Below are 45,972 nucleotides of genomic sequence, written 5' to 3'. Positions count from 1 at the left end.
CAGGATCGCTGCTTCCGTCGCTTCTTCTACACGGTTCTTGATATTGGGCTTACGTCGGTTTGCATCTATCAGAGCTTCAACACCTCCTGTTTCCACAGCTGCCTGATAGCGATAGAAAGTATCGCGAGAAAAACCCATCACCTTACAGGCACGGGATACATTGCCAAGCTCAGCTGCCAGATTAAGCAAGCCAATCTTGTGTTTAATGATTTTATGATGAACACTGCTCATGGGATTACTCCTTTACGCTTTCGCGTTTGGTTGATAAAGATTCGCACCTCTATCAAACCGGGTAATCCCACCTCTTGGCAAGACCTGCTGTCAGATCAAATCTGAACTACTACATTTTTAGAATTATCCGAAATTTTGGATAATTATACCGGCCAATCTGCGCGTCTCTTGCCTTTAGTTTTTTACCAAGATTGTAGTTTAGTGGATATACAGCTTTATAACCCATCAAATAACAATAAACTTATTTTTTCGGCAATTTTTAATGATGAGTATGCTCTATTACTTAATGGGAAATCAGATACTCTTTATTCCCTTAATCGACATGTATTATCTCTGGATGACTCAAAATCTGCGATAGATTACCTGAGGTTTTTTTGTTCATATGTACAATCAGAATATGGACCCTTTCAAATAATCACCCACTTAGATGAAATTCCATTCAAGGATGAAGGAATGGATCAAAATATACGTGACACAATCAAAGCATCTATTCATAACCCCGAGTATCTTGAAGGCAGCTTTGAAAGAGATGGTTGGCAAGCGTTTAAAGCATGCGTGCTTTATGGGGGCGCTCTTTTTTCCTCTGTCATGAGAGTTTTCTCGAATGGGAGGGTTTCTTTAGAAGAGGATAGAGCTATAGCTGATAATCTCCTTCTTCTTCAACGTCAATATCACGGCATATTCCGCACGCCTTTATGACCTCCCAATTAATAAGCGCAAGGAGAAGCGCCTTTAATCGATCCTTCATACCTCTTTATGTACAAGAATGAATCAAACTTAGCATGAATGCATTTTAATTTTTCTCCAGAACAGACTGTTTTTCACTGGACAAAACCCGCACTCTGGCCTAACTTAGGATTAAATACCTATTTCTGCGGCAATTTTCTGTATTTACAGAAGATACCGTATCCCTGAATACCGTTTCGCTTTTGACACGGCCAGCGCTCTGTTTCCCGCGCAAAGAAAATGGTGCGTGATACAAAGACAATCCCAATTGAACAATAAACTTTGAGCGCATTTGTGATGCTCTTGTGATCACAAATTTCCGGTTCATTCACCCCCCGTACAAGCAGCTCTATGCCTACGTGGAAAGGATAGTCATGCCTCTGGATATCGAAAAATACCGTAAATACCTCGCACCCCTCAATCTGGGCAAGGATCATGAAGAGGAAATCATCCGCCATATCTATATGATCATGGATGAATTCATCTCAGCAGCTTTCAACAAGCACCCCGTCCAGCAGGCGTTGCAGGCAAAAAACCGCAAAACTTTGCAGGGCCAAAGTGACGTGATAGATTCAAAGGATCGTTCAATCCAATCGCTATACCAAAACGTTGCATCCAGACCGGATGAGTAAAGAGGATTCTATCGTGACACAACAAGCTGTGATTTATTGCAGGGTATCCAGCCTAAAGCAGGTGACGGAAGGCCACGGCTTGGCTTCTCAGGAAACACGCTGCCGGGAATATGCAAAGCATAAAGGCTATGAAGTCGTGGAAGTCTTTCATGATGAGGGGATCACCGGCAAACTGCTGGATCGCCCCAATATGAAAGCCATGCTGATCTATCTCAAGCAACACCGCGCTACTCGTCCGGTGGTGATCATTGACGATATCAGTCGTCTTGCCCGCGATATCGAAACACATCTGCATTTGCGTGCCTCCATCTCTGCTGCTGGTGGCAAGCTGGAATCACCCTCCATTGAATTTGGTGATGATTCCGACAGCAGGCTGGTTGAGCACCTCCTGGCTTCCGTGGCTGCGCACCAGCGTGAGAAGAATGCCGAACAGGTGTTCAATCGCATGAAGGCTCGCATGATGAATGGCTATTCCGTGTTTAACGCCCCTATCGGCTACCGCTATGACAAAGTGGGCAAGCACGGAAAATTACTCGTCCCGGATCAGCCCTGCGCTTCTGTGATTGCGGAAGGACTGGAAGGGTTTGCTTCAGGCCGGTTTGAAACACAGATCGAACTGATGCGGTTCTTTGAAGCCTCTCCGCATTATCCGAAGGATAGATTTGGAACCGTGCACATGCAAAGGATCAAGGAAATCCTCAGCCGCGTTCTCTATGCCGGTTATCTGGACAAACCAGACTGGGGTATTCATCTGGTCAAAGGCCATCACGAGGCATTGGTCAGCTATGAAACCTGGAAAAAGGTACAGGCCCGGTTGAACGGACAGGCCAAGGCCCCGGTACGCAAGGATATCAATGAAGATTTCCCCTTACGTGGCTTTGTCACTTGCGCCTGCTGCGGATCACCTTTGACAGCATGCTGGACGCGTGGCGGGGGCGGATTGTATGCCTATTACCTGTGCTACGGTAAAACAAGCGGTGTCAAATGCAGCCAGAACGGTAAATCCATTCCCAAGGACAAGCTGGAAGGCGAGTTCGGGGCACTATTGAGCGAAATGAAGCCTTCTAAAGAAATGTTCCTCCTGGCTGCCGAGATTTTTACGGATCTGTGGAATATCAAACGCGATACTGCCAAGCAGGAAGCAGAGACAATTCGCCGCAATCTGCTTCAGATTGAGCGCAAGACAGAACAATTCCTCGACCGGATTGCGGATACAGACAATTCAATCCTGATCACAGCTTATGAGAAGAAGATTCGGCAGCTCGAAGAAGAAAAAATAGCGCTCGACGAAAAAATCGCACAATGCGGTCGTCCGCTGCAATCGTTCGATGAAACGTTTAGAACTGCATTCTCGTTCCTGTCAAACCCTTACCAGCTATGGGTTTCTAGCAGGCTGGAACATAAAAGAGCCGTTATGAAGCTCGCTTTCAGTGAACGGCTTCGGTATTGCCGGAACGAAGGGTTTAGAACTCCCGAAAAGTCGCTTCCATTCCTGCTTTTAGAAGGAAGCGATGAGGGAAAACATGAAATGGTGGGTCTGGTAGGACTTGAACCTACGACCAAGGGATTATGAGTCTCAAGTTCTGCTATATTTCAATCTATCCCGATAATAGTTAAATCCCTCAAATTCATAGGTTTACTTCTGTTTACATTGATAAGCACATAGATTAGAATTGGTCGATATCGACTAAATCTGCTTACAAAGTGCTTACAAAAGTCAGACTGACGCCATCAAGGATAGCAGCCCATACCTGCCCTGCCGATGCATCGCAAGCGTTTTTATGGGACACCGCCACACCAGGGCTGGCTGTTCGGGCAACCGCTGGGAAACGCGCGTTCATCTTTCAAGGACGATTCGCCGGCAAATCAATCCGCATAACAATCGGCGACACCGAAGTTTGGACGATTGAACAGGCCAGGCAGCGCGCGCGTGAGCTGCAGGGACTGGTTGACCAGGGGCGAGATCCGCGGCTGGTTAAACAAGAGAAGATTGCCGCCGATGTGCAAGCACGAATCACCGATGAACCGGCGCTGCCAGCATGGCGTGACTACATTGCCGCACGGTCTGGAAAATGGTCAGAGGCGCACGCAGCCGACCACCTGAAAATGGCTCGTGATGGCGGTGAACCTGTGACACGTGGCCGCCGTATCGGTGCGCCAGCTTACACCGAGAAAGGAATTTTACGACCGCTGCTTGATTTGCCGTTGAAGGGCATCACCCGTGAAAAAGTTGCGCAGTGGCTGGATAACGAAGCGACTCGACGACCAGCCCAAGCGCGGCTAGCCCTGAGCCTGCTTGGCACATTCCTGAGTTGGTGTGGCAATCAACCAGCCTACAGGAACCAGGTCAATTCTGACGCTTGTGCGAAACTGAAACGCGAGCTACCGAAGCCGACGGCTCGAACTGACTGCCTGCAGCGCGAGCAATTGGCATCATGGTTCGCCGCCGTTCGGTCAATAGATAACCCGGTGATGTCTGCCTATCTGCAATCGCTACTGTTGACCGGTGCACGCCGAGAAGAACTAGCCGGGCTTGGGTGGGAAGATGTTGATTTCCAGTGGCAGACGATTCACCTTGCCGATAAGGTTGAACATTCGGGCCGCACGATCCCCTTGACGCCGTACGTTAGCCAATTACTGCAATCCTTGCCGAAAATCAATGAATTTGTGTTCGCAAGTAAGCGAGCAAAATCAGGAAGGCTGCAGGAGCCACGGAAAGCCCACAATCAGGCGATTGAAGCCGCAGGACTGCCCCCACTATCGATTCATGGATTAAGGCGCAGTTTTGCCACCTTGAGCGAGTGGGTTGAAGCGCCATCAGGTATTACGGCGCAAATTATGGGCCATAAGCCGTCAGCAATAGCCGAACGCCACTACAAACGGCGACCTGTCGATTTGCTCCGAGTGTGGCACACGAAAATTGAAGAATGGATTTTGTCCAATGCAAATATTTGATGACTACTCAAATCTGACCGGCGATGTCACAAAAGACGCCGCAGACCGGGCGCTGAGGCATTTCATATACCGAACCCAGCGTGGTGGCATGGTCATCCCTGCTGAGCTGCAGGCGTTCATTCTGAATGGCATCGAGCGCCAGTTAGCAGAGGGAACCGGCGGCTGGTTTGTGCCTGCACGTGGACGGCCAACGATCAGCAATGACGCCGGCTGGCGATTCGTCGCAATGATTGCATGGCACGAATATTACTTCATCGCAAAGGGCCACTCCGAAATACGGAGGAAGAATGTTTCCGACTTCCTCATAAAGCAGTTCGGCCATACCTACTGCGATTTTGATTTATCCGATTCCGGTGCTCGCCGGATGATTGAGGACGTAAACAACAGGGGCTTCAGCGGCATTGACAGCGGTAGCCCCAGCGGCATTAACAATAGGGACACTGACCTCCTTAACGCAAAGCTGTTCTGCCGTACAGAGCTGAATATGCGCGGATTGGCCGAGCTTAGCCACGCGGTCGCAATGGTTCGGCGGCTTAACAAAAATAGGGGCCATAAATGATTTGATTTGTTGGCACCTGTCACGCTGCTTCACAATCATTAATATCGCCACGTCGATTCGAAGTGATAGAGATTAGCTAGCTGGCGGTTTTGAATCGACTCGCCCGGCTTCTAATCCCTGTCACCTGACGTGAGGTGATTATTGTGATTGAGAAACAAAGACTTACTACTGATGAACTGGCCGCAATGTTTGGGGTTAAGCCTGCAAGCGTGCGCACACGCCTGTATTGGACCGGTGAATATTTCGGCTGGGTACCTGAAAAACTGCCAAACCGTTTTTTGGTTTGGTCGAAAAGGGAGGCATAAAAAATGGCCACCCTTCTTTCGAAAAAGCAGCCAACGGCACATGCAAATTATAACAATAACTTAACTGCATTTCATCAAGAAATTATCAATGCCGGACTAACACCGCCGGCGGGGATTATCGATGACGGCAAGCTGCATCGATTTTCAAGCAATGGCAAGCGGGGCGATGATTCGGGCTGGTATGTGTTCCATCCTGATGACCCGGTTGCCGGAGCGTTTGGCTGTTGGCGGCTGGGGCTTACGCAGAGTTGGTGCAGCAAATCGCCCGACACAATGACACCGGCGGAACGGGAATTGCACCGCAAGCGCGTGGAGGCCATGAGGCTTGAGCGGGAAGCCGATACCGCACGGCGCCACAAAGAGGCAGCAGCAAAGGCACAAAAGCTTTGGGCTAACGCCGAGCCGGCTGATTCTGAGCATCCATATCTGATAAACAAGAACGTTCAGTCGCACGGTTTGCGATGCGTGAATGATTCCCTGATCGTTCCGCTATACAGCGGCAGTGAGATTGCGAGCCTTCAGTTCATCATGCCAGATGGTGAAAAAAGATTCCTCACCGGTGGAAAGATCAAGGGCAGCTACTCACCCATTGGCACGGTTCAAGTCGGTCAAAGAATCTTCATTTGCGAGGGCTGGGCAACCGGTGCAACCATTCACCAATCCACCGGCTGCGCTGTTTTTTGCTCGATGAACGCAGGCAATCTGCTGGATGTGGGGCGTTATATTCGGCGTGAGTTTCCGCACAAAGAGCTTGTCATCGCCGGAGACGATGATCGCCTGACCAAAGACAATCCGGGCCGCACCGCTGCATTGCTGGCGGCCAGCACGCTGGATTGTGGCGTTGTGTTCCCGCCGTTTCCAGATGATGCGCCGATGGAATTATCAGATTTCAACGATTTGCAAAACTGGAGGGACATGCAATGACAAATGCATTGATTCCTGATCCAGTATCGGCAGGTGAAGTGATGGTCACCGATGAAGGGCACGTTGAGAAATTCTTAAATGGGATTTTCACCTGTGAAGTTCCGGCGGTCGCAGTGCCTGACTATCTCCGTAAAAATACTGTTATCGGCCGGTTTGCGCATGATGTGGCTGCGCAGGCAGAAATGCCCTTTGGCACCGTGTTTGTAACGATTCTGGGCGCTGCAAGCGTTCCGGCGGCCTGCAGCTTTACGACGCGGTTTGAAAGCGGTTACGAGCTTCCGGCGGGACTTTTCACCGTGTGCGAACAGCCACCAGCTTCCGGCAAGACGCGTGTGCTGAACTACGGGCTGCACGCTTATCAGGCAGCAATTCGCGATTTGAACAAGCAGATTCACGAGCACAACAAGGCTGACAAGCAGAATCAGAAGCCATATTTTATCGATTTAATCACAGACGGCACGGCAGCAGCAATTGATTCCAAACTGGCTGAATCTAAAAGCGGGCGGCTGCCACTTGCCAGCAGCGAGCAGGGATTGTTCAGAAGTCTGTTCCCGGCGGAAGGCGGCTTTCATTCGAACAATGACCTGCTTCTCACCGGTTGGGATGGCGGTTGGGTTTCTGGTGCCAGATCAACGCGAAACGCCTTCACCGGAAGGGTTAGCACGCAGGTCGTCATGTTTGCGCAAAATGGCAGCATCAGGCGCGTTCTGCAAGCTTCCAACGGCAGCGGCCTCACCGAGCGATTCCTGTTCGTCGCCGAGCGCAGCTTGCTGGGCCGCCGGAAGTTTGAACCGCACACGGTGGACGCAAGCCAATACGATAAAGCCGCCACCCGATGCGTGGAAAGAATGGCTGCTGAAAAGCCACCGATTATCATTGAGCCGTGCAAGGATGGACGTGCGTACATTCGCCAGCAAAGGATTGCCCATGAAGCCGAACTGGGCAAGCTTGAGCGCGCCGGTGAAGCGGTGATGGTCGGCTGGCTGGGCAAGTTCGAGAATCACGTCCTGAAGATTGCATCGGTGATTCATTCGTTTGAGTTCATGCAGAATGAAGAAATCGATTTTTCCTACCCGGTGCAAATACCACTTGCCACCGTGGAAGCGGCCTGTGAGCTGGTTATGAGCCTGCACGAACACATGCGCGCCGTGATAGATGCTGCCGGTGAATCTGGCCTGCAAACAGCTACAGATTCCGTTCTTTCCATCCTACGTGAAAACAAGGCGCCTATGGCAGTTTCCGCCGTGACAGCAAAGGCCAGGCGCCGCAAGCCCTTCGCCGATATGGGGCGGGATGATTACAAGGCGTCAAAAGCTTTCATCGATACCCTGATTGTCAAAGGCATTTTGTTGAAATCCCACAATAAGCTTTCTGTGGCCGAGTGAAAATCTTTGGCAAGGTTTTGCAAGGTTTGGCAAACGATGGCAAGGTTTTGGCAAGCTTTTAAAATTTTAAGTTGTTGATTTTAAATGAAAATACCGAAATCCTTGCCATTTTCAGACTTTGCCTGCATGCACACAAAAATGCACAAATTTTTCACCGGAAAAAAATGATGAGGGGGGGGCAATGGCAAGGTTCGGGAAGAAGTAAAGGTAAGTTGTTGATTATTAACAATTAATTATTAATTAACCTTTGCCATTTCCTTGCCATTTCCTTGCCAAAACCTTGCCAAAGCTTGCTGGCCATCATTAACACGGCGTAAACAATTAACCATCACGGAGTAAAAAATGATTCATGGACGATTTCAGGCACCATCAAACACGGCGATAAGTGCACCCCGTGAAGGCTGGCACCGATGTATTTATCGATGTGCGGGCTGTGCTGGATGGCTTAACGGCGGGCGATCTCGTGCCAAAAGCGCTACTCCGTTTCAAACGGAAAAAAGCGCTACTCCGTTTCAAACGGAAAAGTGATTTGCCACTGATGCGCCCAAACTTGGACCGACCCGCCGACAGGGCCATCAGATATTAAACCAATATATATAGTATATTTTGTGTTGTTTAATCGCAACATATTGTGTTTTGGGTTGTTTATGCTTCCTGAACGCGTATAATTATCCCTATCCACTTCGTTTACAAAAGGAGATTGTCATGGATGCCGAAACACAAAAGAAGGCGGTTTTGAAGTTGCTTCGCGTAAAACCGATGAGCACTTTCGAACTGCGGAATCACGGAGTCGCTCACCCGGCGGGAAGGATTCAAGAGCTGCGGAAATCTGGGCACGTTATTAACACAGTGCTTGGTGATGGCGTGCCCGATCATCGGGGGCTGTCGCACCACAACGTGGCAAGATATGTTCTAGTTCGGGAGGTACAACAATGAGCGAGATAAGAGCATTGATTGTCGATGCGGCGATTTCATACGTAACTTGCGCGAGCATGGTTGACGAGCTGGAGTCGTCTCTTGGTTGGGACGATGAGACAGATATCGGGCTTTGCCGTGCCCTAGAGTTGGCGCGCAGCGAGGCAGTAGATGCCCTTAGGCGGTTGACGGGGCTTGTTCAAATTTTGATGAATCAGGAGGAACACAATGTTTAACAGCAATGACCGTCAGTTGGCACTGCAGGCCGCGTGGAAGGCTTTCGCAGATTTGAATAGGGCTCTGGATAACTACGAGCGCGCCATACAGGCTGACTCTGAAGGGCGCGAGTTGTTTGAATTATCGGTGAATGTGGCTGCCGTTTCCCGTCGAGCTGACAGGCTTAGTCATGCTAACTTTGGAGCGGACAATGACCATGATTAAAAAAATCGAAACCGAACTGCTGGCAGCCAAAGCCACGCTGTCGGAAATCTCGGGGCGGTTCAAGGAATTTAGCGACACCCAAGCACGGCTATCCGCAGACGGCGATCTGCTGGGGCTGGCTCGGTTGAACAAAGAGCACACCGGGTTGGAAGACAGTCTGCTGGCCGCCGATGATACTGTAAGGGCGCTGGAATCGAGGCTTTCCGTGCTTCGGCAGGCTGAATATAGGCCGCAGTTCGATAAGGCCCACAAAACGCACCTGGGCGCCGTTCAGGCTGAGACAAAGGCTGCTGAGAAACTTTTAGCCGCGATTGATGCGGTTTTTTCTGCTGCAACCGATATGCAAAATCTGAGCGATGAGGTAGCGGCAACATACCACGCTGCGCGCGATTTGCACAATCGCGCCGGTTTGGATCATGAGCTTCGGTGGCCGGCGCCGGACGGGCAGATTCCAATCAAAATCAGCGATCGCATGAACAGTTTGCGCGACGAACTGGTGCGGACAATTCGCCTTTATGAGGACCGTTTGCCGCAAAGTCAAAGCCTGGAAGGCCTTCGAATTATCGAGCAGCAGCAGGAAGAATTGGTTAGAAACAGCGGACGGGGGTTCAGGTGAGCGACAACGAAGAGCAACCGGTCACCGAGCCGAGAGCAGATTTTGTGATCACGGCGACACTGCCAGAGGTTGTGATAGTTGTCACAGCCGGATAAATTTTTGGAGGATTAAATATGTGCAATTGCAAACCAACAGGCCGCCAAACTGCTGATAAAATCTGGGGTAATGGCCGGGCAAGCCAGGCAACCGATTCATGGCCGCCAATAGCGAAAAAGCCGAAGCCCTTCACCGACTCGGAGATGACCGCCTTGACTCGAATCGTCAAAGATTCGATAGCTGAATTACGGCGCAAGCGCAAGCCCAAGCCGGCACTGTCAGCCGCCCAGGTTGCAGCAATTCGCCGGATAGTTCAAGATGCCCGTAAGCCGGTCCGTGAGATGGTCACGCCGCCCAAGGCCGGCCAAGGCTGCTATATCGGCGATTCCAGGCCAGAACATCGCGCTGAGCGCATTACAAAGATTCGCACCGATAACCCTAGATTACACGGTGAGATAGTTCACATCGGCGGAATGAAATGTCAGTTAGTCGACGGTCGAATGATTTGCAGGTAACCTTCCATGTGATCCGGAACGTTAACCGGACAAATAGCGCAAACTGGCCCGGCCGCAAGCTGGGCTTTTTTGTATCTGCTTACAAAGTGCTTACAAAATCCATTTGGTTACAAGACGCAATTTCGTAAATCATTGATTTTATGGTGGGTCTGGTAGGACTTGAACCTACGACCAAGGGATTATGAGTCCCCTGCTCTGACCAACTGAGCTACAGACCCTGATGACAGAAATGTCTACAACTTATTGAATCAACCGATCAAACTGAACCGGCAAGTAACTATCAGGAGTTTCCACTATCCAAGAAACTACGCAAGCGGTCGGACCGAGCAGGATGTCTCAGTTTACGCAGCGCTTTTGCCTCGATCTGGCGAATACGCTCGCGCGTTACGTCAAATTGTCTTCCGACTTCTTCCAAAGTATGATCAGTATTCATTTCAATACCGAAACGCATACGCAAAACCTTGGCTTCTCGTGGGGTCAAAGAATCAAGCACATCCTTCGTGACGGTGCGTAAACCAGCATAAACTGCAGCATCTGCCGGCTCCATGGTCGAAGCATCTTCAATGAAATCTCCCAAGTGAGAATCTTCATCATCACCAATGGGGGTTTCCATCGAAATCGGCTCTTTCGATATCTTGAGAATTTTTCTGATTTTCTCTTCAGGCATTTCCATCTTCTCGGCCAGTACTGCCGGTTCAGGCTCTTGTCCGGTTTCCTGCAGAATCTGACGGGAAATACGATTCATCTTGTTAATCGTCTCGATCATGTGTACCGGGATACGGATGGTACGTGCCTGGTCAGCAATGGAACGTGTAATTGCCTGACGAATCCACCATGTTGCGTAGGTCGAGAATTTATATCCGCGCCGATATTCAAATTTATCAACGGCTTTCATCAACCCGATATTACCTTCCTGAATCAGATCAAGAAACTGCAATCCGCGGTTAGTATACTTCTTGGCAATTGAAATAACCAATCGTAAATTGGCTTCAGTCATTTCACGTTTCGCACGACGTGCCTTGGCTTCACCAGTCGTCATACGGCGGTTGATCTCCTTGAGTTCCTTGATAGGAATACCGGCTTGTTTCTGAAGTTCGAGCATTTTTTGCTGTTGCTCCATGACTGCCGGACGGAAATGTTCGAGCGACTGACTGTACGGCTGACCTGACTCGACTTCCGAACTGATCCAGTCAATATCTGTCTCGTTCCCCGGAAATGCCTTGATAAAATAGTTTCGCGGCATTCCTGCCCGTGTAACACACAGCTCAGCAATTTTGCGTTCACAGTTGCGGATATCGTTTACGATATCACGTTGTGTATCACACAGTTTTTCGACCATCTTGGCAGAAAAACGCATCGCCATCAGTTCGGTAGAAATTTTCTCCTGCAACTGTTTGTACTTTTTATCCTGACGCCCATCTTTCTTGTTGATGATTTTTTTCATACCGTCATAGGTCTGACGAATCACCGCAAAGCGCTCCAGCACCTCTGCTTTCATCTTCAGCATATCGGCACTGGCGGCAGCCACTTGCTCGTCTTCCCCATCCTCTGAATCAAAATCCTGATCCAGCGATTCCTCAGACATTTCCTTACCCATGATTTCATCTGTATCATCGTCCAGGAAACCATCAACCAGTTCGTCTGCGCGTAACCGGCCATTTTCCACATCCGCTGCCAGCTCGAGTATATTTTCTATGATTGTCGGACAGGCTGAAATTGCCTGTATCATGTGCCTCAAACCATCCTCGATGCGCTTGGCGATTTCTATTTCGCTTTCACGCGTCAGTAACTCTACCGATCCCATTTCACGCATATACATCCGCACCGGATCCGTAGTACGGCCAAACTCTGAATCTACGCTGGAAAGTGCTGCCTCTGCTTCTTCCACGACATCTTCATCAGTCACTGCTGTTGCCGCATCCGACATCAGGAGAGCTTCCGCATCAGGCGCCTCATCATGCACGGAAATACCCATATCGTTGATCATGCTGATGATGCTTTCGATCTGATCGGCATCCAGCATGTCATCCGGCAAGTGGTCATTAATCTCAGAGTAAGTCAGGTAACCACGTTCCTTACCCTGCATGATCAGTTTCTTTAAACGCATCCTGCGTAATTCGATATCGTTATCCGATGACACCGACACCGCACTCTCGCTCAAATCAGTGATCTGTTTTTCTGACAGAGTACTTTTATTTCTTTTACTTACTCTGGTTTTCTCAGAAACTTCATCAACTGCCCCCAGATCCTCAGATTTTTCCGCAGGGAGCAATGTATTCTTATTCTGCCCAACTAGAACAGAATCATCATCAGATTTAGCCGCTTTGACAGACTTTTTCCTGGAAGCAGAAGTTGCTTCTTTCTTGACGGAGACAACCTCCGTTTCAGCTGAAAAGGTATTTTTGGCGTTTTTACCGGTAACTTTAACCCCATTGTCTGGAGTTTCAACACGCGATTTACCGCTTTTTGTTTCAGTCACCTCTGTAGATGTAACGATATTTTTCTTAGCTGATCCCGACACTTTTGCTTTTGCCATGCAGAGCACCCATTAAGACTAGAGACAAATCGAACAGAAAGCCTTTAATTGTACCAAACTTTCCTGACCCATTTTGAATATATGAACAAACGTAGCCGTAATCAACCACTCTTCGCCGTTGTAAACCCAAACTTTTTTCCCATCTTTTAACCTTGATGATCTAATCGCCGAAAACATGGTGATTGGTTCGTGAAAACCTCCGCAGATTATGAGAGCATCAGTTGTCGCAACTCATTTTTCTCTTCTGGAGTAAGTGATACAAGCGGTCTGCTGTGCAACTCAGCCATTCTCGATCTTCGCTGCATCTCCCGCAACCGCTCCATTCCTCCAGTAAATTCAGCATCAATATTCCAGTTTTCATCTTTTACATGCGCATCCCGGACAATCTTTTCCAGTAAAACACGATGAGGAGTCTGATCGAAATGCAACAGGATCGTCACTGAATTCAGTTCTTCCTCCATAGAACAAGCAGAAGTCTTCAGAAAATCCACCAGTGCAACCAGCAGTACTTTTTCCTCGTTCTGTTCATCATTTACCGCAAGAAGATTTGTATCCAGTTTATTCGCATAATCCGGGGCATGCAGCAGAATCTGGATCAGTCTGCGATATGGCGTTACGGATAATGGCCTAGATGCTTCAGGGCGAAGAGTGGAAGATCGATTCTTCTTTCCGGTTTTCAGGAACGCAGCTAACTGGTTCTGGCCCACCCCGGTCAGCTCAGATATACGTTTCGTCAGCATGAATCCAAATACAGGGGCATTGATCTGCGCCAATAACGGCCCTGCCCGCTGAACCAATCGAGCACGACCCTCGCTCGTACCAAGATTCACACGACCGGATAATTCATTACAGAAGAATACCGACAGAGGTTGAGCTTTCTCCAGCAATCCTTCAAATGCAACCCGTCCGTATTTGCGAATGTAACTGTCCGGGTCTTCCTTATCCGGCAGAAATAAAAATTTGATATCTTTTCCATCCTTGAGTTGCGGCAGACTGGTTTCCAGTGCACGCCATGCAGCCTTGGTTCCCGCTGCATCACCATCAAAACAAAAAACCACCTCGTCTGTATGGCGCAAAAGATTCTGAATATGCATAGCCGTCGTTGCAGTACCCAAAGTAGCCACAACATTTTCAACACCACTCTGCACCAGCATCACAACATCCATATACCCTTCGACCACAATTACCCGGGCAGATTTCCGGATTGCCGGACTGGCAGATGCCAAGTTATAAAGCTCACGCCCTTTGACAAACAGAGAGGTTTCTGGCGAATTCAGATACTTTGGCTCGCCCCCATCTAATGCCCGCCCTCCGAATCCCACTATCTTTTTTTTACGATCAAGAATGGGAAACATGATCCGGTGACGAAAGCGATCATAATTTTTCTTGCCATCATGCGCAACGACCAAACCTGCCTGCACCAGTGGGTGGCTGGAATCATCTGCAGGATAATCTGTAAAAATCCCGGAGAGGTTTTGCCAGCCGGGAGGCGCATATCCGATTCCAAAACACAGCGCAGTCCGTCCTGATATTCCCCGCTCTTTCAGGTACGCAATTGCCTGATCGGATTGCTTGAGCTGCCCCCGGTAAAACTTTGCCGCCTGCTCCATCCGTTCGTACAAACCTGCCAAAGGTGAAGTAGCTTCAACTTCTTTATCGATTTTTATCTTATCCGATGGAACTCTGCCTGGATCAGGTATTTTTGGATAAATACTTACCTGATCGGGAATTTGCATACCCGCATGTGTCGCAAGACTCTCGACTGCTTCGACAAAGCTGGCTCCGCTGTGTTCCATCAAAAAGCTGATAGCATTCCCGTGCCTGCCACAACCAAAGCAATGGTAAAACTGTTTAGACGAATTTACTGTAAAAGAAGGGGTTTTTTCGTTATGAAAGGGACAGCACGCTGTAAAATTTGCGCCCGCTTTTTTAAGTTGAAGATGACGTGCAACCACATCGACGATGTCGATACGATCCAGTAATTCCTGAATAAACGATTGTTCAATCATTTACCAGCAAAAATTGCCCCGATAAAAGATTATCTGCGATTATTCCTCACAGTATCTGCCAGAAAACCAGCCGGTATCAAACTACCCTGTAATTTTTACTTTAACCAGTAAAGATACCTTGGCCATATCTGCCCGACCTGCAAGCTTCGGCTTAAGCAGGGCCATGACTTCTCCAATTTTTGGAGATCCATTTTCTCCAACAGATGCAATCACCTCGCTGATCATGGCATCCAGCTCAGCATCACTCAGCGCTTCAGGCATATAGGCCTGCAGGACTCCTGCTTCAAACTTCTCGATATCTGCCAGATCCTGACGCTGTGCTGCCTCATATTGCGCGATGGAATCGCGACGCTGTTTGAGCATTTTTTCGATTACTGCAACCACGGCAGCATCATCCAGCTCGATTCGCTCGTCAACTTCCTTCTGTTTTAAAGCAGCCTGCAGTAAACGCAATGCGTCACGACGCTTTACGTCCCCTGCACGCATAGCCGACTTCATATCTTCGGTTATTTTTTGCCTTAAATTCATGGAATAATGAGGTAGATACCCAGAAAAACTGAAGGAATTAATACAGTTTAGGTGGCAACATCTGACTACGCAGTCGTTTATAGGTACGTTTCACTGCGGCGGCATGCTTACGCTTACGCACAGCCGTGGGCTTTTCATAAAATTCCCGTGCGCGTAACTCAGTCAGTAAACCGGTTTTCTCAATAGAACGCTTAAAGCGCCGCATCGCGATTTCAAATGGCTCGTTTTCCTTGACTTTAACAGTAGTCATAAAGTAATAATTCCTTTCGGTCTCCTTTGATTGCTTTATATATTACAGAACATTCGCTGACCAAATTGCTCTGCAGTCAAAACTAAGTTATAAACCAGTCCTGCCATGCCTGTTGCAGAAAAACCATGACTGGCTCAATTTTTTCCGGAACTACCCCTATTCGGTCTCGAAAAATCCCGCTAGTTTAACATCAATCATTTTTTTTCAAAAGAAAGTTTGACCACCACAAATAAATCTCTCCTGAGAGAAAATCACAGAATGCTTGTATTAGGTATTGAAACTTCATGTGACGAGACAGGTGTAGCACTTTATGATACCTGCCAGGGATTACTCGGCCATACCCTATATTCTCAGGTCGACATGCATCGCGAATATGGCGGTGTCGTGCCGGAACTTGCTTCACGCGACCATATCCGCCGCATCCTGCCTCTCATCAGACAATTATTCAGACAATCGGATACTTCGCTGGAATCTGTTGATGCCATCGCCTGTACCCAGGGTCCGGGGCTTGCAGGAGCGTTGCTGACCGGGGCAAGTTTCAGCAGTGCTCTGGCTTTTGCGCGCAATATACCCGTCTTGAACATCCACCATCTTGAAGGTCATCTGCTCTCCCCACTTTTATCCGATCCGGCACCTGATTTTCCGTTCGTGGCACTATTGGTATCCGGAGGGCACACACAACTGATGCGGGTAGACGGAATCGGGCAGTATCGGTTATTGGGAGAAACCGTGGATGATGCAGCCGGAGAAGCGTTTGACAAAACTGCAAAATTACTTGACCTCGACTACCCCGGTGGAAAGTTGCTTGCAGAACTGGCCACACAAGGCCGGGCAGAACAATTCAGGCTCCCGCGCCCCATGCTGAACAGCAATGATCTGAATTTCAGTTTCAGCGGATTAAAAACAGCTGCGGCTCTGCTGATCGGCAAGCATGAGATGAACAGTCAGACACGCGCCGATATCGCATTTGCCTTTGAAGACGCAGTTACCGATGTGCTGGTAAAAAAATCAGTAACTGCTCTGAATATCACTGGATTGCAGCAACTGGTCGTAGCAGGCGGTGTAGGCGCAAACAGCCGATTGCGTCAGAAGCTATTACACCATCTGTCCGGAACCGATATCACCGTTTTCTTCCCAGCGCTGGAGTTTTGTACCGATAACGGCGCAATGATTGCGCTGGCCGGTGCATTACGTTTACAGCAGCTCGATGAGCGCCTCAGAGCGGGCGGCAGCTTTACCGTCAAAGCCCGCTGGAATCTGGAAGATTTATAAAGCCACGACTAACTGCTCTTGCCTATCCTCGCTTCCTTGCCAGCCATCAGATTGGCAATATTCAGCCGATGCTTCAATATCAGAAGAACGGATATGATTGACACAGCCATTATCAGGATTCCTTTTTCCAGCAGGAAATACGCATATAATGGTGCAAGCAGGGCCGACAGCAAGGCTGACAGTGAAGAAATACGTGAAACCAGTGCGACGACCATCCAGGTCGAAATAGTAAGAACACCCAACCAGGGATTCAATCCCAACAGTATGCCTGCTGATGTGGCAACACCTTTACCTCCCTTAAATGCGAGAAAGATTGGAAACAAATGCCCCAGGAAGACAGCAAGAGCAGCACCCGCAATCACTTCATCACCCAGCTCCCAAACCTCACCACCGTATTTCGCTGCTGCGACCGCCACCCAGCCCTTACCCGCATCTCCCAGTAAAGTCACGGCAGCCGCAGCTTTTTTGCCAGTCCGCAGTACATTGGTTGCTCCGGGATTGCGGGAACCGTAGCTGCGCGGATCCGGGAGCTTGAACAGCCAGCTTGCAACCACGGCGAAAGAAATCGAGCCCAGCAAGTAGGCAGAAAAAATCAGCACTACTGTAATCATCAAAGTTTTGATATCCCGATAAATAAATTAAAATTGCGCAGCCCGTGCATCACTCGTAATCCCGGGCTAACCCGGAACCTCTCCATGGATATTATTTTTCTCAAAGAATTCAGAATCAAAACTCTGATCGGTATTTATCCGTGGGAAAGGAAAATTCCACAAACCATTGAATTGAATATCGAGATCGCTCTGCCTTCCCGACAAGCCGGCATGAGTGATCGTATCGAAGATGCACTGGATTACTCTCAAGTCGTTCACAGAATCAACGCCATTCTCGATCAGCAACATTTTTCCCTGCTTGAAGCACTGACAGAAAACATTGCCCAGATGATTCTGATCGAGTTTGATTCCCCGTGGGTAAAAATCAGTGCAGCAAAACTGGATGTAATTCCGGGAGTGAAACAGCTGGGTATCTGCATCGAACGCAGCCAATCGTAATGATCTCTCCTTCTGGATTATCACTCTGCTTCACGATATCTGCTTATTACGGTAACACGTAGGATCCGGAATATCCGCCGCCTCAAAACCAGCCCGTCGAATATGGCATGCATCACACTGACCGCAGGCATATCCGGCTTCATCTGCTTGATAACAGGAAACTGTCAGGCCGTAGTCTATCCCGAGTTCCATGCCACATTGGATGATTTCACGCTTGGGCAAGTCAATCAAAGGTGCATGTACTGTCAGCACCATCCCCTCTCTTCCTGCTTTCGTGGCCAGGTTAGCCATTTTTTCAAAAGCATCGATATAATCCCGTCGGCAATCAGGGTATCCCGAGTAATCGACAGCTGTTACACCAATAAAAATATCGTGGCTGCCCAACACCTCTGCCCAGGCCAGCGCCAGCGCCAGCATAATGGTGTTGCGAGCCGGAACATACGTCACCGGTATGCCGGTACTGGTACCATGCAGTGGTACAGTGGCGGAAATATCCGTTAGCACAGAACTGGCCAGAACAGCCAGATCCAGCTTGAGAAACTGATGATCACTGACCTGCAGGGATTGACCGATTCGAGCTGCTGCGGCCAGCTCGGCAACATGGCGCTGGCCATAATCGATACTGAGTGCATAGCAGGCAAACCCACTCTGCCGGGCGATAGCGAGCGTCGTGGCGGAATCCATCCCACCAGACAAGAGTACAACTGCCTTTTTCATGAATCTGACCGTCCCGCCATTTCACCTTCCGACACATTCCCCCCAGAGCAACTTATGTAACTGCAACTGTAAGCGAACTGGTAACTGATCCTGCAGAATCCAGGCGGCAAGATCTGCCGGAACAAGCTGACCATAAGCTGGAGAAAACAAAACCGGACAAATTACATCCAGCTTCAATTCCAGGAGTTTCTGCCTGGCCCAGTCGTAATCAGCCCGATCACACAACACAAACTTGATTTCATCGTGAGAAGTCAGATAAGCGAGATTGTTCCAGTGATTTTTCTCCACTTCCCCGGAGCCCGGCGTTTTGATATCCACAATTCTCGATACACGCGCATCGACACGTGCAATATCCAATGCCCCACTGGTTTCAAGAGAGACGGAATACCCCCGATCGCATAATGCTGCCAGTAACACCAGACTGTCAGCTTGCGCCAGCGGTTCTCCTCCGGTAACAGTGACATAGCGCGGAGAGAATGAAGCCACCTCGCCCATGATTTCGCTGATACTCATACTTTTTCCACCAGAAAACGCATAACCAGTATCGCAGTACCCGCAACGTAATGGACAACCGGTCAGGCGCACAAATACCGTAGGCAGCCCCATCCGGCTGGTTTCCCCCTGAAGCGAGTAGAAAATTTCCGTAATTCGTAACATCCGTGACCCTGACGGAATAGAAACCTTCCTCTATGTTGCAGAGGAAAATTTAAAGAAGTGGAGTGAACCGGGTATATTCTGGCAATCCTGCTCGACCAAAATTTATTTCAGAGTTCCCAAGCGTTGCTTGGCTTTTGTTGCTGCCTCAGTACCGGGGTAACTGGCGATGAGTTTTTCCAGTGTTTTTCTGGCAGCTGCCTTCTGGCCCATTTCAGCCTGGCTGCTTGCCATATTGAGAAGCCCATCTGCTACTTTGGGACTGCCAGGATAAATCTCGATCAATCGTTGCTGAGCAGTAATCGCTTTGTCAAAATCCCTTAGTGCATAGTATGCATTGCCAACCCAATACGCAGCAGAGGGAGCAAGAGCAGATTGCGGATATTGTGCAAGAAAACTCTCAAAACCGGTTACAGCTCCTGAATAATCACCGCTTTTGATTGATGCATAAGCCGCATCATAACGATTGCGCTGTGCTGTATCCGGCAATTGGAGAACAGCAGCAGTTTTTCCGGAAGCCGGACTTTTTATATCCTTTGTATCAGCAGCGAGTTGTTCCGATGACGGGGAAGATATTCTGGAATCTGATGCAGCAGTCCCCGCTGAACCAGGCTCAAGCTGGCGCAAACGGTTATCGAGATCCAGGTAAAAATCCTTTTGCTGCTTGCGCAGCGACCGATTTTCATCTTCCAGTACTTCTATCTGCCCCCGCAACTTCCCCATTTCCTCCTTGAGGTTCTCTGCCTGGGTATGCAATTCGATCAAAGCCTGTCCCATGAGAACCTCTTCGGTACGCTGCATGCGCGCTTCCATCTCCAGTACTTTTGTGCGCAGTGCCTCCAACTGTTCGCGTGTTTCAGAATCACCAAACAGCGCAGCCTGTGCGACATTACAACTCAACAAAAGCAATGGCAGGAAAGCACGCAAAAACATCAATACTCTCCCTGATAGAGAATATCTGTACGGCGGTTTTCAGCCCAGGAAGATTCATCACTTCCCAATGCACGCGGCTTTTCTTCACCCAGACTGACTGCTTCTACCTGCTGATCACGAGCGCCGGACAGTAACAGGATATCTTTCACACTGTTTGCGCGGCGTTGCCCGAGTGCAAGGTTATACTCCCGACTTCCGCGTTCATCAGTGTTGCCTTGCAGCAATACCTGTGCATTAGTGTTGTCACGCAAATAAGCTGCATGTGCAAGAACCAGATCACGGTACTCGCTCTTTACCGTATAGCTGTCAAAATCAAAGTAGACACTGCGACGGGACAATATGTTGCTGGGATCCTGCAGAGGATTCATCCCGAACCCATCCGACCCTGCACCGCCACGTGTGCCTTCTCCCTCTCTGCTATAAGAATGATCCTCGACATCAGAAGTTTGTTGAGCATTATCGCTAGCGCAAGCTGACAACAGGCAAATTACCAGTACTGCAAAGATTTTTCTCATTTCTCACCATAAATAAATAATTGAACCACGCCTTGTGAGATATTTCCCTCACATCACCGCTGTTTCAGCAAGGGTCCCCAAACTGCTTCCCGAATATTACCCGCTTCCTGGGAAAGACGGCTCTTTGCCTGACCATCACTTGAAACGGTGGATAATATACCACGTCCACCTATTTCAGTTGTGTACAGAATCATACGGTTATTGGGGGAAAAGCTGGGAGATTCATCAAAATTGGAGTCAGTCAGCAACTGCATCTGGCGCGTCGACAAATCCTGAATAGCGACATTGAATCGGCCGGCATTCCTGTGAATATAAACAAACCGTTTCCCGTCCGGACTGTAATGTGGACTGACGTTGTAATCTCCTTCAAAGGTCATTCTCTCAGCAACACCTCCAGATACCGGCATACGATATATCTGCGGACTCCCTCCTCTGTCGGAAGTGAACATCAGCCATCTGCCATCCGGCGAGAAACTGGGTTCCGTATCGATCCCCGGGCTTTGTGAGATCCGCTGCAACCCGCTGCCATCCGCGTTGATCAGATAAATCTGCGATCCACCATGCAATGTCAGAACCACGGCCAGTTTGCTGCCATCGGGCGACCAGGCCGGTGCACTGTTACTTCCCTTGAAATTCGCCACTGCTTTACGTTCACGAGTTGCCAGCGTCTGCACATAAACCACCGGTTTTTTCTTCTCAAACGAGGTGTAGGCAATTCGGCTGCCATCAGGCGACCAAGCGGGGGAGATGATCGGCTCGGTATATTCGATCAGTGAGCGGGCGTTGAACCCATCATAGTCCGACACCTGCAACGCATACTGGCTTCCCTGCTTTCTGACAAAAGCAATTCGGGTACTGAAGGCACCCGGCTCACCAGTCAATGTCTCATACACGATATCCGCAATCCGATGTGCAAAAGCCCGTAACTGTTCTGTTGTGACAGCCCCACTAAACCCGGTCAGTTGAGTCTGTTTGACGACATCCAGCAAACGGAAGCGAACATCTATCCGGCCATCCGGCAGCGGCGAGATACTGCCGACAACCAGCGCACTCGCACCGCGGCCCTGCCAATCGATATACCGGATCTGCTCAGGCTCCTGCGAGGTCAACCCCAAGGTATCGACCAGTTTAAACAGCCCGGTACGCTCCAGATCAGCCGATACAATCGCTGAAATACTCTGGGGAAGCCCTCTTTCCCCATTAAACGGAGCGATGGCAATCGGAATTTTGTTGGTCCCGCCCCCAAAAATTTCGATATTGAGCGCAGCTTGTGATGATGTGCTCATCCACAACAACAGAAGCACACCGGTGCAATACAAAAAATTACGCATACGAATCACCATGACATGTTGTAAAGCAAGCCAGAAACTACTCACGATAATAAACCTTGAGATCTAAATTACGGAACGCATTGAATAACCCCGGATCCGGAGGTAAAGGCAACGGCTTGGCCAGGTAGATTGCTCTTTCCACTGCCTCATCAAACGCAGTGTAACCGCTCGATTTACGCAAAGTCACTGTCAGGACATCCCCTCCCGGCAACAAGGTCACCGTAAACTCGACGGCAGGATTTCCCGGAAGATCGGGTGGCATAATGATACGGCTGCGAATCTTTGCCTTGATCATTTCTCTATATTTTTCGATTTCACCATCCGCCCTGGCTCGCTCCGCTTTTGCTGCCGCCGCTTCGCGTTCACGCTGCTGTGCCTGTTTTTGTGCTTCGGCCTGCTGTCGAACATCTTCCTTCTTCTCGGTTTTCTGTTCGACCTTTTTGACCGGTTCAGGCTTCTTTACCTCTTCTTTAGGTACAAGTTTCTCCACCGGCTTTTTGGTGGGCTCCTTTTTCGGTACTTCTTTTTTCACCGGTTCCGGCTTTTTCACTTCTTCTTTAAGCTGTGGTTTTTCCGTTTTGTCCTTGAGCGCAATGTCGGGTTTACGCACGGGAGGAGGCGCAGCCTTGATCACCGGCTGAGGCTGCGGTTGAGTCTTTTGTTGCGGTTGTGGCTTAACCTTGACTGGTTCGGGTATTACCTTTGCAGCAGATGACGGAGGCTCAACGGGATGCCGGGGCAGCTCGGCCCACAGATCGACTGACATCATTTCAGATACTTCATTCTTCCAATTCAGGCCAAATACCAGCAAAGCGAGGAAAGCCGCATGCACCAGCAGGGCAAACAATGCCGCACGCAGTTTTCCCGGTTCGCTATTATCTCCGGGCAGCCGGACCATTGCGCAATTACACCCCAACAGTTATTTTGATTTGGTTAACAATCCGATTTTCCGGATTTGTTGCTGCTGCAGCAGATCCATTACCTGAATCACCTCTTCATAACGGACATTCTTATCTGCTGCAATAACGACAGGCTGATCGGTATTTTGTGCCTGCCTGGCCCTGATCAGTTCCACCAGCTGGTTGCGATCGACTTGCTGCTCCTTGTCTGCACCGGCACGGTCACGTAATGTGAGATTTCCGTTGGCGGCAATCATCACTTCCAGTGGTTCCGCCGGAGGTGCAGAAGATTTACCGATTTCAGGCAACTCGATCTGGCTGGGTTGGATGAGTGGTGCTGTAATCATAAAGATGATGAGCAGCACCAGCATGACGTCAATGTACGGCACGACATTGATCTCGTTCATCAACCGACGTTTGCTGCGACGCTGAATCATGAGAAATTCGCCATATCCCGAGGTTTAGCCACACGACGCTGCAGTACGTTGGATACTTCCTCTATGAAACTTTCGTAGCGGGTTGCCAGCTGAGCAGTATCACTGGCATAGCGGTTATAGGCAATCACAGCCGGAATTGCCGCAAAAAGTCCCATTGCCGTCGCAATCAGCGCTTCGGCGATACCCGGTGCTACATGCGCGATGGTAGCCTGACCAACATTAGACAGCTCACGAAATGCATTCATGATGCCCCACACTGTTCCAAACAACCCTACATACGGGCTGACCGATCCTACAGTAGCCAGGAATGACAGATGTGACTCGAGCCTGTCCATTTCCCGCTGATAAACAGCCCGCATTGCGCCGCGTGTACTGTCCATGATGGGACCGATATCGACTCCCGACTGATATTTGGTAAATTCGCGGAATCCGGCTTCAAAAATCCGTTCCATGCTGCCTACGGCATGACGTGCACCAGCTGCTCGCTGATAAAGAGCATTCAAATCCGATCCACGCCAGAAAATGTTCTCAAATTCATCAGTCTGTTTAATTTCCTGACGAAGGGTAAACAATTTCCTGAAAATGAACCACCAGGAAACAAATGAAGCCAGCAGCAACAGCAGCATAACCAGTTGAACCGGAAGGCTCGCACCGCTGACAAGATGAAAAAATGATAAATCTTGGGTAATTACTTGACTCATGATGACTGCTTCTCAATTTTTTGGCGAAGAGGTGCTGGAATACTGATTGGCTTCAGCGTTTCCGCTCCGACACACACTGCATGAACGGTCGCGCTGGCAAGTGTACCCTGTTCACGCAAAATCTGTTGCTGCAACGTTATCCGGCTTCTGCCAATGTCTACCACCTGCACGGTTATATCCAGCAGATCGTCCAGTACAGCTGGTTTGAAATACTCGATACCGAGCGAACGAATCAGAAAAATCATTTTATGCGACCGGATCATGGTATCCACCGTAAAACCCAGTTCGCGCAACCACTCGTAGCGGGCACGCTCCAGGAAATTGAGGTAGGACGCATGATATACGACGCCCCCCGCATCAGTATCCTGATAATAGATGCGTACGGGATGAACGAAAACGACTTCCATTTCTATAAAAATACTCTTCAGAAAAATATTGAATTTTGGTTTACGGATGTTACCGGCTTTTAATCCGGGTCAAACAGACTCGGCACTGTAGTTTGGTGTGAAGGGATGATATCGAAATGCTGATAGGCCATAGTCGTTGCCATGCGACCGCGAGGAGTGCGTTGCAGGAATCCCTGCTGAATGAGGTACGGTTCCAGTACCTCCTCGATTGTGTCACGCTCCTCATTGATGGCTGCAGCAAGATTATCCACACCCACCGGCCCACCACCAAATTTTTCCAGTACTGCCAGCAACAGCTTTCTGTCCAGAACATCCAGACCAGTGGCATCAACGTCCAGCATTTGCAATGCAGCATCGGCCACCGGACGATCGATACGCCCGTTTGCCCGGACTTCAGCAAAATCACGTACTCTGCGCAGCAAACGATTGGCTATACGCGGCGTCCCTCGCGATCTGCATGCAATTTCTCTGGCACCGTCAGCAGTCACATCGACATTGAGTAGCCCGGCAGAACGGGTAACGATCTTGCCAAGCTCATCGGCGGTATAAAACTCCAGGCGGGAAACGATCCCAAAGCGATCTCTCAGCGGATTGGTCAACATGCCTGCGCGTGTAGTAGCTCCCACCAGGGTGAAACTCGGCAGATCAATCTTGACCGATCTTGCCGCCGCCCCTTCGCCAATCATGATATCGAGCTGATAATCCTCCATTGCCGGATACAAAATTTCCTCGACAACGGGCGAAAGCCTGTGAATCTCATCGATAAACAAGACATCATTAGTTTCCAGATTGGTCAGCAAAGCGGCCAGATCACCTGCACGTTCCAGCACCGGCCCGGAAGTCTGGCGCAAGTTCACACCCATTTCGCGAGCGATAATATGGGCAAGTGTCGTTTTACCCAACCCTGGCGGGCCAAACAGCAGCACGTGATCCAGCGCTTCCTGCCTTAACCTGGCCGCCTCAATGAAAATTTTCAACTGCTCGCGAATTTTCTCCTGACCAACATAGTCATCCAGTTGAACTGGGCGAAGTGCACGCTCTATGACTTCTTCCTGGGAAGAAAATGGGGAGGCAGTAATGATTCGATCCGATTCAATCATTTAGAACCAGCCAAGATATTATTTTGCTTTCGATAAAAGCCTGAGTGACTGCATGATGCCGTCAGATACCGTCACACCTTCTGATAGCTGTCCAACTGCCCAGTTGGCTTCGCGGTCATTATAGCCCAGTGCAGATAGCGCGTTGAGAATGTCTTTATCGGTACTTGAGGCCATCGCTGTTCCAGTTTCAGGCAGGGTTATCGCCGGGCTGATTTTATCGCGCAACTCAAGCAGCAAACGCTCCGCAGTTTTTTTTCCGATACCCGGGATTCTGGTCAGACGGGTGCTGTCCTGTGATACCACGATCTGATGCAAGTCATTGACACTCAAACCAGATAAGATCGCCAAACCTGTTCTTGCACCAATACCGGAGATTTTTGTAAGCTGACGAAACAGTACCCGTTCTGGCTCCGTCATAAAACCAAACAACAAATGTGCATCCTCACGCACCCAGAAATGGGTGTGAAGCGTTACCTGTTCGCCAATACCGGGCAACCTGCAGAAGGTGCTCATCGGCACATCGATTTCATAACCAATGCCATTTACATCCACTAGTACAAGCGGGGGATGTTTCTCCAGCAGCAGGCCGGCAATTCTCCCGATCACAGCCGCTTGCTCCGTTTAGAGCGATTGCGGGCACTCAGGGTCAACAGGCCGGTTCCGCCGTGAGCATGACAAATGGCACATGCCAGTGCATCGGCTGCATCCGGTCGCGGTCGTTCTCCCAGCCCCAGCAACCGCATCACCATTTCCTGCACCTGTTCTTTACGGGCATGACCATTCCCCACCACAGCCTGTTTGACTTGCAAGGCAGTATATTCATACACGGAAAGTTCATGAAGAACCGCTGCACTGATCGCAGCACCGCGTGCCTGGCCAAGCAACAGGGTTGATTTGGGATTGATATTGACGAAAACCTGTTCTACCGCAACCTGCTCCGGTTTATGCTGCAGAATGATTTCATTCAATCCATCGAGAATGGTCTTCAAACGATCCGGCAAACCGGATTCTCCAGTCACTACACAGCCGCTGCCAATATAAACCAGCCGATTCCCGATTTTCTCAACAATGCCAAAACCCGTTATACGCAAACCAGGATCGATTCCCAGTATGCGAATACCTTTAGCGGCATATACCAACGAGGTCAAGTATCCAGGACTGCCGAAGTATAAACATCCTGCACATCGTCGATATCTTCCAGGGCATCCAGCAGTTTCTGCATCTTGACCGCATCATCTCCCTGCAGCAAGACTTCGTTTTCGGGTTTCCAGGTTACCTCTGCCAGTTCAGCCTTGAAGCCAGCTTTTTCCAGTGTATCTCTGACTGACACGAACGTATCAGGACCAGTAATCACCTCCAGACTGCCATCATCGTTACTGATGACATCTTCCGCGCCTGCTTCGAGCGCAGCTTCCAGAAGCTGCGCTTCACCAACTCCAGGGGCGAACAACAACTGGCCACAATGTTTGAACAAATATGCTACCGAACCATCGGTTCCCAGGTTGCCACCATGTTTGGTGAAAGCATGGCGAACTGCGGCGACCGTTCGCGTACGGTTGTCCGTCATGCAATCGACCATCACCGCTGCCCCGGATATTCCGTAACCCTCGTAACGAATTTCCTCATAGTTGACCCCTTCAAGCTCGCCACAACCACGCTTGATCGCACGCTCGACGTTATCTTTCGGCATGTTATGTCCGAAAGCCTTATCCATCGCTAATCTCAACCGGGGGTTACTGTTTGGATCTCCGCCACCCAAGCGGGCAGCTACCGTAATTTCCTTGATCAGACGGGTAAAAATCTTCCCGCGCTTGGCATCCTGCGCGGCCTTTTTATGCTTGATGTTAGCCCATTTACTATGACCAGCCATTGACTTCCTTCAACCATTGAAAGTAGATAATGCTACCACTCCTGTAGTATTGTATAAAGCATAAGGGACTGAAGCTCCCGGTGCTGATCATCCGCAACTTCGCTTCAGTACCTTCGCAATAATCAGTTTGACCAATTATTCAACAGTAACTGATTTGGCAAGATTTCGGGGTTTATCGACATCAGTGCCTTTCTGTAGAGCCACATGATAAGCCAGTAACTGTAATGGTATGGTATGCAAGATGGGACTGAGTACACCACTGTGTTCAGCCAGCCTGATAATATGAACTCCCTCGCTCTCCTCGATACGTGAATCCGCATCGGCGAAGACATACAATTCCCCGCCTCGCGCACGCACCTCGTGCAGATTGGATTTCAGCTTCTCCAGCAGTGCATCATTCGGCGCTATGGCAACTACCGGCATTCCACTATCTACCAGTGCGAGAGGACCATGCTTGAGTTCACCCGCCGCATAAGCCTCGGCATGGATGTATGAAATCTCCTTGAGCTTCAGCGCACCTTCCAGTGCGATCGGGTAATGTACACCGCGCCCCAGAAACAAAGCATGGTGCTTCTGGGAAAAATCCCCGGCCCATTTTCTGATTTCCGGTTCACATTGCAGCGCATGTTGTATTGCAACCGGTAAATGCCGCAGTGCGGCAATCATTTTTTGTTCGTCTCCAGTTGACAACTGATCGCGTATCTTTGTAAGCACTGCTGTAAACAACAGCAAAGCCGCCAACTGTGTAGTAAACGCTTTTGTGGAGGCAACTCCAATTTCAGGGCCGGCGCGAGTCAAAAAGCGCAGATCCGTTTGTCTGATCAGAGCACTTTCCGGCACGTTGCAAATCGCCAGACTGTAGCGATGTCCTAATGATTTGGCATAACTGAGTGCAGCCAGAGTATCTGCAGTTTCGCCGGATTGGGAAATACCGACGACCAATGTGGTCGGATCGGCAATTGGATCACGATAACGGTATTCACTGGCAATCTCGACATTACAAGGAAGTCTTGCAATCGTTTCCAGCCAGTATTTCGCAACCAGACCGGCATGATAGCTTGTCCCGCAAGCAAGTATCAGCACTCCCTGAGTCTGTGCAAGAATGCTTTGTGCTTCACTGCCAAATAATTGAGGAGATACCGATTGAGCATTCAACACCATTTCCAGGGTATTCGCCACAGCAACAGGTTGCTCAAAGATTTCCTTCTGCATGAAATGTGAATAGGGCCCTAGTTCTACTGCATCACGCGTCAGGCTGCTTTCAGTTATTTTGCGAGTGACTTCATAGCCATTTACCGAATCCAGGCAATTCAGAATCCGATATCCATCACTGGACAGCTCTGCCACATCTCCTTCCTCAAGATACACGATTCTCTGCGTAACCTGCACCAGTGCAGAGGCATCAGAAGCCGCGTAAATCCCATCATCATCTATCCCAAGTAAGAGCGGGGCTCCATTTCTGGCTACGATAATACGATCCTGGCGCGATTCCTCCATCACAGCTATCGCATATGCGCCTTGCAACTCATCAAGGGAACGGCAGACTGCTTCCAGTAAATCGTTGGTCTTACAGAGGTAAGATGAAATCAGGTGAGCAATCACTTCGGTATCGGTATCCGACAGAAACTCAAATCCATCCTGTTGTAAACGTTGCCGAAGAGTTTCGTGATTTTCGATAATGCCGTTATGTACAACAGCAATCTTTTTTTGATCACCTGAGAAATGAGGGTGAGCATTACGTTCAGAAGGTACGCCATGTGTCGCCCAGCGAGTATGTGCAATACCAGTAAGTCCCGATGTTTTTCCGCTATCGACCAGTTTGCTCAGTTCAGAAACACGGCCTGTTGTCCGTAGTCTGTGCAACATGCCATCCGCCACCACGATTCCAGCTGAATCATAGCCACGATACTCAAGTCTGGATAATCCTTCCAGTAAAAAAGGTACAACATCGTTTTTTGCAATCGCACCCACAATACCGCACATAGCCAGACCCCTACTCAATCCTGTTATTCAAACAACCTCAATTCCTGTCTTTCCTCGGCCGTTTCCAGTTAGCGATACTCGTTTGTTTGGTCCGAGATAATGTAAGCTGACCTTCAGGCGTATCGCGCGTAATCGTCGAACCGGCCCCAATCGTCGATCCTCTCGCCACCGTTACCGGAGCAACCAGCTGTGTATCAGAACCAATGAATACATCATCCTCGATAACGGTCCGGTGTTTAAATGCTCCGTCATAATTACACGTGATTGCACCGGCACCAATATTGACCCGCCTGCCCATTTCAGTATCACCTACATAACTGAGATGATTGACCTTGCTCTCCGATGCAATATGGCTATTTTTGATCTCCACAAAATTCCCGACATGAACGGCATCATCGAGCTGTGTCCCTGGCCGGATACGGGCGTATGGACCAATACGGCAATTTTTACCTACTTCTGCATCCTCTATCAGGCTAAATGGATGAACGACTGATCCATCTGAGACAATCACATTCCGGAGTATGCAATTTGCATGGATCTTGACGTTATTACCCAAACGAACGTTACCCTCAAATATGCAGTTAATATCTATTTCAACATCATTTCCACAAACGAGTCGGCCACGTACATCGAAGCGTGCCGGATCAGCAAACATCACCCCCTGCTCCATAAGCCTGTTGGCAGTATCCTGTTGATGAGCACGCTCCAGGATAGACAATTGAATCTTGTCGTTCACACCGGATACTTCCCAATCAGATGCAGGACTGGAAGTTTCGATCGGAATGCCGGCATCCACAGCCATGGCAATGATATCAGTAAGGTAATACTCACCCTGGGTATTGGCATCACTCAGATTATCGAGCCAATTACCTAAACGGCCATTCGGGAGAACCATAATACCGGTATTGATTTCTCGGATTTTCTTCTGTGATTGAGAGGCATCTTTTTCTTCTACAATTGCCTGAATGCGATTTGTTACAGGATCACGCACGATCCGTCCGTAGCCGGTCGGATTGTCCAATTCGACTGTCAACAGGACAAGATTATCTTCACGCGCCTTCTCAATCAAAGCCTTGAGCGTATCACTCTTTACCAGTGGCACGTCACCAAATAAAACCAGCGTTACACCTTTATTACCAAGATAAGGTAACGCCTGTTTTACAGCATGCCCAGTCCCAAGTTGCTGAGCCTGTTTTACCCAGATAAGATCAGAATGATCGCCGATAACTTGGCGAACCAGCTCACCCCCATACCCAAATACCACGCATATTCTTTCCGGCGACAACGTACGAGCAATATCCAGAACATGCGATAAAATTGGTTTTCCTGCCAGAGGATGTAATACCTTGGGTAAAGACGAGCACATTCTCTTACCCATTCCAGCCGCCAATATCACGACATCAACTTGTAACACGAGTTTTAACCCTCTTTTGGATTACTTCATTTGCCACTACGCAAATAAACGTTCTATCTGCGAACCGCAAACTCGCTATTTCTTTTACACAATGACCACTGAAAACACATACATGGTCTTAATGTATAAAAGGAAATGGTTAAAATAACCAGGTTGGATAGAAAAATATTTTAATCTTATAAAAAAAGGGCGACCAATAGTCGCCCTTTTTAACTAAACCCACCATTACAGAACAGTCAGAGAAATCAGTGACCTCTTTTTCTCAACTTCTGAATGGCAGCCAACTGTGCTGTAGCTTCAATCAGCTCAGCTTGTGCACGTGCGTACTCGATTTCAGAAATTTTGTTTTTCATGATCTCCTCCGCTTTCCGTTTGGCTTCTAAAGCCTTGGCTTCATCCAGATCTTTTCCACGCACTGCAGTGTCTGCCAGAATCGTCACAACATCTGGCTGTACTTCAAGCATCCCGCCTGAAACATAAACTTCTTCATCATCCTGAAGCGGTGCTTTCACCCGGACCACACCGGACTTGATACGAGTCAGCATAGGTGTATGTTGAGGAAAAATCCCTACCTCACCCATCACTGCCGGAGCAACAATAAACTCTGCAGGACCGGAATAAATCGATTCCTCTGCACTCACTATATCCAAGTGAAATATCGTACCCATCAATTATCTGTCAGTTAATTTTATGTATTTATTGAATTGATTTGGCTTTCTCAAGCACTTCCTCAATACCACCTACCATGTAGAAAGCCTGTTCAGGAATATCGTCATACTCACCACTGACAATACCCTTGAATCCCTTGATGGTTTCTTTCAATGGTACATATTTACCCGGCGATCCTGTAAAGACTTCAGCAACGAAGAATGGCTGAGAGAGAAATCTTTGTATTTTACGGGCACGACTAACTGACAACTTATCCTCAGGGGACAGCTCATCCATACCCAAAATAGCAATGATATCGCGTAATTCTTTATATCGCTGCAATGTTTGCTGAACTTCACGTGCGGTATTGTAATGATCCTCACCAATAATCAAAGGATCCAGCTGGCGCGAAGTCGAATCAAGTGGATCAACAGCCGGATAAATCCCGAGTGAAGCAATATCCCTGGAAAGTACCACTGTAGCATCAAGGTGACCGAATGTCGTTGCAGGAGATGGGTCAGTCAAGTCATCCGCCGGAACATAAACGGCCTGAATGGATGTAATCGACCCTGTCTTGGAAGAAGTAATCCTTTCTTGCAGCCGGCCCATTTCTTCTGCAAGTGTTGGCTGATACCCTACTGCTGATGGCATACGCCCTAACAGTGCGGAAACTTCAGTACCTGCCAAGGTATAACGATAAATATTATCCACAAAGAACAATACATCACGCCCTTCGTCACGAAATGCCTCAGCCATCGTCAGACCGGTAAGTGCTACACGTAAACGGTTACCAGGCGGCTCATTCATCTGGCCATAAACCAAAGCTACCTTATCCAGTACGTTAGAGTCTTTCATTTCATGGTAGAAATCATTACCCTCACGTGTCCTTTCACCCACGCCAGCAAAAACCGAGTAGCCACTATGCTCGATTGCAATATTACGAATAAGCTCCATCATATTTACGGTTTTACCTACACCGGCACCACCGAAAAGCCCGATCTTGCCTCCTTTCGCAAAGGGGCAAACCAAATCGATCACTTTAATCCCGGTTTCCAATAACTCCGTGGATGCCGACAGCTCATCAAAAGCAGGAGCAGCCCGATGGATAGGCATTAAGGAATTCGCGCCGATTTCTCCCATTTCATCAATGGGTCTGCCAAGGACGTCCATAATACGGCCAAGTGTTTTAGTACCTACAGGAACCGAAATCTGTTTTTGGGTATTAGTAACCATCATTCCACGTCGCAGACCATCGGACGACCCAAGAGCAATAGTCCTGACGACCCCATCTCCGAGCTGTTGCTGCACTTCCAGCGTCAACTCCGATCCTTCCATTACCAGGGCATCATATACTTTTGGTATTTCCCCCGGCGTAAACTCCACATCGATTACTGCGCCAATGCACTGAACGATCTTTCCTTGATGGCTCATCACTTTTCCCTAAATACGAATTTATAATACTTAAACAGCAGCAGCACCGCCCACGATTTCTGACAATTCCTTGGTAATGGCTGCCTGACGAGACTTGTTATAAATGAGCGTCAGCTCATCAATCAGGTTACCTGCATTATCAGATGCCGCTTTCATTGCAACCATCCTTGCCGATTGTTCTGAAGCCATGTTCTCAGCAACTGCCTGGTATACGAGCGCCTCTATATACCTGACCATGATATCGTCGATAACCGGTTTTGCCTCAGGTTCATAAATATAATCCCACGGTGCACGGGTAGGTCTGGCTTCGCCATCCTCACTACTGATACGATCATCAGTCAAGGGAAGAAGCTGCTCCATAACCGGCATCTGCTTCATTGTATTAATAAAGCGGTTATAGAAAATATATACCCTATCCAACTGGCCTTCTGTATATGCATCCAAGACTACCTTGACTGCACCAATCAACCTTTCCATATTAGGTGCATCACCCAACCCGGTTACTTGTGAGATTACCTGAGTACCAAGGCGGCTCATGAACCCCAAACCCTTGTTACCTATGCAGCAAGCATCTACATGATTACCTTCGGTTTCCCACGTTCGAATTTCATTGAGTGCTCTACGCAGCACATTCGTGTTCAACCCGCCACACAAACCTTTATCTGAAGTTACAACAATGATTCCCACTCTTTTAACAGAGTCACGACTTATCAGAAAAGGATGGCGATACTCAACACTGGCATTACTCATATGTGCAGCCACGTTGCGTATCTTCTCGCCATAAGGACGCGCTTTCTTCATACGATCCTGCGCCTTCCTCATTTTGGAAGCGGCAACCATTTCCATGGCACGTGTAATCTTTTGCGTATTTTTAACGCTTTTGATTTTATTGCGTATCTCTCTGCTGCTGGGCATTGGTTAATATGTTCCGTTTTGCTTGAATTCCTGAATGGCTGCTTCTAACGCTTTTTCTGTTTCTGCATCAAGTTCTTTGCTGGCTTCAATCTTATCCAGTATTGCACCATGATGACTGCGAATATGACTTTTCAATGCCGACTCAAAAGCAAGTGCACGCTTTATATCAACATCATCAAAGTAACCCTTGTTTAAGGCAAACAGCGTCAACGCCATCTCTGAAACTTTCAACGTCGCGTACTGGCTTTGTTTCATTAACTCCGTAGCCATTTTTCCACGCTCCAGCTGCTTGCGTGTGGCTTCATCGAGATCAGAAGCAAATTGTGCGAAAGCAGCAAGTTCACGATATTGAGCCAGCGCCAAACGAATCCCGCCACCCAATTTTTTAATCACCTTGGTTTGTGCGGCGCCGCCCACCCGGGATACAGAAATACCAGCATTGATTGCCGGGCGTATCCCTGCGTTAAATAAATCAGATTCCAGGAATATCTGCCCATCCGTAATTGAAATAACATTAGTCGGCACGAATGCCGTTACGTCACCTGCCTGTGTTTCAATGATAGGTAAAGCCGTCAGCGACCCGGTTTTTCCTTTTACCTTTCCACCAGTGGCTTTTTCAACATAATCAGCATTGACTCTTGCCGCTCTTTCCAGCAAACGGGAGTGAAGATAAAAGACATCCCCCGGATAAGCTTCACGACCCGGTGGACGACGCAACAGCAGAGAAATCTGACGATAAGCCCATGCCTGCTTGGTCAAATCATCATAAACAATGAGTGCATCCTGCCCTTTATCACGAAAATATTCACCCATGGTACAACCGGAATAGGGTGCGATATACTGCATAGCCGCTGATTCAGAAGCAGAAGCAACCACGACAATCGTATATGCCATGGCACCAACTTCTTCAAGCTTCCGTACGACGTTTGCAATCGATGATGCTTTCTGACCGATTGCCACATAGATACAGATTACATCCTCACCCTTCTGGTTGATGATTGCATCGATTGCCACTGCCGTCTTACCAGTTTGACGATCTCCAATGATCAGTTCGCGCTGCCCTCTTCCGACTGGAACCATTGAATCAATTGATTTCAACCCTGTCTGCACCGGCTGATCTACCGATTTACGCCATACGACACCAGGAGCTATCTTTTCTATCGGCTCTGTTCCCTCTGCAGCAATGGGTCCTTTTCCATCTATTGGCTGCCCCAAAGCATTGACGACACGACCTAATAATGCCTCACCTACCGGAACTTCGAGAATTCTACTGGTACATTTAACGATATCTCCTTCTTTCAGATGCTCGTACGCACCCAAGATAACCGCACCGACCGAATCACGCTCCAGATTGAGTGCCAAGCCAAATGTCCCACCCGGAAATTCCAGCATTTCACCCTGCATTACGTCGGAAAGACCATGCACACGAACGATACCATCTGTCAGTGATACAATGGTTCCCTGCGTACGAAATTCCGATGTAACGGAAAGGCCCTCAATTTTACTTTTGATTAATTCACTGATTTCTGATGGATTTAACTGCATTTTTTATAACTCCTAGCTTTTGAGCGCCGTCGCCATGGCTTCCAGCTTTCCGTGCACAGAACTATCGACTACCTGATCACCAATTTTAATTCTTACACCACCAATGAGCTCGCTATCAACACTTACTTCCGCTTTAACTTTTCGCTGAAATTTTGCTTCAAGAATTGAAACAAGCTTTTCCAACTGGCCAGAATCAAGCGGGAATGCCGACACTACTTCAGCCTCCAATATACTTTCGTGCTGCGCTTTAAGCTGTTCAAACAACTCATGGATCTGTGGCATTACCAGCAATCGTTGATTATCGATCAATAGCGATACCAATCGTTTGCCATCCTCATTCAGTTTTTTACCACACACGCTGAAAATAATTTCACGCAACTTTACTGAAGAAATCAGTGGATTACTGATCAGCTCTCTTATCTGAGACTCCCGAACGATTGAATTAACAGCATCAAGCGTCTCTGACCAGGAAAACAAAGACCCACTTTCCCTAGCAAGCTTGAAAACTGCTTCTGCGTATGGTCGTGCAATTGTTATCGCTTCAGCCATTTATTTTAACTCTGCCTCTATTGATGCCAGCAAATCTGCATGAACCTTGGCATTCACTTCCCGACGAAGAATTTTTGATGCACCTTGCACCGCCAACCCTGCTACCTGCTGACGCAAAGATTCACGCGCACTGAAGGTTTCATGCTGAATTTCCGCCTTGGCTCCCGCTATGATTTTTTCCCCTTCAATCCGGGCATTTTGCTTGGCTTCCTCTATGATGTCCGAAGCTCTTTTTTCCGCCTGAATAACGATCTCACTCGCACGTTGCTTAGCTTCCTTCAGCACTTCCGATGAACGCTGACTGGCAAGCTCCAACTCTTTTTTACCACGCTCACCTGCCGCCAAACCATCCGCTATTTTCTGCTGACGTTCCTCTATCGCACGCAACAGATACGGCCATACAAACCTGGCGGTGAACAATATAAACAGGGAAAAGGCTATTGCTTGCGAGATCAATGTGAAATTTATATTCATAACAACCCTTTATTCATTCACCTCGGTAACAAATTCAATAGACTACTTACTGAATAACAGCCAGCAGCGGATTACCAAACGCAAATAACATTGCCAGACCCACGGCGATAATGAACGAAGCATCGGTCAGCCCCAGAAGCAGAAATACCTTGCCTTGCAGAGTTGGAATCATTTCAGGCTGACGAGCCGCACCTTCCAGAAATCTACCGCACATCACACCCACACCGATACAAGCACCCGCAGCACCCAGACCAATCATCAGCCCGATACCGATCCCTGTATACGCCTGAATCATTGCAAGAAATTGAGCGTTTTCCATATTTTTTCCTCTAGTTCAAGTTGATAACAAAAATCTTACTAATTAATGCGATTCATGAGCCATTGAAAGGTAAACCACCGCCAACATCATAAAAATAAATGCCTGCAAAACCACAATCAATATATGAAATATCGCCCAACCAGCGCCAAGTATGGCGCCAAAAAATGTACCGGTTACGCCTGTCGCCGCCCACATTCCCAACAGCATAAAAATAATCTCACCAGCGTACATATTTCCGAACAACCGTAACGAATGTGACAACGGCTTCGAAATATACTCAATCACATTAAGTAACAGATTAAAGGGCCATAACAACGGATTCTTACCAAATGGAGTACATACCAGCTCTGTAACCCACCCCCCAAATCCTTTAACCTTGATAGCAAAATAAATGGTCAGTATCCAGATAGACAACGCCAGCGCAAAGGTTGTATTGACATCGGCAGTTGGCACACTTCTCCAGTTATGGAGCCCAAAAATATGCTCATAAATCCATGCCATGATGTCGATAGGCAGAAAATCCATCGCATTCAACAGAAGAACCCAGACAAATATAGTCAACGCTGCAGGAGCCACAAATGCGTGGCGATTTCCATGAAATGTCGTCTTTACCTGATCATCAATAAATTCGATCAATAACTCAACGAATGCCTGTGTCTTGCTGGGAACTCCTGATGTGGCTTTTCTGACAACCATCCAGATCAAACCCAGACTGACCACCCCAAGCAGCACCGACATGAACAGCGTATCTGTATGCAACACCCAGAACGCACCATCACCAACACTAATTGTGTGATTTGTCAGATGGTGCTGTATATATGTTGTAGGATTTAACTCAGCTTCTGAAGACATTTATTTACCCTTACACACTTTTGATCAGAGCATTTTATTTATTTAATTTTTCAGGCACAAACACTGCCATGCTTGATATCAATACAGCAACGACAAATGAACCAATAAACATGACAGGCTGCAAACCCTCGAATATCGCGAATACGGCCCAAAGCGACATTATGATTATGAATATCTTTACAGTTTCAGCACGTAAAGCAGTACGCAAAGTTCCACTCGCTGAATAACCGCTGTGCCTCGATACCAGAATCGCATATACCGCCCCGGCAATCACACTGATGATTGCACCGAGAAATCCTGAAATTGCAGCATTCACTCCTGAAAGCAGGCCACACAAAACGGCAGCCAGTATTGCAAACGCCAGCTGCCAGAATATAATGATTTTTAACGGCCTGCTTTTAATCGGGAACATTCACTCCAACGGGCACAGCAAGAAGAAATGCCGCAACAAAAAGTGCGGCGATTCTACCTTGATCACCTTACCTAGTCAATCAATGCAAAAGGGCAATATCATTTTTGATTCGTGGCTTCTATCTCGAGTTTCTGGAATCCCCGGATTACCAGTGCTTCTGTACGCTCAAATGCATTTTGGCAGTATTACGCATATAGATATAACTCCTCTCCAGAAAGTATCTAATTTTTTGAAGTTTATCCGCCGATCAAGTAAAATTACACAGCCTGATATCCAGGCATCTTCAAAAAAGAAGACCGTTTTATGCGATCGTCATCATGACATGCATATTTGTTAATCCCTTGCCTTACTTGTTTAATGTAACCAGAAGGCTTTACCTATAAGGAAATCATGAGGCATTACGAAATCGTATTTATTGTCCACCCTGATCAGAGTGAGCAAGTATCTGCGATGACTGAGCGCTACAGCAATATCGTCACTGGCAGATCCGGAAAAATTCACAGGCTGGAAGATTGGGGACGCAGGCAGTTAACCTATCCTATACAAAAGCTGCATAAAGCACATTACGTGCTGATGAATATCGAGTGCGACCAAGAGTCCTTGAATGAACTGGAACACAGCTTTAAATTTAACGACGCCATCCTTCGTCATCTCGTCATTCGTATGAATGGCCCGATCACAACCCCTTCTCCGATGATGCAGGAAGGAAAATCCAGACCACCCCATTCCTCAGATGAGGATAGTGAGAATACTGCTCCAGCCAAAGCAAAAACGGCTGATTCTCCCGGCGAAGATACCCGAACAACCGAGGAAAGTGATCCCAAACCCTGATCCGGAATCATCGATCAACCGGAATCAGGTGATTATCAGTGGAACAATCACTGATCTGGCTTCACCTCGTTATACACCTGCCGGCCTCATGATTGCCGAATTCAAGCTGAGTCATTGTTCAAATCAGCAGGAAGCAGGTATTCAACGTAGAATCGAGTTTGAATTTGAAGCGATCGCCATAGCAGAAACAGCTGAAAAAATTATTCGTATAGGATCTGGCAGTAACGTCGAAATTACCGGTTTCATTGCTAAAAAAAACCGTTTGAGCAATCAGCTGGTTTTACATGTACGTGACACCCGGATCATCTGAAATAAAATACCAGACACGCACTAGTGGAGAAACGATATGAGATTCTCAAGAAACAAGGATGCAGACAAAAGGATGAAAGACCGGATGGCAAACCGGCCTCTTTTCAAACGCAAGAAATTTTGCCGTTTCACTGCTGAAGGAATCAAGCATATCGATTATAAAGATATCGATTTACTGAAAGACTTCGTCAGTGAAAACGGTAGGATCATTCCAGCCAGAATTACCGGCACGCGTGCATATTATCAGCGGCAGTTGAACCTCGCCATCGAGCGCGCCCGCTTTCTTGCACTGCTACCTTATACTGATCAGCACTAAGCAACCAGGAGAGACAACATGCAAGTAATTTTGTTGGAAAAAATCGCCAAATTGGGCTCACTGGGCAGTATCGTAAACGTCAAACCGGGCTATGCCCGCAATTATCTGATCCCACAAGGAAAAGCCAGAAGAGTAACCGAGAAGGTCATTGCCGAGTTTGAAGCACAGCGCGCGGAACTGGAGAAAAAGCAATCCGAGATTTTAGCAGCTGCCAGCGCACAAGCAGCCAGACTGGATGGCTTGCTCGTTCAGATATCCCAGAAAGCAGGAGTAGATGGCAAGCTTTTTGGTTCGGTTACCAGTGCAAATATCACTGAGGAATTGCGCAAGCAGGATTTTCCAGTTGAAAAATCCATGATTCGCATGCCTGAGGGACAAATCAAACAGATAGGTGATTATACAGTCACCGTTGTACTTCACAGCGAAGTATCGGCACATATTACCGTATCAGTATTGGGCGAAACGACAATCTGATATCCCTGGTAAGCATCAAACAAAGAAAGGACTGTCTCTGGTCCTTTTTTTGTTTCCGCATCAAAATGGTACTATCCTGATTCTGCTCTTAGCCCTTAATCGTCCCCATGAATCAACTCACCAGCAGCTTTATCCAGAACCTTGCCGAAGATAATATCTATAAACTTCCGCCACACTCTATCGAGGCTGAACAATCCGTCCTGGGCGGGCTCATGCTGGATAATCAGGCCTGGGATAAAGTAGCGGACATCATCATCGAAAGTGACTTTTATCGTCAGGATCATCAACTCATTTACCAGCATATCTCCCGGCTCATAGAGCAGAACAAACCGGCAGATGTCATTACCGTTGCCGAATCTCTCGAAAATGCAGCCCAACTGCAACATGCAGGAGGGCTGGCCTATATCGGTGCCATTGCACAGAATACCCCGTCTGCAGCCAACATTCGCCGGTACGCAGAAATTGTCCGGGAACGCTCGATCATGCGCAAGCTGGCACAAGTCAGCACACAAATCACTGACTCGGCCTACAACCCGGCAGGCCGCTCAGCAGGTGATCTGCTGGATGAAGCGGAAAGCAGAATATTTGAGATTGCAGAACAAAGTGCACATGGCAAACAGGGATTTGTCGATATCCAGCCACTGCTGAAACAGGTAGTAGAGCGAATCGAAGTACTCTATAACCGCAGCAATCCCAGTGATATCACCGGTATCCCCTCTGGTTTCAATGACCTCGACCAGAAAACTTCCGGCTTCCAGCCCGGCGATCTGATTATTGTTGCCGGACGGCCTTCGATGGGAAAAACAGCCTTTGCTCTCAATATCGGTGAGCATGTCGCACTGGAAACCAGCAAACCGGTAGCCGTGTTCAGCATGGAAATGGGAGGTGTGCAGCTTGCCATGCGTATGCTGGGATCCATCGGCCGACTGGATCAGCATAAAATGCGTACCGGCCAACTGAATGATGATGACTGGCCGAGGCTTACCCACGCACTGGGTAAACTGAATGATGCACCGATATTCATCGATGAAAGTGCAGGATTAAACTCTCTGGAACTGCGCGCCCGCGCCCGGCGCTTGTACCGGCAACATGAAGGGCTGGGGCTCATCATTATCGACTACCTGCAACTGATGTCAGCCACCTCACCCGGCAGTGAAAACCGTGCTGCCGAAATTTCGGAAATTTCACGCTCACTGAAAGCACTGGCAAAAGAACTGCAGGTTCCCGTAATCGCTTTGTCACAGTTGAACCGTGGCCTCGAACAACGTCCCAACAAACGCCCGATCATGTCTGATTTGCGTGAATCAGGCGCCATCGAACAGGACGCCGATGTGATCCTGTTTATTTATCGGGATGAAGTTTACAACCCGGATACTCCAGACAAAGGTATCGCAGAAATCATCATAGGCAAGCAGCGTAACGGGCCGATTGGCAAGGTCGATCTCACCTTTCTGGGAGAATTTACCAGATTCGAGAACTGCGCCCGCACTGCTGATTACTATTGAGATACTGATCTGGCGCGTATCCGGATAATCAGCTTATATCCATACGGCGGTATTGAATGGCTTCCGCCACATGTTTTCCCAGAACAGGCTCACTGCCTGATAAATCCGCAATGGTTCGAGCCAGTTTCAGTATCCTGTGATAAGCCCGTGCCGACATATTCAGGCGAGTCATAGCCCGTTCCAGCATGCATTTACCCTCTGCATCCGGATGACAAAGTTTTTCTATCTCCTGCACCCTCAGCTCCGTGTTGGGTACATTTTGACGATCCAACTGACGCTGCCGGGCAACAGTCGTCCTTGACCGGATAACGGCACTCGGTTCACCCGGCCCCGGGCGCAACAAATCTTCCTTCGGCAAAGCAGGCACTTCGATCTGAATATCGATACGATCCAGCAGCGGGCCAGATATTTTGCCGCGATAGCGCGCCACCTGATCAGGCGTACAACGGCACTTTCCCTCGTAATGCCCGAGATAACCACAGGGGCAGGGGTTCATCGCAGCGATGAGCTGGAATCTGGCCGGAAAATCTGCGCGCTGTGTAGCTCGTGAAATGGTAATGTAACCGGATTCGAGCGGTTCACGCAGCACTTCCAGCACTCGCCGGTCAAATTCAGGCAGCTCATCGAGAAATAAAACACCATTCATTGCCAGTGAAATCTCACCCGGACGTGGAATACCCCCTCCACCGACCAGTGCTACCGCAGATGCCGTATGATGCGGTGCCCGGAAAGGGCGACGCTTCCAGTCAGTCAAATTGAATCTGCCGCTGCCCAAAGATTGAATGGCAGCCGATTCAAGCGCCTCCTGCCCGGTCATGGGCGGCAGAATACCCGGTATACGCCGTGCCAGCATGGATTTACCGGTACCTGGCGGCCCGATCATCAGCACACTGTGACCACCTGCTGCCGCAATCTCCAATGCACGCTTTGCCTGCATCTGGCCTTTGACCTCTCCCATATCCGGGTAGCTGCCTGCAGTTTCCTCATCATTCGGCTTGGTACTGTAGGGTTCCCACGCTTTCTGACCGGTCAAATAAGCGCACAACTGCAACAATGAAGTAGCGGGATAAATCTTCGCCTCCTGAACCAGCGCCGCTTCCCCGGCATTCTGTTCCGGCAACACGAAACCGCGACCTGAACGGGATGCACTGTAGGTCATGGCCAATGCACCACGAATGGGACGCAGCCGGCCATCGAGTGATAATTCTCCCGCCCATTCGTACTGATTCAGCCTGTCTGCGGGAATTTGCCCACTGGCAGCCAATATACCCAAGGCGATCGGCAGATCGAAACGCCCGCTTTCCTTGGGTAAATCAGCTGGAGCCAGATTGACGGTAATCCGCCGTGCAGGAAATTTGAAACGCCCGTTCAGTATGGCAGCGTGTACTCTATCCTTACTCTCTCTGACTTCCGTCTCAGGGAGACCAACAATGGTAAATTTTGGAAGACCATTGGAAAGATGCACCTCAACAGTTACCAGAGGCGCGTCCATGCCACATAATGCACGGCTGTAAAGAATGGCCAGTGACATGGAGAAGATCGATCACTCAAACAAAATACAAGTGTCGCTTATCAACATCCTGCACAACTGGCGCCCGTTATTACCCGTTACGGTTGTGTTTCGCAACAGGCATCTCCCGTTTCATTCGATGAAACCACTTCTGCCGGCTGCTGTAATTGTTGTTCCAGTTTGCGTACTTTTTCTTCCAGTTCAGCCAATTTGATACGTGTGCGTTTAATAACCTCCTGCTGCACATCGAATTCTTCGCGTGTAACCAGGTCCAGCCGTGCAAAGGCACCGGTCAGCATGGCCCGCATATTTTTCTCGACATCTCTGGCTGGACTGCTGGCCAGAATTTCGTTTACCTTGCTGCCGATCTCGTTTAACACATTTTTATCCAACATCTCTTCTCTCTCCATTAAAATTTCAAAGTCTTATCATCGGCTTCCGGGATAAAATCTCATATTTTCAATCAACAGGCAAACACAAATCAGCAGCTTCCGCCTCAATCGGCAATCAATATAAAAGCTGCTTCCTCTACCTTAACCAATCAGCTTCGATGGATCGTCTGCAACTTCTGGAATACTGGCTGAAAGCCCTTTATCCCGATCAGCCCTGCACTTTGTCGCCTGCCTCGGCGGATGCCAGTTTTCGCCGCTATTTTCGTGCATCTCTTCCCGGAAAAACACTGATCGTGATGGATGCTCCGCCACAGCAGGAAGACTGCCGGCCGTTCTTGCATGCAGCCAGCATTTTTTCCCGTGCATCCGTTCATGTACCCGCCATCGTCGCACAAGACCTGAATCAAGGTTTTTTACTGCTGTCCGACCTCGGCACCACCACTTACCTGCAGGCACTGACTGCAGCCCCTGAAAATGCCAACCGGCTTTACCAGGATGCCATTGACGCATTGATCAAAATCCAGTGTGCCAGCCAGAAAAATATATTCCCCGAGTACGACCGGATACTGCTTTCCCGCGAGCTGGAGCTTTTTCCTGACTGGTACATGACACGACACCTGCACGCCCCGCCGGACGATGATCAGAAAAATACACTAAAGACCGTTTTCAACCTGATTCTCGCTAATAATCTCGCACAACCGCAAGTGTTCGTACACCGAGACTACCACAGCCGCAATCTGATGGTATCCACCCCCAACCCGGGAATCATCGATTTTCAGGATGCCGTTCTGGGGCCCATCACCTATGATCTGGTATCCCTGTTCAAAGATGCCTACATACAATGGGAAGAAGCACAAATACTGGACTGGATGATCCGCTACTGGGAAAAAGCGCGCCACGCCGGACTGCCGGTTGCAACCGATTTCTCGATTTTCTACCGGGATTTTGAATGGATGGGAGTACAGCGGCATCTCAAGGTACTGGGAATCTTTGCCCGACTTTGCTACCGGGATAACAAGCCCACCTACCTGCAAGACATGCCCGCAATCATGCAATATCTGCGGCAAACCTGCGAACGCTACAGTGAGCTCCATCCATTGAGCCGATTGCTGGATCGACTGGAAGACAGGCAGGCTGAAACCGGCTACACATTCTGATTGAATCCATCACAGATGTTCAAAATCATGATACTGGCTGCAGGCAAGGGAAAGCGCATGCAGCCGCTCACCGATACCTGCCCCAAGCCTCTGCTGCAGGTGGGCGGAAAAATGTTGATCGAGTACCATCTGGAAAAACTGGCGCAGGCAGGCTTCACCAATGTGGTCATCAACCACGCCTACCTCGGCAGCATGATCGAAGCTGCACTGCAGGATGGCAAACGCTATGGCCTCCATATCCACTATTCACCAGAAACCCTTGTACTGGAAACTGCGGGCGGAATTGCCAACGCATTACCCCTGCTCACCACCCCCGATAAAAACCAGCCATTTGCTGCCATCAACGCCGATATTTTCTGTGACATGGATTTCTCTATCCTGCAGCCGGTTCTGCAATCCATGCAATCACACCCGACACACACGGTGGCACACCTGATTCTGGTGGATAACCCCCCTCATCACCCTGAAGGAGACTTTTTCCTACACGACGATACCGGCAAACTGGTTGAATCAGCTCGCCCTGATTGCCAGAAACTCACTTTCAGTGGTATTGGGGTCTATCATCCGATACTTTTCGAAAATGTGCCCTCCGGCCGAGCCGAGAAACTCGCCCCCCTACTGCGCCAGGCCATTGCTGCCGGGAAAGCCACCGGCTCATATTTTCCGGGCTTGTGGTTGGACATCGGCACCCCTGAACGCCTGCATCAGCTCGATACCACGCTCAACCGTTCGGACCGACACACGTAAAGCCGGCAGTTCCTCATAAAAAATAGATAGAATCATCTGGTTACTACTGATTTATGCCAAAAACAAAAATGAAAGCATTCCCGCACACCTGCTTAAAGCAATTAAGGAAAAAATAACATGCCAATGACCGAAAAAGAATTGAAGGAACGTGATGCCAAGCGCGATCTGGGTGCCGAACTGCTGGAATCCGTCGTACAAATGAAATCAGGGCATGCGGGCCGGATTCATAAAGTTGAAATTTCCCCTGTTACTGCAGCACGACTGAAATCCGGCCTGTCACAGGCTGATTTTGCCAGACTGTTAGGCGTATCAATCAGAACCTTACAGGATTGGGAACAAGGTCGCCGTCAACCGAGTGGCGCAGCCAGGACATTAATTACCATTGCCGAACGCCGGCCTGATGTACTGAAAGAAATTACCTTATAGCGGCTTGTTTTCAGTAGATATCGAATTAAAAATAATCACCTCTAACGATAGGTCGTATAGAACGAGCCCCCATACGGTACAGAAAGAACAAAAAAACGGCTAGTATCGTCAAAAATCGTATTTGTTCGTGTACAGGAGATGCGCACAGGCAAAGGTCACAATATCGAAATTAAACAAAGTCAAATGGCTCAAACCCTAAACAATAATCGACTTTAGTCGATTATTTGTAGTAGTTGAGATCTGATCTGACAGTTACCCGATTTGACGAGTGCCTGTTAGATCAGATTCAGTTATTCAATTCGGTAATTTTATCGT

Annotated in this window: 56 protein-coding genes and 1 tRNA gene; 23 read left to right on the top strand and 34 right to left on the bottom strand. The window is 48.6% G+C overall.

What is annotated here, in order from left to right; all coding sequences use genetic code 11:
* Window positions 1-231: helix-turn-helix domain-containing protein (locus tag B5D58_RS08330; protein WP_143779559.1), on the bottom strand; the 231-nt coding region annotated here is incomplete at its 3' end.
* Between the two features lie 135 nt (window positions 232-366).
* Here B5D58_RS08330 and B5D58_RS13655 point away from each other — a divergent pair.
* From B5D58_RS13655 to B5D58_RS08270, 11 genes are all read left to right on the top strand, one after another.
* Complete coding sequence (locus B5D58_RS13655; RefSeq protein WP_011110883.1) at window positions 367-930, top strand: hypothetical protein; 564 nt, start codon at window positions 367-369, stop codon at window positions 928-930.
* A gap of 332 nt (window positions 931-1,262) precedes the next feature.
* Window positions 1,263-1,589 (top strand): hypothetical protein, encoded by a 327-nt coding sequence (locus B5D58_RS08320; RefSeq protein WP_011110882.1) that lies wholly within the window; start codon window positions 1,263-1,265, stop codon window positions 1,587-1,589.
* 13 nt (window positions 1,590-1,602) lie between these two features.
* Window positions 1,603-3,162: a recombinase family protein gene (locus B5D58_RS08315; protein WP_011110881.1), complete on the top strand. Its 1,560-nt coding sequence runs from the start codon at window positions 1,603-1,605 to the stop codon at window positions 3,160-3,162.
* A 131-nt stretch (window positions 3,163-3,293) separates the two neighbouring features.
* On the top strand, window positions 3,294-4,544 hold the full coding sequence (locus B5D58_RS08310; RefSeq protein WP_011110880.1) for a tyrosine-type recombinase/integrase: 1,251 nt from the start codon (window positions 3,294-3,296) through the stop codon (window positions 4,542-4,544).
* Complete coding sequence (locus tag B5D58_RS08305; RefSeq protein WP_011110879.1) at window positions 4,531-5,103, top strand: hypothetical protein; 573 nt, start codon at window positions 4,531-4,533, stop codon at window positions 5,101-5,103. The genes B5D58_RS08310 and B5D58_RS08305 overlap by 14 nt, the downstream gene beginning before the upstream one ends.
* A gap of 308 nt (window positions 5,104-5,411) precedes the next feature.
* Window positions 5,412-6,332 (top strand): toprim domain-containing protein, encoded by a 921-nt coding sequence (locus tag B5D58_RS08300; RefSeq protein ID WP_011110878.1) that lies wholly within the window; start codon window positions 5,412-5,414, stop codon window positions 6,330-6,332.
* Window positions 6,329-7,717: a DUF3987 domain-containing protein gene (locus B5D58_RS08295; RefSeq protein ID WP_011110877.1), complete on the top strand. Its 1,389-nt coding sequence runs from the start codon at window positions 6,329-6,331 to the stop codon at window positions 7,715-7,717. Before B5D58_RS08300 ends, B5D58_RS08295 begins: the two co-directional genes overlap by 4 nt.
* A 705-nt stretch (window positions 7,718-8,422) precedes the next feature.
* Window positions 8,423-8,653 carry a helix-turn-helix domain-containing protein gene (locus B5D58_RS08285; protein WP_041356338.1) on the top strand — a complete coding sequence of 77 codons (231 nt, stop codon included), beginning with the start codon at window positions 8,423-8,425 and terminating at the stop codon, window positions 8,651-8,653.
* Window positions 8,650-8,868, top strand: coding sequence for a hypothetical protein (locus tag B5D58_RS08280; RefSeq protein WP_041356336.1), 219 nt, complete (start codon window positions 8,650-8,652; stop codon window positions 8,866-8,868). The genes B5D58_RS08285 and B5D58_RS08280 overlap by 4 nt, the downstream gene beginning before the upstream one ends.
* A complete protein-coding gene (locus B5D58_RS08275; RefSeq protein WP_041356334.1) occupies window positions 8,861-9,073 on the top strand; it encodes a hypothetical protein in 213 nt (70 codons plus the stop codon). Before B5D58_RS08280 ends, B5D58_RS08275 begins: the two co-directional genes overlap by 8 nt.
* The gene (locus B5D58_RS08270; RefSeq protein ID WP_011110876.1) at window positions 9,060-9,689 is read left to right on the top strand and encodes a hypothetical protein; all 630 of its coding nucleotides are present in this window, start codon (window positions 9,060-9,062) and stop codon (window positions 9,687-9,689) included. The genes B5D58_RS08275 and B5D58_RS08270 overlap by 14 nt, the downstream gene beginning before the upstream one ends.
* On the opposite strand, the gene B5D58_RS13650 is transcribed toward B5D58_RS08270, so the two are convergent.
* The 3 genes from B5D58_RS13650 to rpoD all read right to left on the bottom strand — a co-directional run bounded on the left by B5D58_RS13650 (window position 9,682) and on the right by rpoD (window position 12,347).
* Window positions 9,682-9,981 carry a hypothetical protein gene (locus tag B5D58_RS13650; RefSeq protein WP_143779496.1) on the bottom strand — a complete coding sequence of 100 codons (300 nt, stop codon included), beginning with the start codon at window positions 9,979-9,981 and terminating at the stop codon, window positions 9,682-9,684. The two genes, B5D58_RS08270 and B5D58_RS13650, sit on opposite strands and share 8 nt — an antisense overlap.
* A 400-nt stretch (window positions 9,982-10,381) precedes the next feature.
* Window positions 10,382-10,458 (bottom strand) — tRNA-Ile (locus B5D58_RS08260).
* Between the two features lie 62 nt (window positions 10,459-10,520).
* The gene (gene rpoD, locus B5D58_RS08255) at window positions 10,521-12,347 is read right to left on the bottom strand and encodes an RNA polymerase sigma factor RpoD (RefSeq protein WP_276817864.1); all 1,827 of its coding nucleotides are present in this window, start codon (window positions 12,345-12,347) and stop codon (window positions 10,521-10,523) included.
* Here rpoD and B5D58_RS14110 point away from each other — a divergent pair.
* Complete coding sequence (locus tag B5D58_RS14110) at window positions 12,325-12,792, top strand: hypothetical protein (protein ID WP_234989040.1); 468 nt, start codon at window positions 12,325-12,327, stop codon at window positions 12,790-12,792. The genes rpoD and B5D58_RS14110 overlap by 23 nt on opposite strands.
* A 190-nt stretch (window positions 12,793-12,982) precedes the next feature.
* Here the strand turns inward: B5D58_RS14110 and dnaG are convergent, their stop codons facing one another.
* The 3 genes from dnaG to rpsU form a co-directional block, all read right to left on the bottom strand.
* Window positions 12,983-14,785 (bottom strand): DNA primase, encoded by a 1,803-nt coding sequence (dnaG, locus tag B5D58_RS08250; RefSeq protein ID WP_011110873.1) that lies wholly within the window; start codon window positions 14,783-14,785, stop codon window positions 12,983-12,985.
* A gap of 81 nt (window positions 14,786-14,866) precedes the next feature.
* Window positions 14,867-15,313, bottom strand: a complete 447-nt coding sequence (locus tag B5D58_RS08245) for a GatB/YqeY domain-containing protein (protein WP_011110872.1) — start codon at window positions 15,311-15,313, stop codon at window positions 14,867-14,869.
* 37 nt (window positions 15,314-15,350) lie between these two features.
* Entirely contained in the window at window positions 15,351-15,563 is a 213-nt protein-coding gene (gene rpsU, locus B5D58_RS08240) for a 30S ribosomal protein S21 (protein ID WP_011110871.1), read from the bottom strand.
* Between the two features lie 258 nt (window positions 15,564-15,821).
* Between rpsU and tsaD the strand changes: the two genes are divergently transcribed.
* Window positions 15,822-16,835, top strand: a complete 1,014-nt coding sequence (gene tsaD, locus B5D58_RS08235; RefSeq protein WP_011110870.1) for a tRNA (adenosine(37)-N6)-threonylcarbamoyltransferase complex transferase subunit TsaD — start codon at window positions 15,822-15,824, stop codon at window positions 16,833-16,835.
* An 8-nt stretch (window positions 16,836-16,843) separates the two neighbouring features.
* Here the strand turns inward: tsaD and plsY are convergent, their stop codons facing one another.
* Entirely contained in the window at window positions 16,844-17,446 is a 603-nt protein-coding gene (gene plsY, locus B5D58_RS08230) for a glycerol-3-phosphate 1-O-acyltransferase PlsY (protein WP_011110869.1), read from the bottom strand.
* Window positions 17,447-17,530: 84 nt separating this feature from the next.
* Here plsY and B5D58_RS08225 point away from each other — a divergent pair, with 84 nt between their 5' ends.
* On the top strand, window positions 17,531-17,884 hold the full coding sequence (locus B5D58_RS08225; protein WP_011110868.1) for a dihydroneopterin aldolase: 354 nt from the start codon (window positions 17,531-17,533) through the stop codon (window positions 17,882-17,884).
* Between the two features lie 30 nt (window positions 17,885-17,914).
* On the opposite strand, the gene queC is transcribed toward B5D58_RS08225, so the two are convergent.
* The 24 genes from queC to B5D58_RS08105 all read right to left on the bottom strand — a co-directional run bounded on the left by queC (window position 17,915) and on the right by B5D58_RS08105 (window position 37,915).
* Window positions 17,915-18,601, bottom strand: coding sequence for a 7-cyano-7-deazaguanine synthase QueC (gene queC, locus B5D58_RS08220; RefSeq protein ID WP_011110867.1), 687 nt, complete (start codon window positions 18,599-18,601; stop codon window positions 17,915-17,917).
* 21 nt (window positions 18,602-18,622) lie between these two features.
* Window positions 18,623-19,258 carry a 7-carboxy-7-deazaguanine synthase QueE gene (queE, locus tag B5D58_RS08215; RefSeq protein WP_011110866.1) on the bottom strand — a complete coding sequence of 212 codons (636 nt, stop codon included), beginning with the start codon at window positions 19,256-19,258 and terminating at the stop codon, window positions 18,623-18,625.
* Between the two features lie 102 nt (window positions 19,259-19,360).
* Window positions 19,361-20,188, bottom strand: coding sequence for a tol-pal system protein YbgF (gene ybgF / locus B5D58_RS08210; RefSeq protein ID WP_011110865.1), 828 nt, complete (start codon window positions 20,186-20,188; stop codon window positions 19,361-19,363).
* Window positions 20,188-20,703, bottom strand: a complete 516-nt coding sequence (gene pal / locus B5D58_RS08205; protein WP_011110864.1) for a peptidoglycan-associated lipoprotein Pal — start codon at window positions 20,701-20,703, stop codon at window positions 20,188-20,190. Before pal ends, ybgF begins: the two co-directional genes overlap by 1 nt.
* A gap of 53 nt (window positions 20,704-20,756) precedes the next feature.
* Window positions 20,757-22,034: a Tol-Pal system beta propeller repeat protein TolB gene (gene tolB / locus B5D58_RS08200; RefSeq protein WP_011110863.1), complete on the bottom strand. Its 1,278-nt coding sequence runs from the start codon at window positions 22,032-22,034 to the stop codon at window positions 20,757-20,759.
* 37 nt (window positions 22,035-22,071) lie between these two features.
* Window positions 22,072-22,932 carry an energy transducer TonB gene (locus B5D58_RS08195; protein WP_011110862.1) on the bottom strand — a complete coding sequence of 287 codons (861 nt, stop codon included), beginning with the start codon at window positions 22,930-22,932 and terminating at the stop codon, window positions 22,072-22,074.
* A 21-nt stretch (window positions 22,933-22,953) separates the two neighbouring features.
* Window positions 22,954-23,370, bottom strand: coding sequence for a protein TolR (tolR, locus tag B5D58_RS08190; RefSeq protein ID WP_011110861.1), 417 nt, complete (start codon window positions 23,368-23,370; stop codon window positions 22,954-22,956).
* Window positions 23,367-24,071 carry a protein TolQ gene (tolQ, locus tag B5D58_RS08185; RefSeq protein ID WP_011110860.1) on the bottom strand — a complete coding sequence of 235 codons (705 nt, stop codon included), beginning with the start codon at window positions 24,069-24,071 and terminating at the stop codon, window positions 23,367-23,369. The genes tolR and tolQ overlap by 4 nt, the downstream gene beginning before the upstream one ends.
* Entirely contained in the window at window positions 24,068-24,478 is a 411-nt protein-coding gene (gene ybgC / locus B5D58_RS08180; protein ID WP_011110859.1) for a tol-pal system-associated acyl-CoA thioesterase, read from the bottom strand. Before ybgC ends, tolQ begins: the two co-directional genes overlap by 4 nt.
* A 59-nt stretch (window positions 24,479-24,537) precedes the next feature.
* The gene (ruvB, locus tag B5D58_RS08175; protein ID WP_011110858.1) at window positions 24,538-25,578 is read right to left on the bottom strand and encodes a Holliday junction branch migration DNA helicase RuvB; all 1,041 of its coding nucleotides are present in this window, start codon (window positions 25,576-25,578) and stop codon (window positions 24,538-24,540) included.
* 18 nt (window positions 25,579-25,596) lie between these two features.
* Window positions 25,597-26,184 (bottom strand): Holliday junction branch migration protein RuvA, encoded by a 588-nt coding sequence (gene ruvA, locus B5D58_RS08170; protein WP_011110857.1) that lies wholly within the window; start codon window positions 26,182-26,184, stop codon window positions 25,597-25,599.
* A complete protein-coding gene (gene ruvC, locus B5D58_RS08165) occupies window positions 26,181-26,726 on the bottom strand; it encodes a crossover junction endodeoxyribonuclease RuvC (protein ID WP_011110856.1) in 546 nt (181 codons plus the stop codon). Before ruvC ends, ruvA begins: the two co-directional genes overlap by 4 nt.
* Window positions 26,723-27,448, bottom strand: a complete 726-nt coding sequence (locus B5D58_RS08160; protein ID WP_011110855.1) for a YebC/PmpR family DNA-binding transcriptional regulator — start codon at window positions 27,446-27,448, stop codon at window positions 26,723-26,725. Before B5D58_RS08160 ends, ruvC begins: the two co-directional genes overlap by 4 nt.
* Window positions 27,449-27,583: 135 nt before the next feature.
* A complete protein-coding gene (gene glmS, locus B5D58_RS08155; RefSeq protein WP_011110854.1) occupies window positions 27,584-29,431 on the bottom strand; it encodes a glutamine--fructose-6-phosphate transaminase (isomerizing) in 1,848 nt (615 codons plus the stop codon).
* Between the two features lie 37 nt (window positions 29,432-29,468).
* The gene (gene glmU / locus B5D58_RS08150; protein ID WP_011110853.1) at window positions 29,469-30,845 is read right to left on the bottom strand and encodes a bifunctional UDP-N-acetylglucosamine diphosphorylase/glucosamine-1-phosphate N-acetyltransferase GlmU; all 1,377 of its coding nucleotides are present in this window, start codon (window positions 30,843-30,845) and stop codon (window positions 29,469-29,471) included.
* A 245-nt stretch (window positions 30,846-31,090) separates the two neighbouring features.
* Complete coding sequence (locus tag B5D58_RS08145; RefSeq protein WP_011110852.1) at window positions 31,091-31,513, bottom strand: F0F1 ATP synthase subunit epsilon; 423 nt, start codon at window positions 31,511-31,513, stop codon at window positions 31,091-31,093.
* A 28-nt stretch (window positions 31,514-31,541) separates the two neighbouring features.
* The gene (atpD, locus tag B5D58_RS08140) at window positions 31,542-32,924 is read right to left on the bottom strand and encodes a F0F1 ATP synthase subunit beta (protein WP_011110851.1); all 1,383 of its coding nucleotides are present in this window, start codon (window positions 32,922-32,924) and stop codon (window positions 31,542-31,544) included.
* Between the two features lie 30 nt (window positions 32,925-32,954).
* The gene (gene atpG, locus B5D58_RS08135; RefSeq protein WP_011110850.1) at window positions 32,955-33,839 is read right to left on the bottom strand and encodes a F0F1 ATP synthase subunit gamma; all 885 of its coding nucleotides are present in this window, start codon (window positions 33,837-33,839) and stop codon (window positions 32,955-32,957) included.
* A gap of 3 nt (window positions 33,840-33,842) precedes the next feature.
* Entirely contained in the window at window positions 33,843-35,384 is a 1,542-nt protein-coding gene (gene atpA / locus B5D58_RS08130) for a F0F1 ATP synthase subunit alpha (protein WP_011110849.1), read from the bottom strand.
* Between the two features lie 12 nt (window positions 35,385-35,396).
* Window positions 35,397-35,933 (bottom strand): F0F1 ATP synthase subunit delta, encoded by a 537-nt coding sequence (locus B5D58_RS08125; protein ID WP_011110848.1) that lies wholly within the window; start codon window positions 35,931-35,933, stop codon window positions 35,397-35,399.
* Entirely contained in the window at window positions 35,934-36,407 is a 474-nt protein-coding gene (locus B5D58_RS08120) for a F0F1 ATP synthase subunit B (protein WP_011110847.1), read from the bottom strand.
* Between the two features lie 46 nt (window positions 36,408-36,453).
* On the bottom strand, window positions 36,454-36,726 hold the full coding sequence (atpE, locus tag B5D58_RS08115) for a F0F1 ATP synthase subunit C (protein WP_011110846.1): 273 nt from the start codon (window positions 36,724-36,726) through the stop codon (window positions 36,454-36,456).
* A 42-nt stretch (window positions 36,727-36,768) separates the two neighbouring features.
* The gene (atpB, locus tag B5D58_RS08110; RefSeq protein WP_011110845.1) at window positions 36,769-37,578 is read right to left on the bottom strand and encodes a F0F1 ATP synthase subunit A; all 810 of its coding nucleotides are present in this window, start codon (window positions 37,576-37,578) and stop codon (window positions 36,769-36,771) included.
* A 34-nt stretch (window positions 37,579-37,612) separates the two neighbouring features.
* Window positions 37,613-37,915, bottom strand: a complete 303-nt coding sequence (locus tag B5D58_RS08105) for an ATP synthase subunit I (RefSeq protein ID WP_234989037.1) — start codon at window positions 37,913-37,915, stop codon at window positions 37,613-37,615.
* Between B5D58_RS08105 and B5D58_RS14105 the strand changes: the two genes are divergently transcribed.
* The 6 genes from B5D58_RS14105 to dnaB all read left to right on the top strand — a co-directional run bounded on the left by B5D58_RS14105 (window position 37,857) and on the right by dnaB (window position 41,425).
* Window positions 37,857-38,327, top strand: a complete 471-nt coding sequence (locus B5D58_RS14105) for a hypothetical protein (RefSeq protein ID WP_234989039.1) — start codon at window positions 37,857-37,859, stop codon at window positions 38,325-38,327. The genes B5D58_RS08105 and B5D58_RS14105 overlap by 59 nt on opposite strands.
* Window positions 38,328-38,380: 53 nt before the next feature.
* Window positions 38,381-38,821 carry a 30S ribosomal protein S6 gene (gene rpsF, locus B5D58_RS08100; RefSeq protein WP_011110843.1) on the top strand — a complete coding sequence of 147 codons (441 nt, stop codon included), beginning with the start codon at window positions 38,381-38,383 and terminating at the stop codon, window positions 38,819-38,821.
* Window positions 38,805-39,131: a primosomal replication protein N gene (gene priB, locus B5D58_RS08095; RefSeq protein WP_011110842.1), complete on the top strand. Its 327-nt coding sequence runs from the start codon at window positions 38,805-38,807 to the stop codon at window positions 39,129-39,131. Before rpsF ends, priB begins: the two co-directional genes overlap by 17 nt.
* A gap of 36 nt (window positions 39,132-39,167) precedes the next feature.
* Entirely contained in the window at window positions 39,168-39,446 is a 279-nt protein-coding gene (gene rpsR, locus B5D58_RS08090; protein ID WP_011110841.1) for a 30S ribosomal protein S18, read from the top strand.
* 18 nt (window positions 39,447-39,464) lie between these two features.
* Complete coding sequence (gene rplI / locus B5D58_RS08085; RefSeq protein ID WP_011110840.1) at window positions 39,465-39,920, top strand: 50S ribosomal protein L9; 456 nt, start codon at window positions 39,465-39,467, stop codon at window positions 39,918-39,920.
* Between the two features lie 107 nt (window positions 39,921-40,027).
* Window positions 40,028-41,425, top strand: a complete 1,398-nt coding sequence (gene dnaB, locus B5D58_RS08080; protein ID WP_011110839.1) for a replicative DNA helicase — start codon at window positions 40,028-40,030, stop codon at window positions 41,423-41,425.
* Between the two features lie 28 nt (window positions 41,426-41,453).
* Here dnaB and B5D58_RS08075 read toward each other — a convergent pair whose 3' ends face one another.
* Window positions 41,454-42,956: a YifB family Mg chelatase-like AAA ATPase gene (locus tag B5D58_RS08075; protein WP_011110838.1), complete on the bottom strand. Its 1,503-nt coding sequence runs from the start codon at window positions 42,954-42,956 to the stop codon at window positions 41,454-41,456.
* Between the two features lie 77 nt (window positions 42,957-43,033).
* On the bottom strand, window positions 43,034-43,330 hold the full coding sequence (locus tag B5D58_RS08070) for an accessory factor UbiK family protein (protein ID WP_011110837.1): 297 nt from the start codon (window positions 43,328-43,330) through the stop codon (window positions 43,034-43,036).
* A gap of 155 nt (window positions 43,331-43,485) precedes the next feature.
* Here B5D58_RS08070 and B5D58_RS08065 point away from each other — a divergent pair, with 155 nt between their 5' ends.
* The 3 genes from B5D58_RS08065 to B5D58_RS08050 all read left to right on the top strand — a co-directional run bounded on the left by B5D58_RS08065 (window position 43,486) and on the right by B5D58_RS08050 (window position 45,657).
* Complete coding sequence (locus B5D58_RS08065; protein WP_011110836.1) at window positions 43,486-44,484, top strand: aminoglycoside phosphotransferase family protein; 999 nt, start codon at window positions 43,486-43,488, stop codon at window positions 44,482-44,484.
* A gap of 15 nt (window positions 44,485-44,499) precedes the next feature.
* Window positions 44,500-45,231 carry an N-acetylmuramate alpha-1-phosphate uridylyltransferase MurU gene (gene murU, locus B5D58_RS08060; protein ID WP_041356937.1) on the top strand — a complete coding sequence of 244 codons (732 nt, stop codon included), beginning with the start codon at window positions 44,500-44,502 and terminating at the stop codon, window positions 45,229-45,231.
* Window positions 45,232-45,348: 117 nt separating this feature from the next.
* Window positions 45,349-45,657 (top strand): helix-turn-helix domain-containing protein, encoded by a 309-nt coding sequence (locus B5D58_RS08050; RefSeq protein ID WP_011110834.1) that lies wholly within the window; start codon window positions 45,349-45,351, stop codon window positions 45,655-45,657.
* Window positions 45,658-45,972: the final 315 nt, after the last annotated feature.

Origin of the sequence: Nitrosomonas europaea, assembly GCF_900167395.1 — a bacterium.
Lineage (GTDB): Bacteria > Pseudomonadota > Gammaproteobacteria > Burkholderiales > Nitrosomonadaceae > Nitrosomonas > Nitrosomonas europaea.
Note: the sequence above shows the minus strand (reverse complement) of the source record. Positions and strands in the feature narration are given on the sequence as shown.

Coding starts and splice junctions, on each gene's coding strand:
- B5D58_RS08195 (WP_011110862.1), bottom strand. CDS start 22,932: ATGGTCCGGCTGCCCGGAGATAATAGCGAACCGGGAAAACTGCGTGCG.
- B5D58_RS08245 (WP_011110872.1), bottom strand. CDS start 15,313: ATGAATTTAAGGCAAAAAATAACCGAAGATATGAAGTCGGCTATGCGT.
- B5D58_RS08075 (WP_011110838.1), bottom strand. CDS start 42,956: ATGTCACTGGCCATTCTTTACAGCCGTGCATTATGTGGCATGGACGCG.
- B5D58_RS08285 (WP_041356338.1), top strand. CDS start 8,423: ATGGATGCCGAAACACAAAAGAAGGCGGTTTTGAAGTTGCTTCGCGTA.
- queC (WP_011110867.1), bottom strand. CDS start 18,601: ATGAAAAAGGCAGTTGTACTCTTGTCTGGTGGGATGGATTCCGCCACG.
- B5D58_RS08145 (WP_011110852.1), bottom strand. CDS start 31,513: ATGGGTACGATATTTCACTTGGATATAGTGAGTGCAGAGGAATCGATT.
- rpsR (WP_011110841.1), top strand. CDS start 39,168: ATGAGATTCTCAAGAAACAAGGATGCAGACAAAAGGATGAAAGACCGG.
- dnaG (WP_011110873.1), bottom strand. CDS start 14,785: ATGATTGAACAATCGTTTATTCAGGAATTACTGGATCGTATCGACATC.
- pal (WP_011110864.1), bottom strand. CDS start 20,703: ATGAGAAAAATCTTTGCAGTACTGGTAATTTGCCTGTTGTCAGCTTGC.
- glmS (WP_011110854.1), bottom strand. CDS start 29,431: ATGTGCGGTATTGTGGGTGCGATTGCAAAAAACGATGTTGTACCTTTT.
- B5D58_RS08275 (WP_041356334.1), top strand. CDS start 8,861: ATGTTTAACAGCAATGACCGTCAGTTGGCACTGCAGGCCGCGTGGAAG.
- atpA (WP_011110849.1), bottom strand. CDS start 35,384: ATGCAGTTAAATCCATCAGAAATCAGTGAATTAATCAAAAGTAAAATT.
- tolR (WP_011110861.1), bottom strand. CDS start 23,370: ATGATTCAGCGTCGCAGCAAACGTCGGTTGATGAACGAGATCAATGTC.
- plsY (WP_011110869.1), bottom strand. CDS start 17,446: ATGATTACAGTAGTGCTGATTTTTTCTGCCTACTTGCTGGGCTCGATT.
- B5D58_RS08225 (WP_011110868.1), top strand. CDS start 17,531: ATGGATATTATTTTTCTCAAAGAATTCAGAATCAAAACTCTGATCGGT.
- B5D58_RS14110 (WP_234989040.1), top strand. CDS start 12,325: ATGATCAGTTTCTTTAAACGCATCCTGCGTAATTCGATATCGTTATCC.
- B5D58_RS08300 (WP_011110878.1), top strand. CDS start 5,412: ATGGCCACCCTTCTTTCGAAAAAGCAGCCAACGGCACATGCAAATTAT.
- tsaD (WP_011110870.1), top strand. CDS start 15,822: ATGCTTGTATTAGGTATTGAAACTTCATGTGACGAGACAGGTGTAGCA.
- murU (WP_041356937.1), top strand. CDS start 44,500: ATGTTCAAAATCATGATACTGGCTGCAGGCAAGGGAAAGCGCATGCAG.
- B5D58_RS08270 (WP_011110876.1), top strand. CDS start 9,060: ATGACCATGATTAAAAAAATCGAAACCGAACTGCTGGCAGCCAAAGCC.
- B5D58_RS08065 (WP_011110836.1), top strand. CDS start 43,486: ATGGATCGTCTGCAACTTCTGGAATACTGGCTGAAAGCCCTTTATCCC.
- atpE (WP_011110846.1), bottom strand. CDS start 36,726: ATGGAAAACGCTCAATTTCTTGCAATGATTCAGGCGTATACAGGGATC.
- rpsF (WP_011110843.1), top strand. CDS start 38,381: ATGAGGCATTACGAAATCGTATTTATTGTCCACCCTGATCAGAGTGAG.
- tolQ (WP_011110860.1), bottom strand. CDS start 24,071: ATGAGTCAAGTAATTACCCAAGATTTATCATTTTTTCATCTTGTCAGC.
- atpD (WP_011110851.1), bottom strand. CDS start 32,924: ATGAGCCATCAAGGAAAGATCGTTCAGTGCATTGGCGCAGTAATCGAT.
- B5D58_RS14105 (WP_234989039.1), top strand. CDS start 37,857: ATGATTGCACCGAGAAATCCTGAAATTGCAGCATTCACTCCTGAAAGC.
- B5D58_RS08305 (WP_011110879.1), top strand. CDS start 4,531: ATGCAAATATTTGATGACTACTCAAATCTGACCGGCGATGTCACAAAA.
- B5D58_RS08280 (WP_041356336.1), top strand. CDS start 8,650: ATGAGCGAGATAAGAGCATTGATTGTCGATGCGGCGATTTCATACGTA.
- tolB (WP_011110863.1), bottom strand. CDS start 22,034: ATGCGTAATTTTTTGTATTGCACCGGTGTGCTTCTGTTGTTGTGGATG.
- B5D58_RS08125 (WP_011110848.1), bottom strand. CDS start 35,933: ATGGCTGAAGCGATAACAATTGCACGACCATACGCAGAAGCAGTTTTC.
- ruvB (WP_011110858.1), bottom strand. CDS start 25,578: ATGATTGAATCGGATCGAATCATTACTGCCTCCCCATTTTCTTCCCAG.
- B5D58_RS08120 (WP_011110847.1), bottom strand. CDS start 36,407: ATGAATATAAATTTCACATTGATCTCGCAAGCAATAGCCTTTTCCCTG.
- B5D58_RS08160 (WP_011110855.1), bottom strand. CDS start 27,448: ATGGCTGGTCATAGTAAATGGGCTAACATCAAGCATAAAAAGGCCGCG.
- rplI (WP_011110840.1), top strand. CDS start 39,465: ATGCAAGTAATTTTGTTGGAAAAAATCGCCAAATTGGGCTCACTGGGC.
- B5D58_RS08070 (WP_011110837.1), bottom strand. CDS start 43,330: ATGTTGGATAAAAATGTGTTAAACGAGATCGGCAGCAAGGTAAACGAA.
- B5D58_RS08295 (WP_011110877.1), top strand. CDS start 6,329: ATGACAAATGCATTGATTCCTGATCCAGTATCGGCAGGTGAAGTGATG.
- rpoD (WP_276817864.1), bottom strand. CDS start 12,347: ATGCGTTTAAAGAAACTGATCATGCAGGGTAAGGAACGTGGTTACCTG.
- ybgC (WP_011110859.1), bottom strand. CDS start 24,478: ATGGAAGTCGTTTTCGTTCATCCCGTACGCATCTATTATCAGGATACT.
- ybgF (WP_011110865.1), bottom strand. CDS start 20,188: ATGTTTTTGCGTGCTTTCCTGCCATTGCTTTTGTTGAGTTGTAATGTC.
- dnaB (WP_011110839.1), top strand. CDS start 40,028: ATGAATCAACTCACCAGCAGCTTTATCCAGAACCTTGCCGAAGATAAT.
- atpB (WP_011110845.1), bottom strand. CDS start 37,578: ATGTCTTCAGAAGCTGAGTTAAATCCTACAACATATATACAGCACCAT.
- atpG (WP_011110850.1), bottom strand. CDS start 33,839: ATGCCCAGCAGCAGAGAGATACGCAATAAAATCAAAAGCGTTAAAAAT.
- queE (WP_011110866.1), bottom strand. CDS start 19,258: ATGTTACGAATTACGGAAATTTTCTACTCGCTTCAGGGGGAAACCAGC.
- rpsU (WP_011110871.1), bottom strand. CDS start 15,563: ATGACTACTGTTAAAGTCAAGGAAAACGAGCCATTTGAAATCGCGATG.
- B5D58_RS08050 (WP_011110834.1), top strand. CDS start 45,349: ATGCCAATGACCGAAAAAGAATTGAAGGAACGTGATGCCAAGCGCGAT.